Below are 55,908 nucleotides of genomic sequence, written 5' to 3'. Positions count from 1 at the left end.
CAGGCGGGGCTGACTCTGCTGCGCCACGCGGGGCCGGCGATTCGGGCCCTGGAGGAAGGCGTGAGTGCAGTGGGTGAGGCGCATGTCGGCAGCGTCTGGCTTCGGGTGGGTGCGCTCTCGACAGTGGAAAGTTGGCTGCTTCCCGAGGCGATTCGCCGCTGGCAGTGCTCGGCGCAGGGCGAGGCTGGCATCAACGTGGTCGGTGGCCCCAGTGCCTTTCTGCTCTCCCGGCTCCGGCGTGGCGAACTGGACCTGGTGGTGGGGCGCATGACCGAGGCCCGCGAGATCCGCGATCTGGCCTTCGAGCATCTCTACTATCAACGCCTGCTGCTGGTGGTGCGCGACGGCCACCCGCTGGCCGGCGTGGTGCCGCTCGCCGCCGAGCGCCTGCAGGAGTTTCCCTGGGTGTTGCCACCCCCGCAGACCACCCTGCGCCAGCAGGTCGACAGCTTCTGCGTGCGCCACGCCATCACGCTGCCGGCTCGCCAGCTGGAAACCCTATCCCTGCCTCTTAGCCAACAGTTCACCGCCCACAGCGAGGCGATCTGGGTCGCCCCCGAGGAGGCCGTGCGCGAAGCCCTCGCCGAAGGCCGCTTGAGAGAACTCTCACTGCCCCTGGAGCGCCAGGGTGGTTCGGTGGGACTATGCCTGAATGCCACCCTGCAGCCTTCTCTGGCACTAGCGGCCTTCTGCGAAACGCTCAGGGAGGTGGCGTCGGGTGTTCCGGAAGGCGTTCATTGAGACATAACCCATCAGTTATGCCCGGTTGGCGAGACGTCAATTGGCACTCCTGCGACAACCCGCCACACTGATCGAGAACCCGCTACCCACAGAGACGATCAGCATGGCATTCGACAACAAGCGCTTCGTCGAGCGTGACCGCAACTGGCACCCCCCGGCTTATGCCCCCGGCTACAAGACCTCTGTGGCCCGCTCGCCAAGCCAGGCCCTGGTCAGCCTGCAGACAGCCAGCGCCTCCGAGCTCACAGGCCCCGAGTTCCGCAAGCTGCGCATGGGGCCGCACGACAACGACCTGCTGCTCAACTTTCGCGAAGACCCCGCGTTGGCAGGAGCGGCGGGCCTGCCGGTGGGGGAGCGCATCATCATGTTCGGTCGGGTCATCGACCAGTTGGGCAAACCGGTGCCCAACACCCTGGTGGAGATGTGGCAGGCCAACGCTGGCGGCCGCTACCGCCACAAGAAAGACGCCTACCTGGCGCCGCTGGACCCCAATTTCGGCGGGGTAGGGCGCTGCCTCACCGATGAGGCGGGTTGGTACCGTTTTCGCACCATCAAGCCCGGCCCCTACCCCTGGGGCAACGGCATCAATACCTGGCGGCCGGCGCATATCCACGTCTCGGTGATGGGGCCTTCGATCTCCACGCGCCTGATCACCCAGATGTATTTCGAGGGCGACCCGCTGATCCCGCTCTGCCCCATCGTGCAGACCCTCAACGACCAGGAAGCTGTTGAGACCATGGTCGGCCGCCTCGACATGGCACGCAGCCGACCCATGGATTGCCTGGCCTACCGCTTCGACCTGGTGGTGCGTGGCGAGCTGCAGACCTATTTCGAAAACCAGTGATTCAAAAATCAGTGAACCAGGCGACCGGATCGACAATCCGTGATACTGGATCAGGGGAATCATCATGAAACAGCCTAACTCTACCCCCACCGCCGAGCTCATGCTGCGCGAGACCGCCTCTCAGACCGCCGGGCCCTACGTACATATCGGCCTGGCCCTGCACGTGGCCGGCCTGCCCGAGCGCGACGAGGAGATCTGGAGCCGGATGGCCACATCCGAAGTCGAGGGGGAGCCTATCGAAGTGGTCGGCACCGTGATCGACGGCAACGGCGACCTGGTGCGCGATGCCCTGCTCGAAGCCTGGCAGGCCGACGCCAAGGGCGAGTACCGGCCCGAGTTCGACCTCGAGCAGGCCTTCAACAGCTTCGGCCGCACCGCCACCACCGCCGAGGGCGGCAGCGAGTGGTCGCTTGCCACCATCAAGCCCGGCGCGGTGAAGCGTAGCGACGGCAAGGTGATGGCGCCCCACATCAACCTGGCGATCTTCGCCCGGGGCATCAACATCCACCTGCAGACCCGCCTCTATTTCGAAGACGAAACTGAAGCCAACGCCGCCTGCCCGGTGCTCAACGCCATCGAATCGCCGGCCCGCCGCCAGACCCTGATCGCCAAGCGTGAAGAGCTCGATGGCAAGGTGCGTTACCGCCTCGATATCCGCCTGCAAGGCGAAGGCGAGACCGTGTTCTTCGACTTCTAAGCACTTCGTGTTCTAGGCGCTTCGATTCTCTGGACCCCGCCACGAATGCAGCGTCGTCGAATGGTTGGACACCCCGAGCCTTGCCACGCCTGGTGGGGCTTGGGGTGTCATCGTATGGGGCCGCCCAAGGGTAACGAGTGCGGCGAAAGCTGGATATGTTAGACCAAAGTCTAACAATCGGGTATTCTGTTAGCACCCTTATGGAATGACCGAGGTCCACCATCATGACCACCGAGACGCTCTCCCACAGCGAGACCGCCACTGCTCCCAAGGCATCCCTTGCCAAGCGCATCGGCGTGGCCGCCTACCGGTTGCTCGACCGGATGACCGAAGCGGCCTACCGCCAGCACAAGGGTTTCCTGCGTCATCCCTACCATCTCTGAGCGATTACCCCGCCGATGACAACGAGAAGCGCCAGCGCATTGCGCTGGCGCTTTTCGTTGTGATTCCTGGATATTGGCCGTACCGCCCGTTCTGGGGTGCGCCTGTGCCATCGCCTCGCTGACCCCGCCCATACGCATGTAATATCCAGTGTCGCCCCTTGTTGTATTGCGTTGATGTGGGGTCTGGTGAAAGCCCGCCATGGCGGCTAGGCTGAGTGCATGTAGCCGATTGTAAGCTGGGCAGGTGGCAATCGTTTCGAGTCCACGTGTTGATGGCGGGTTTGAGTGAGTTTGGGAAGAGCTCTGACAAGGTCTGGAGTCGACCCTAAGCAGCCATGACGGCAAAGGCAGCATGCTCGATCATCCTTGTTAGGCACTACATATGACCATGCGCAAAGCTCGATTAATTATCGTGGTGGTAGGTATAGTCCTACCATATTTGGCGCGAGTGCCTCGAGGCTCCGATGTGGTTGAGGCAGTATACGGATACCGGTTTTGGTGGCTGGCTGTTTTTTTGTGCTTTAAATGCGATAGCCTGGGGTTGCATCCTCGCTTTAAGCTTCAAGTATGAGTGGCCTGTTTCGTTGTTGGCGCCATGCATACTTGGTTTTGGCTTCTTGGCATGGGCGCATGGCACATTAGACTTGAGTGCCAACCCAAACGCGGCTATCGCACTGGTCATTATCCCAGTCTATGCGCTTGTGCCGATCGCAGTCGGCGGCATATTCGGTTACATCGTGGATCGCATGCTGCGGCGGAAAAAAATTGCCTAACCGGTAGTTGCAGTTCGTTCCGGGCCTGACGGCCCTACACCGGACGCCCTTTTTTCCGCTTCTCTGCAAAAAGGTCGCCGCTGAAAAATGGCGTTATATCAGCATGATCGCAACGCCTGCTTCTGGCCGGATGCGGAGCTCTAGGCTATCCTGATAAGAAAGGTTAGGGAATTTATATACCAAAGACAAATCTTTAGATTTTGATAATTATTCTACATGGGAGGAATGTATGCAAGATATAAAGAACCTTGAGGTTGGCATGACCACAAAGATCGGTACGGATCAGGTGAAGAATCCTGAGGTTGGCAGTGAGTATGTCCGGGATTTCGATTCTAATTCTTGGCTCCTTTTTACTGAAGACCCAGCGGAGGATCGCCCAGTTGTTGTTCGCATTGATAGTATCGATGGCGATTTTTGTCACTGTACAGTCACAAGAAAACTAAGTTGATAGCGTTTCTTAACCTTATGTTCGATTTTTTCCAAATAGTGACCTCCAACGTGCAGGACGCCGCTATTCGGCCATAAGCCTACATTCCCCATATCCCCTCATGGGCTTGTTTGTCACTACGGCGTCGTCACGCGGTACCGACCCATCAACATGCCCCTTACCTGGCGCCTTTCGAGTCACCGTTCAGGGTGGCGATCAGTCGCCGCGATCCGCCATGGTCGCGATGTTCTCCCAACCAGATGCCTTGCCAAGTGCCCAGCGCCGGGCGACCGTCGCGCAACGCTAGCGTTAGCTGGGTGCCGAGAAGGCTGGCGATGACGTGGGCGGGCATGTCATCCGGGCCTTCCATCGTGTGCCGGAAGTAGGGCAGATCGCCGGGTACCAGACGGCGGAGAAAGGCATCCATGTCGTGTCGAACGTCGGGGTCGGCGTTTTCGTTCAGCGTCAGCGAGGCTGACGTATGCAGTACTTGCAGGTGGAGCAGGCCGACGCGGCAGCGTGCCATGTCGGGCAAGGCCTCCACGACCCGGTCGGTGATCAGGTGGAAGCCCCTTTCCAAGGCGGGTAGTCGTATCTCCTGCTGGAGCCACATCGTTGCCTCCTTGTGACGATGATCCGCGATAGCCTGCCATCAGTATGTCAGCGGTGGTGGCGACGTCAAAGCCGGTCACGCCCTCAAGGCGGCCATTGGCCTACACTGGTCTCGATGGATGAGACTTCTATGGTCACAAGTATGGCCACACGCAGGAACAGCACGTGGACTTCTTGCGCCGAGCATTCGGTGATGTCGAGCTGGTGCCTATCATCCACGACCTGCTGGTCGAACATGGCGGCGACGTAGGTAAAGGCAGCGGGATCGCGTAGACCGGTGTTATTGAGTCAACGCGTGAGTGGGACTTATGTGAGCTTGAGGGAAGTTATGAAAAAGTGGGCTGCAATTGCTCTGGCGAGTTTGTCCGTTACCGTTGGGGCTGATGATACAGCGCTCGATTGTGATAATGCTGTCAGCACACTCGAGATCAATCAGTGTGCCTCCATTGAGCTGGAGTCGGCGCAAGCTGAGCTGACCAGGTATCTGGAGGCAAGCTTTGAGCATAATGTCCATGACCCTGAGTTGATCGAGTCCATCAAGATGGCTCAAAAGGATTGGCAGGATTATATGTCATCTCATTGTGATTCTGTTTATACACAATGGCGTGACGGCACCATTCGGGGTGTCATGACGATCTCATGCAAAACGAAGTTAACCAAACGCAGAACTCATGAGATTTGGTCGAATTTTTTAACCTACATGGATGGTGCGCCGCCCGTGTTGCCAGAGCCGAAATGGTAGCTAATTCAGGCCGAGAATAAAGAAGGTTCAAGGCGGATGGCCACTTTTGCCACCGCCATAGGAAGCGATCCCAATCGCCAATATCACTTGGCTTTGGCACCCAGTTCATGCAGCTTGTGAAACCATTCGTTTCGCTTTTTCTCGCTCATGGCTTCCACGCTGCCGACCAGTGTCTCTCGCACCGGCGAGAGGCCGACGAAGCCGAGGATATTGCGCTCCAGCGATTTGACGCTGTGGGCACGGTACAGATGGCGGTAGATCGCCGCTGGCATGCCCATGGTGACCACTACCCGTGCCGAGCGCCCTTTGAGTCCTTTCTTGCCGAGCGGGTTGCCTTCCACGTACTCGAAGGCAAAGCCGGGCCGCAGCACCTGTTCCAGAAATGCCTTGACCAGGGCCGGCATATCGCCAAGCCACAGCGGGAAGAACAGCACCAGGTGTTGGCACCAGCCGATGGCTTCCTGTGCCGCCGTCAGCGAGGTGGGCAGCGGGCCCGCTTGCCACTCCTTCTGGCTGTGCAGCAGCGGAAATTCGAGGGAGGCGAGGTCTATGAAACGCACCTCATGGCCCTGGGCATTGGCACCCTCGCGGTAGTGATCGGCGAGGGCATGACAGAGGTGCGCCTCGCTGGCGTCGGGGTGGCCCTGCAGGATCAGGATTCGCTGGCTCATGGCGGTGGACCCTCGCGGCAAGTTGAGTGAACAGGTGTGCTGTTCAGCTTAGCCGCGGAAGGGAGGGTCAGGCTTGATCGGCATCAAGTCCTGGTTGTGTGGAAGCGGCCGTTACAGTGCCTCTTCCAGCAGCGTGGCGAGCCGTTTGTGATGCAGGGCATCGGCGGTCGTATCGTAGACGGGGGCGTCCTTGGCGGTGAAACCGTGGGCCGCGCCCTTGTAAAGCTTACAGCCAGTGCCTTGATTTCGCCCACGGCGCTTGTGGTCACCGGGAGGATGGGAGGGGTGCCATGCCGGGTATCGGCGTCGCGGACGGGCGCCAGCGGCTGTGAAATGCGACTAAAGTCGCCGTCTCATCTTGGAAATGTCCAATTGATCGTGCTGTTTATGCCTTATTTGGTGCGTCAACTCAGGGAAAATGTCATGTATCTGGTCCTGGATACAGTTGAGCGAAAGCGAATCATCATTCGGTTTGCCAACGCCAACATGAACTATAACGATAGCCATAATGACTGGACCACACGCCCAACAAGAGGAATCCCTGATGAAACACGTCTTGTCACGTTGCCTGCTGGCCGCGTCCATCGCCGGCCTCACCGCCGCTTCCGCCCAGGCCGCCACGACACTGCGCATGGCGCACTTCTGGCCGGGTGCCTCGGGCGTCAACCAGGACATCTTCGAGGTCTGGGCCGACACCATCGAGGAGGAGTCGGGTGGTGAGCTGAGCGTCGAGATGTTCCCTTCCGGAACGCTTGCCAAGCCCGATGCCATCTACGAAGCCGTGGGCAATGGCATCGCCGATATCGGCGCCACCGCCCAGGGTTATACCGCCGGTCGTTTCCCGCTCTCGCAGATCGTCGAATTGCCAGGCGTGGCGGGCACCGCCACCCAGGGCGCCTGCGTGCTGCAGACCCTGTATGACGATGGCCACCTCGACGAGGAATATGCCGATACCCGCCCGCTGTTCATGTTCACCACCGGGCCGGGCGGTATCCACACCATCGAGACCGACGTGCAGACACCCGCCGACCTCGAGGGGCTGCGCATTCGCCGCCCGACCGCGGTGGCCGGTGACATGCTCGAGAACATGGGGGCCTCTCCGGTGGGCATGCCGGCACCGGATATCTATACCGCCATGCAGCGTGGCGTGATCGATGGCCTGAGCTTCCCGTGGGAAGGCCTCAAGGGCTTTCGCATCAACGAGCTGGTCGAATACCACACCGAAGTTCCCTTCTATACGCTGATCTTCGTCGCCACCATGAGCCAGCGTACCTACGACAGCCTGACCCCCGAGCAGCAGGCGGTGATCGACGAGAATTCCGGCATGAAATGGGCGGCCAATGCCGGCGAGGTCTTCGATCGCCTCGATGTGGAAGGCAAGCAGGAGGCCCGCGACGCCGGGCACACCATCCGCGAAATCGACAACCCGCTGGAGCATCCGGATTGGCAGCAGCCGCTTCAGGATGGCATCGAAGGCTACCTCACCGAGCTCGAGGAGCGCGGTCTCGACCAGGCTCGCGAGGTATACGAGGCGGCCCTCACCGCTAGTGATGCCTGCGCCACCTCCCAGGGTTGAATGTCATGCAGTCGTTTCTGGAACGGGCCAGCCACTGGCTGGCCCTTGTGTGCCGTGTGGTCGCCGGTATCGCCCTGGTGGCGTTGCTGGTGGTGACAATCGCCGATGTCGGTACGCGCTATCTCTCGCGATTGACCGAGGGTGCCATTGCGCTTCGGGTCTCGGGTAGTGTTGAGCTGGTCAGCTACCTGATGCTGTGTTCGTTGCTTGCGGCCATGGCCGCCAACGTCGAGAAGAGCCAGGTGGTGGTCGAGGCCTTTTCCCATGGCCTGGCGCCTGGCATCAAGAACCGTCTTCAGGGCGTCTACCTGTTGGGTTTCGCGGCGCTGGGCGTGGTGCTGTTCATTGGCTTGCTCGATTCCGCTACGGCGGCGGCACGCCATGGCGAGGTGACTCAGGATCTGCGCCTGCCCATGGGCCCCATCTATCAGGCCGCCGCCGTGCTAAGCCTGTTGCTGGGCCTGCGCAGCTTGATCCATGCGTTGCTCGGTGCGCTGTTCGGCGCCGAGGGGGAGATGTCGCATGGGGAGTGAAACGATCGGAGCCCTGGGCCTTGGCCTGTTGCTGGTGCTGATGGTGTTGCGGGTGCCGGTGGCGCTGACCATGCTGATCGTCGGGGTGGTGGGTTTTGCCCAGGTGATCAGCTGGGGGGCGGCCATCGCCCAGCTCAAGACTGTGCCGGTTGAGGTGCTCTCCAACTACAGCTTCAGTGCGGTGCCGATGTTCATCCTGATGGGGGTGCTGGCCGCCCACTCTGGCATGGCCGGCAAGCTGTTCCACTCCACCCGGGTGATCTGTGGCGGCTGGAAGGGCGGCCTTGCCATCGCGGCGGTGGGCTCCTGCGGCATCTTCTCGGCGATCTCGGGGTCTTCACTGGCCACCGCCAGCACCATGACCCGCGTTGCGCTGCCGGAGATGGAGCGCTATGGCTATCATCGCGGCCTGGCCACCGGGGCACTGGCGGCTGGCGGCACGCTTGGCATCATGATTCCGCCTTCCATTGCACTGCTGATCTACGCGATCCTCACCGAGCAATCGGTGGGCGACATGTTCATGGCGGGGCTGGTGCCGGGGTTGATGGGCCTGGTGATGTACTCGCTCACGGTGAGCGTGCTGATGCGCCTGAAGCCGTCGCTGGCGGTGGCCGGCGAGCCGACTTCGTGGAAGCAGAAGCTGCTCTCGCTGGGTGGCCTGTTGCCGTTCTTCGGGGTTTTCCTGGTGATGATCCTGGGGATCTACCTGGGGGCCTTCACGCCCACCGAGGGCGCCAGTGTCGGTGCCTTCGCCACCTTGCTGTATGCGCTCGCCAAGGGCATGCGCCTTGATGGCCTGTGGCGCAGCGTGCAGGAAACCCTGGCGCTCTCGGCGGTGGTGTTCTTCATGCTGGTGGGGGCCGAAATGCTCGGCTACTTCATCTCGGTGTCGCGCATCTCCTTCTCGATCAGCGACATGCTGTTTGCCGCCGACATGGCGCCGATCATCGTGGTGCTATGCATCCTGCTGATGTACTTCGTGCTGGGGATGTTCATGGATTCCATCGCCATGCTGGTGATCACGGTGCCGGTGGTCTTCCCGATCATCCAGGCGCTGGGCATCGATCCGGTGTGGTTCGGCATCATCACCGTGCTGACCGTGGAGTTGGGCCTGATGACGCCACCGGTGGGCATGAACGTGTTCGTGATCAAGGCCATGGCGCCCCATGTGGGGCTCGGCGAGATCTTTCGCGGGGTGGCGCCCTTTGTGGTCTCGGACCTGCTGCGCCTGGCACTGCTGATCGCCTTCCCGATCCTCTCCACGATGTTCCTGCTCTAGGCTCGCAATGCACTAGTGTCGAAAAGCCCCTGGGCTCGCCAGCCCAGCGCCGCCCCCGGTTCAGCCTTGTGACGGTACGGGGGTGTCGTCGTCTGTGGCACGTGCCGTGGATTGACGAAGCCGGAAGTCGCGAGGCGAGAGCCTGGTATTGCGCTTGAAGAAGCGGGTGAAGTAGGCCGGTTCCGAGAAGCCCAGGCTGTCGGCGACCTGGCTGATGGTCATGTTGGTGTAGGTCAACTGGCGCTTGGCTTCCAGCAGCAGGCGCTCATGCAGCAATTGCAGGGCGCTGCGATCGGCCAGGCGGCGGCACAGGGTATTGAGGTGGGCGCTGGTCATGCCCAGTTCACCGGCCAGTGACTCGATACTGGGCTGCCGGCGGTACTGGGCTTCGATCAATGCCAAAAAGCGCGTCAGATGCTCGTTACCCTTGTCGCGGCGGCGCGGGCCATGGCGGTGGTTAGGCTGGGCGCGGGTCTCCTCGATCCGCGAAAGCTCCACCACCAGCGCCTGGATCAATGCTTCCAGCAGGTAGGTACGCCCCGGTGCCGGGTGGCGGTATTCACGCTGGATCTGATCCACCAGGGTGGCGACGCGCGCCGCCTCGTGGCGCGGCTCAAGGCGCTGAAAGTCGGCGTGGTCGAGTAGCTTTCCCTGCTCCTGCAGCGTTTGGCCGAGTTGCTCCGCCAGCGGCTTCGCCAGGGTGATGATGTGGCCCTGGATGTCTTCAGAAAAGAGGAAGCCGTGGATCGCCATGGCCGGTACCACGATGGCCAGCGGCCCCTTCAGGCGGTGGCCGCTGCCTTCCAGTTCCAGGTGGACGCTGCCGCTTTCGATATGCAGCACGTGCACCAGGTCGGCATGGCGATGCGGCTTGATGCGCCAATCGTGCAGGCGGCTACGCTCGGGAATCGACTCGCAGTGCAACAGGTCCGGGGTGGGCCAATGGCGGGTCTCGCCGTAGAGCTTGAAGACGGGCACCGAGGCGACGGGGGCGGTGGGCATGGCGACCTCCTGGGATGCGACCAAAGTCGATGCGCTATCCACGGTATGTCCAAGTAATGATGCCAATCATGCCTTATTAGTGCAGTGGATTCATTGAAAAATGCAAGTCACTATCAGGCATCATTGGCTGTGTTGTCCGGGGCTGATCCGGCGACAGGTCTTTGAGGAGGCGCTGTGAACCCATCCCTGGGCGCTACCGATTCCATCCCTGGAATCGGACCTCCTCTTCGACCTGTCCCCGGCGCCCCTCACCGTGCCCAGCTACGAGAGCCTTGATCATCCCAGAATTCGATAGGGGCATTGCCATGAAAACTCAAGTCGCCATCATCGGTGCCGGGCCGTCCGGTCTGCTGCTGGGTCAGTTGCTGCAGCGCCAGGGCATCGACAACGTCATCCTCGAGCGCAAGAGCGGTGAGTATGTATTGAGCCGAATCCGCGCCGGGGTGCTCGAGCAGGGCATGGTCGACCTGCTCCGCGAAGCCGGGGTCGATGAGCGGATGGACGTCGAAGGCCTGCCCCATGATGGCGTCGAGCTGGCCTTCGACAATCGCCGGGTGCGGGTCGATCTCGCCGGCCTCACCGGGGGCAAGAGCGTGATGGTCTACGGCCAGACCGAGGTGACGCGCGACCTGATGGCGGCCCGCGAGGCGGTCGGCGGCATTACCCTCTACGAGGTCGACAATGTGCAGCCCCATGACCTGGAAACGGACAGCCCCGATGCCAAGCCCTACATCACCTTCGAAAAGGACGGCGAGACGCATCGGTTGGACTGCGACTACGTGGCCGGTTGCGACGGGTTTCACGGCGTCTCGCGCCGCTCGATTCCGGAAGGGCGTATCAAGGAATTCGAACGGGTCTACCCATTCGGTTGGCTGGGCATGCTCTCCGACACGCCGCCGGTGGCCGACGAGCTGATCTATGCGCGCCATGAGCGTGGCTTCGCTCTGTGCAGCATGCGCTCGGCGCAGCGCAGCCGCTATTACATCCAGGTAGCGCTGGACGAGAAGGTCGAGGGCTGGAGCGACGAGCGCTTCTGGGACGAACTCAAGCGCCGGCTGCCCGAGGAGACCGCCCAGGCGCTGGTCACCGGCCCTTCCATCGAGAAGAGCATCGCGCCGCTGCGCAGCTTCGTGGTCGAACCGATGCAGTATGGCCGCCTGTTCCTGGTGGGGGACGCCGCGCATATCGTCCCGCCCACCGGCGCCAAGGGGCTCAATCTCGCGGCCAGTGACGTCAACACGCTGTATCGGCTGATGGTCAAGGTCTTCAAGGAGGGCCGCACCGACCTGATCCCGCGTTACTCCGACACCTGCCTCAAGCGCATATGGAAGGCCGAGCGCTTTTCGTGGTGGATGACCTCCATGCTGCACAAGTTCTCCGATGAGGACGATTTCAACTCGCGCATGCAGCAGGCCGAGCTCGACTACGTGACCAGCTCCGAAGCGGGCCTGACCACTATCGCCGAGAATTACGTGGGCCTGCCGTATGAGTCGTTGGAATAACGGGTTACGGGCTGAGCGGCGAAGTCCTGTCGCCGTCGAGCCGCGGGCGGGCTTCGGGCGGTTCGTTGTCCGTCGCGCTCAGGGATAGCGTCCGCTGCGGCGGTTCTCCACCAGCACCGCGAGGATCGCGTTTGCCTCCTGCATGATCGGTGATGCCTCCTCGCCGCGCCGGCGGCTGCACAGCACCGGCGACGTGAGCCCCTTGTCGGCCAGGTAGACGAAGCTGACGCCATCCCGCCTCACCCGCCGAACCTGCTCCGGCACCAGGCTGATGCCTATCTCCGAGGCCACCAGCCCAAGTGCCGTCTGCAGTTCATTGGCTTCCTGCACCACCTCGACCTTCAACCCATTGCGCCGGAACATGCCGAGCATGTTATCGGCCATGCTCGGGCGCGGCTTGGCGGGAAACAGGATCAGCGGATAACGAGCCAGCTCGGCAAGGGTCGGCTCGGTGCCCTCCAGCGGGTGGCCGCAGGGCACGGCGGCCATGATCGGTTCATCGAACAACACCTCCTGCTCCACGTCCGGGTCGTCGATACGCATGCGTCCGAACCCGAGATCGATGCGTCCCGCCTTGAGCGCCTGGATCTGCTGCACGGTGGTCAGTTCGGCCAGTGTCAGCTCGACGTTATCCTTTTGTCGCAAATCGCGCACCAGCAACGGCAACTGTCCGTAGAACACGGATGGCACGAAGCCGATGCCGAACATCACGCGCTTGCTGCGCGCCATGCGGCGCGTGGACTCGAGGGTGGCATCGACCTTTTCGAGAATCTGCAGGGCATGCTGCTGGAAGAACAGGCCGGTCGGCGTAAGGCGCAATCCACGTGGGCCGCGCTCGAAAAGCTCGGCGCCGATTTCCTGCTCCAATTGCTTGATCTGCCTGGATAATGGTGGTTGCGACATGTGCAGCCGTTCGGCCGCGCAGGTCAGGTTGAGCTCCTCGGCAACCACACAGAAGTACCTGAGATGACGTAGCTCCATGATACCTCCAGGGTATGGCTGGGCACTCAAACAATATTGGTTCGTGGTTCCGGCTGCAATCAGACTCCCACTCAATCACCTGATTGCGTGCACCGGGAGCCGCCATGACAACCGTTATCGAGACCATTGACACCCTGCTGGTCGACCTGCCGACCATAAGACCGCACAAGCTGTCCATGACCACCATGGCACGCCAGACCCTGGTCATCGTGCGCATGCGTCACTCCGACGGCATCGAGGGCCTGGGGGAGGGCACCACCATCGGTGGGCTGGCCTATGGCCCCGAGAGCCCCGAGAGCATCAAGCGCAATATCGATACCTATCTGGCGCCGCTGCTGATCGGCCAGCCCTCCGGCAACATCAACACCCTGCGCGCACGCATGGCGCGCCATACCCGCGGCAACATGATCGCCAAGTCGGCCCTGGAGACCGCGCTGCTCGATGCCCAGGGCAAGCGCCTGGGGCTGCCGGTGTCCGACCTGCTCGGCGGCGCGCGCCATACCCATCTGCCGGTGCTATGGACGCTGGCGAGTGGCGATACCCACAAGGATATCGATGAAGCCTTCCAGCGCCTCGATGACCGACGGCACTGCGATTTCAAACTCAAGATTGGGGCCAACGCCGTGGACGACGACGTTCGCCATGTGGCCGCCATCAAAGCGGCGCTGGGCGACCGCGCCAGTGTCAGGGTCGACCTCAACCAGGCCTGGGACGAACGCACCGCGGTGCGCGGCATCCAGGCCCTGCAGGATGCCGGTATCGAATTGGTCGAGCAGGCCATACCGGCCCGCGAGCATGCCGGACTGATTCGACTGTCGCGTCGCTTCAATGTGCCGATGCTGGCCGATGAGTCGGTACAGGATGCCCGCGATGGCCTGGACCTGGCTTGTGCGGGATTCAGCGGCGCCTTCGCATTGAAGCTCGCCAAGTCGGGTGGGCTCTATGGAGTGCTGGAACTGGCGCATGTGGCCCAGGCCGCCGGTATCGGCCTCTACGGCGGCACCCTGCTGGAAGGCACCATCGGCACCGCCGCCTCATTGCACGCCTGGGCGACGCTTCCCGAGATGGCCTGGGGCACCGAAATGTTCGGCCCGCTGCTGCTCGAGGACGACATCGTCACCGCACCGCTTGAATACCACGAGTTCGGTGTCGACCTGCCGCGCTTGCCTGGCCTCGGCATCACCCTGGATGAAGACAAGCTGGCGCACTATTCGCGCGGCTGAGCCCCTTCAACGTATCAACCGGAATCGAGTGGAGAACGTCCCATGCTGTTTCAAGTGCAAATGACCGTGAAGCTGCCGCCCGACATGCCCCCCGAGCGGGCCGCCGAGATCAAGTCAACCGAGAAGGCGTACGCGCAGGAACTGCAGCGCACCGGCAAGTGGCGCCACCTGTGGCGGGTCGCCGGCAGCTACGCCAACGTCAGCATTTTCGACGTGAAAGACAACGCCGAGCTGCAGGAGATCGTCTCGAACCTGCCGTTGTTTCCGTACATGGCGATCCATGTCACACCGCTGTGCCGTCATCCCTCTTCGGTTCGTGATGACGATAGCTGACCTGGCCTTGCGCCCGGAACGCGATACAACCCGATCAACAAGATATCCATCCGAGCATTGACGTTCACCACGTCCGATTCGGAGCGGGAGGAAAACCACCATGAGCTACACCATTGCACTCAACTTCGAGGACGGCGTGACCCGTTTCATCGGTTGCAAGGAGGGGGAAACGGTTCTCGACGCCGCCTATCGCCAGAAGGTCAACCTGCCGATGGACTGCTCCGACGGCGTGTGTGGAACCTGCAAGGGCCACTGCGAACAGGGTGCCTTCGACATGGGCGACGAGTACCTCGAGGAGGCGCTCTCGGATGAGGAAGCCGCCGACGGCATGGTGCTGACCTGCCAGATGGTGCCGGCGTCGGATTGCGTCGTTCAGGTGCCGGTCGCCTCCACGCTGTGCAAGACGGCGGTGGGCAAGTTCAACGGCACGGTCGCCTCGGTGGCATCGCTCTCGGAAGACAGCATCGAGCTTGCCATCGACCTGGACGATGATGCCGAACTGGCCTTCCTGCCTGGCCAGTATATCCATATCGAGGTGCCTGGCAGCGACACCCACCGCTCCTACTCATTCAGCTCGCTGCCGGGTGAGCGGCGCGCCACCTTCCTGATCCGCAATATCCCCGGCGGGGTGATGAGCGGTTACTTGACCGAACGCGCCGCCAGTGGCGACCGGCTCAGCATGACCGGCCCGCTGGGCAGCTTCTATCTGCGCGAGGTCAGCCGCCCGGTATTGATGCTGGCCGGTGGTACAGGCCTGGCACCGTTTCTCTCGATGCTCGAACAGCTCGCCGTGAAGGGGTGCGAGACGCCCATTCACCTGATCTACGGGGTCAACAAGGACGACCACCTGGTCAAGGTGGATGCACTGGAGGCCCTGGCCGAGCAATTGCCGCGCTTCACCTATGCCACCGTGGTGGTGGACGAGGCGAGCAGCCACCCTCGCAAGGGCTACGTGACCCACCACATGGATGCCGAGGTGATGCACGACGGCGATATCGACGTCTACCTGTGTGGGCCACCGCCGATGGTGGATGCCGTGCTCAGGCACTTCGACGCCCAGGGCATCGTGCCGCAAAGCTTCCATTACGAGAAGTTCACACCCAACCAGGTGGGGGAGGCCGCATGAGCCAGATTCCAGCGCCGCGTTTTCAGGATCAGGTAATGGTGGTGACCGGTGCGGCCCAGGGCATCGGTCAGCGTGTCGCCGAGCGGGCCGCGGCCGAAGGGGCGCGCCTGGTGCTGGTGGATCGCGCCGCGCATGTCGAGTCGGTGGCCGCCGGTTTGCGCGAACAGGGCACACAGGTAATGGCGCTCCAGGCCGACCTCGAAACCTGGGAGGGCGCTGAAAGCGTGATGACCCAGGCACGCGAGCACTTCGGACGCATCGATATCCTCATCAACAACGTCGGCGGCACTATCTGGGCCCAGCCCTTCGAGCACTACTCGCCCGAGCAGATCGAGAAGGAAGTGCGGCGCTCGCTGTTCCCGACGCTGTGGTGCTGCCGCGCGGCGCTGCCGCACCTGCTGGAGAGCCGCGGCAATATCGTCAACGTCTCGTCGGTGGCGACCCGCGGCCTGATGCGCGTGCCCTATGCCGCCGCCAAGGGTGGGGTCAACGCCATGACGGTGGCCCTGGCCTTCGAGTATGCCGAGCACGGCATTCGGGTGAATGCCACGGCCCCCGGAGGCACCGAAGCGCCACCGCGCAAGACCCCGCGCAATACCGCCGAGCAGACCGAACAGGAGAAGGCCTGGTACCGGACACTGATCGAGCAGACCAAGTCCACCAGCTTCATGGGGCGTTACGGCAGCCTCGATGAACAGGCGGGCCCGATCCTGTTCCTGGCCTCCAGTGATGCCAACTACATCACCGGCACCGTCATCCCGGTGGCCGGCGGCGACCTCGGGTAGCGACACGACGCTTCCCGAGACAGCGTTTCCCGACACCAAGCTTCCCGAAACCCAGCTTCCCGAAACCCAGCTTCCCGAAACCCAGCTTCCCGAAACCCAGCACAACAACGATTCCCTGGAGCCCCCATGAAACACCTCGAGAAAGGCGTCGGCCTCGCGACGGCGCCACGCGACTTCCTGCGCGACCTCAATGTCGACAACCTGAGCGCCGGCGTGGTGGCAGGCATCTTCGGCCTCAGTGCCGGCGTGATCCATATCAGTGCGGGTACCGCCGCCGGGCTGCCGCAAGAGTTCACTCTGCTGTGGGTGATCAGCTACCTGTTCATCAACGGCCTGTTCGGTCTGTTCCTGCCGGCCTACTACCGCCTACCCCTGCCGGTCGCCAACTCCATCCCGGGGGCACTGCTGTTCGCGGCGATCATTCCCGTGGTGGGGCTCAACGAGGCGCTCGGGGCGACGCTTATGGCGGGTGCCATCTCGTTGGTCATCGGCCTGGCGGGCTGGATGAGCCTGATCATGCGGCTGATTCCGATGCCCATCGTGATGGGCATGGTGGCGGGTGTATTGCTGAAGTTCGGCACCAACATGGTTGCGCCGCTGGGGAGTGCGCTGCTGCCGGCAACGATCATGATCCTCTCCTTCTTCTTTGCCGCGCGCTACCTGAGGCGGGTGCCGCCGCTGGTGATCACCCTGGTGGTCGGCATCGCCTACATGGCGCTCTCCGGTGCGGATTTTTCCAGCGTGGCGTTCTCGTTCAAGATGCCCGAGTTCATCATGCCGGCGTTCTCCCTGCAGGCTTTCCTGGCTTATGGCCTGCCCCTGGCGCTGATCCTGGTCGGCATGGAGACCCCCGCCGGGGTAGGGCTGGTCAAGGGCATGGGCTACCAGGAGGCCCCGGCCAATGCCATCACCACGGTGGGCGGCATCGGCACCATGATCTCGGCCTTCTTCAACCTGCACAGCACCTGCATCGCCGCACCGATGACCGGCATCTGCTCCTCGCCCGAGGCGGGCACCCACGACAAGCGCTGGGTGGCCGCGGTCATCGTCGGCATCATCTTCGTGGTAGCGGCCCCCTTCTATGGCTTCGTGTTCAGCCTGATCGAAGCGATGCCCAGCTACTTCATCGCCATCATCGCCGGCCTGGCGCTGCTGCGGGTGATCAGCTCGGCCATGCACATCACCTTCTCCGGCAAACATGAGGTGGGCGCCATGTTCTCCTTCCTGATCGCCGTCTCCGGGATCCAGATCTTCGGTATCGGCGCCTCCTTCTGGGCGCTGGTGCTGGGGGTCGGCCTCTCAATGCTGGTGGAGTTCCGGGATTTCGACTTCTCCGAGGAGCGTGCCGCGCTGCGCAAGCGCTTCCCGGCCAACCACCCAGGCTGATCCACCCGGACGGATACACCCAGGCCGGCAGGGTTGCCGGCCCTTGCATGACGCCATCCTCCTTGACGCCATCCTCCTTGACCCGTAGCTGCCTCGGCAGCACGGGTCTTTTTTGTGTGGGGAAACACTGCACAAATGCCTGCGCGAGCGAATCGCTGCGTTGCGCGGTGCGCGGAGCTCCCCGAACCCGCCACGTTCGCGCCTTATCCTTTTGTCTCGATCGGCGTCGGCCAGAGGAGTGGATTGGCGCCCGCGATGTGGCCTGCCCCACCGGCATAGTGCTTCGTCACCACCCAGGAACAGGCCAGGCACAACAGCCCGCCTTGCCAAGAAGCTCCGTGCAAGTCGTTTATTTGAAAGCCTTTTGTTTCTCGCCTCGCCAGAAGGGAAGCCGCTGGGTTCGCGGCGATGGCCATACCCCAGGGGTATGGAGGGGAACTTAAACAATATTGGTGACGACTTCGCCGCCTGGCCAGAATCACCTCATCAAGCAACGAACCCCTCCATCGAGATGTGGCCTGTCAGGCATCCGGAGGTTTCGACCACTTGCCTTGCATCTCCGATGACACACCGCAGGGCATAACGACAACGATGAGAGCATGACCATGACCGTGAAGATTTTCGATACTCCCGAGGTCCAGACCTTCCTGAACACCGTCGCCGGCTTCGACCAGACAGGCGGCAGCGAGCGCGCCAAGCAGATCATGCACCGCCTGCTGTCCGATGTGTTTCGCCTGATGGACGACTTCGATGTCAGCGCCGAGGAGTTCTGGACGGCTGTCAGCGTGCTTAACGCGCTGGGTAGCGGCACCCAGTTCGGCCTGCTGGCGCCGGGACTGGGCTTCGACCACTACCTGGACATGCGCATGGACGCCGCCGATGCCGAGCGCGGCCTGCTGGGCGGCACCCCACGCACCATCGAAGGCCCGCTCTACGTGGCCGGTGCCCCGGAAGCCGAGGGCTTCGCGCGCATGGACGATGGCAAGGACCAGGACGGCGAGACCATGTGGTTGACCGGCCAGGTGCGTGACGTCGACGGCAATCCCGTCGCCGGCGCCAAGGTCGAGATCTGGCACGCCAACTCCAAGGGCGGCTACTCGTTCTTCGACCCGACCCAGGGCGAGTACAACCTGCGCCGCAGCATCTTCACCGATGCCGAGGGTCGTTATACCGCGCGCAGCATCATCCCCTCAGGCTACGGCTGCCCACCGGATAGCCCGACCCAGCAGGTACTCGACCTGCTCGGTCGCCACGGTCAGCGCCCGGCGCATATCCACTACTTCATCTCCGCCCCGGGCCACAAGCACCTGACCACCCAGATCAACCTGGCCGGCGACCCCTACACCTTCGACGACTTCGCCTTCGCTACCCGCGAGGAGCTGGTTGTGCCGGCCACGCGCATCGAAGACACGGCGGAGATCGCCAGGCGCGAGCTGGATGGGCCCTTCTCCGAGGTGGTGTTCGACATCGAGCTGGCCAAGACCGCGGCACCCGAGCTGCAGGTGCGTCATGCCCGCCCGCGTGCCAAGGAAGACGAGCAGGACCAGCACAGTCAGCTGGCCGGTACCGCCAAGGTTTGATCGGCACCTGGATTATTTCCGTTACTTCCAGCCCGGTGCGCCGGGGGCAGGCCGAAGAGGAGGTGCGACTTGTTTACAGCGCCTCCTCGATGGTCCGGCACCCCGGGGCCTGTCCCCGGGTCAGCCCCAGGCAGCCAAGACAAGATTAAAGAGGATGACTCCATGACCACCAATCTTGACCAACTCGAGCAACGCGTCCGCGGCGCCGTCGTCGACGACGCCGACAACGGCATCTTCCGCTGTCACCGCAGCATGTTCACCGAACAGGCCTTCTTCGACCTGGAGATGAAGCACATCTTCGAAGGCAACTGGCTGTTTTTGGCCCACGAAAGCCAGATCAGCGAGCCGGGCGACTACTTCACCGTGACCATGGGCCGCCAGCCGGTGGTGATCACCCGCGACAAGCAGGGCGAGCTGCACGGGCTGATCAACGCCTGCGCCCACCGTGGCGCCACCCTGTGTCGTCGCAAGCAGGGCAACAAGGGTACCTTCACCTGTCCCTTCCACGGCTGGACCTTCAAGAACGATGGCAAGCTGCTCAAGGCCAAGAACGAGAAAAACGGTGCCTATCCGGAAGGCTTCAAGCAGGAGGGCTCCCACGACCTCAAGCGTCTGCCGCACTTTGAAAACTACAAGGGCTTTCTGTTTGGCAGCCTGAGCGATGACGTGGTGCCGCTGGAGGAGTACCTGGGCGAGACCACCAAGATCATCGACAATATCGTCGACCAGGCGCCGGAAGGCCTTGAGATCCTGCGTGGCACGTCGTCCTACACCTTCAACGGCAACTGGAAGCTGGGCGCCGAGAACGGTGCCGATGGCTACCACGTCAGCTCCGTGCACTGGAACTACGCCTCGACCATGGAGCGTCGCAACTACGATGCTGGCGGCACCAAGGCGGTGGACGCCGATGGCTGGTCCAAGAGCCAGGGTGGCTTCTACTCCTATGAAAACGGCCACATGATGCTGTGGACGCGGCTGCTCAATCCCGAAGTGCGCCCTGTGTACGCCCGCAAGGATGAGATCGAGGCAGAACTGGGCGCGGCGCGTGCCGACTCCATCGTCAACCAGACCCGTAACCTCTGCCTCTACCCCAACGTCTACCTGATGGACCAGTTCTCCACGCAGATCCGCGTGCTGCGTCCGCTCGGCGTCGACAAGACCGAAGTCACCATCTACTGCTTCGCGCCCAAGGGGGAATCGGCGGAGAACCGCCGTGTGCGCATCCGCCAGTACGAGGACTTCTTCAATGTCTCGGGCATGGGTACGCCGGACGACCTCGAGGAGTTCCGCGCTTGCCAGGACGGCTACAGCGGGGCGCTGTCCGAGTGGAACGATCTCTCGCGTGGCGCCAGGCAGTGGATCGAGGGGGCCGACGACAACGCCAAGGCAATCGACATGAAGCCGCTGCTCAGCGGGGCCTCCCCGGAAGATGAAGGCCTATACGTGTTGCACCACAAGCACTGGGTCGAGGAGATGCTGCGCGCCATCGACAAGGAACGCAGTCGGTTTATCACGACTGAGCCCGCCACCCAGTCAGCATGAGTTCGGCACGAACCGAGAAGGGGAGAACAGACATGAGTATCAGCTACCACGACATCCAGGCCTTCCTGTACCGCGAAGCACGCCTGCTCGATGACCGCCAGTGGGACGAGTGGCTTGAGTGCTATCGCAAGGACGCCGAGTTCTGGATGCCGGCCTGGGATGACGACGACCAGTTGACCCGTGACCCGCACAGCGAGATCTCGCTGATCTACTATCCGAACCGTGAGGGGCTCGAGGACCGGGTCTACCGGATCAAGACCGAGCGCAGCGGGGCGAGTACGCCGGAGCCGCGTACCACCCACCAGATCAACAACCTGGAGGTGCTCAAGGAGGAGGGCGATACGCTGGAGCTACGCTTCAACTGGCATACCCTGAGCCATCGCTACAAGACGACCGACAGCTACTTCGGCAGCGCCTTCTACAACCTGGACGTGTCGGGGGAGTCGCCGCTGATTACCCGGAAAGTCGTGCAACTCAACAACGACTACATCCACCAGGTCATCGACGTCTATCACATCTGACGAGACCCGTTCGGTCAGTTCGCCTCGTCATCGCGGCGGGGCGACGCCTTCACCTCGTAGTCGCCTTCCAGCACCTGCTGATCCCGGCTGCCGCCACGACTTTCTCGAGAAGGACTTTCACGAGAAGGACTTTCACGAGAAGGGTGTTCCCGATAACGGGTTTCGCGGTGATGGGTTTCACTGTAGTGGGTCTCGCCGTAGCGGGTCTGCTCGTGACTGCCGCCGATATCCTCGGCGCGGTCGGCGCGCATCTGTTCCATGCGTTTCTTCATCCGGTAGCGCAGCAATGGCATCAAGGCCCAGCCAAGCAACAGGAAGAACAGCCCCAGTATCACGGCGACGATCATCATGGCGCCGAACAGCAGCCAGGCGAGCAGCATCTTCAGCCCACTGAGCGGGCCACCGGCGTTGTTCTGGCGGGCGCGCTCGCGCCACTGCTGCGCCGCCTGCCAGGCGGCGTTCTGGCGCGGGTCGTGATTCGGGTCACGGGAGTCGGGCATGTGAGTCTCCACTGAGGGGGGCCGAGCCAAGCATGGCTTTTTCCAGCTCTTAAAGAGGTAGCTCTTCAAACAGCTAGCCCTCCATAAAGGTAGCTCTGAAAAAAGCCGGCTCTCAAAAATCGCTAGCCCCGAAAAAGGCTGCCCCTTTGAGGCCGGGCGAGCACATTCGTTCCTCGGGCTCAGGCGTCACTGAAACACCTGAACTCAAGCAACAACCGCCACAGTCCGTCGAGCGCCGGCGGGTGATCAGCACTTGGTTGTTTCGCACACCAGTTCGACCAGGTTTCGCAGCGCCGGCGAGTCATTGTCCGGTCGCCAGGCGAACCACAAAGGCATCTCGCAGGCATCGAGCTCAGGCAGACGCAGGAAGCGGATCCCCGGCATGGGGTGGCAACTGCTGGCAGCGGGCAGGATGGCGATGCCCAGGCCTGCGGCGACCATGCTCAGAATGGCGATGTTGTCGGCGCCGTATTGCACCACGCGGGGGTGAAAGTCGAGGCGCTGGAAGTGGGCCTGCATGCGGTCGAAGTAGATCGGTGAAGCACTGCGAAATCCCCACACGAAGTCGGCGTTGGCGAGCTCAGCCAGGCCCTGCGGGGGGGCCTGGGCCCATGGCGAATGCTCTGGGACGGCGAGGACCAGGTGGTCGTTCTGTAGTCGGCGTGCCTCGAGCCCCGGGTGGCCGGTCTCGTCGAGGTAAAGCACACCGGCATCCAGACTGCCTTCCCGCAGCCGCTCCAACTGCGGCCCCGATAGCAGCGGGAATACCTCGAAGGCGATCTGCGGGTAGCGGTCACGATAGCGGCGGAGGAGCCCCGCCACATCAGGCACCCAGAGGTGGGTTACCGTCACCCCGAGGCTGACCTTGCCGGTCAGGCCGCTGCCCAGCGCCGACAGGCGTGCCCGGATCTGCGCTCGAGCGTCTAGCAGCTGTTGGGCGTCCTCGTAGAGAGCCTGACCCGCTACTGTCAGTCGCATGCCACGCGCATGGCGGTCGAACAGCCGCGTGTCGAGATCCTCCTCCAGCAATCTGATCTGGCGGGTGAGAGCCGGTTGGGCAATATGCACGTAGCGGCTGGCGGCGGAGATGGAGCCGGTTTCGACCACGGCGATGAAATAGCTGAGCTGACGGAACTCCATGGGCAGAGCAATACCTGTATGGCATGGTGATTATCTATTATTGATATTTTTGCTATGGCGTCCAGGGGCGGATAGTGTAACGACTGATATCGCGATAGCGGGAGAGTCCGGTCCGTTAACCACGGTGCCGGCGCCGAAGGAGCAACTGCCCCGGAAACTCTCAGGCCAACGGACCGCCGTCGCGTCACCGATTCCGAAGAGCGGCCGGCGACAGCGTCCGTCGGCACACCGAAGGAGCAAGCGGGCATCGTCGACGATGCGTTGCGAATCTCTCAGGTTCCATGACGGAAGGGGTCCTCGCTAGCCAATGGCGGTGGGGTCAACCCGACGCGTCTGGAGAACAATGATGCAACGTATTGCCGTTATCGGGGGTGGCATCACCGGTGTCACTACCGCTTATGCCCTTCTCAAGCGTGGTCTGGATGTCACGCTCTATGAACGACATCGCTATGCGGCCATGGAAACTTCCTTTGCCAACGGCGGACAGCTCTCGGCCTCCAATGCCGAGGTCTGGACTCACTGGCCCACGGTGCTCAAGGGGTTACGCTGGATGTTGCGGGCCGATGCACCGCTGCTGGTCAACCCCAAGCCCTCCTGGCACAAACTGAGCTGGTTCGCCGAGTTCATGTCCGCCATTCCCCGCTATGCCGACAACACCACCGAGACGACACGCCTGGCAATCGCCGCTCGCGATCATCTTTATCGGTGGGCGCGGGAAGAGGGCATCGACTTCGATCTGGAGCGGCGCGGCATCCTGCACATCTATCGCCGGAAGCAGGATTTCGAGCACGCCGGCCGGGTCTCCTCGCTACTCGCCGAGGGCGGCCTCGAGCGTCGCGCGGTGACACCAGAGGAGATGAGTACCCTCGAACCCAGCCTGGCCGGGAAATACTACGGTGGCTATTACACCGAAAGCGATGCCACCGGCGACATCCACAAGTTCACTCTGGGCCTGGCCGAGGCCATCGAGCGGCGCGGTGTCACGACGCGCTACGGTTATGACGTGTGCGACGTGGAGGCCGATGCCAGCGGCGCCTGGGTGACCACCAAGGCGTGGAGAGAAGCCTATGATGGTCTGGTGGTCTGTGCCGGGGTAGGGAGTCGCGGGCTTGCTGCCAAACTGGGTGACCGGGTCAATGTCTACCCGGTCAAGGGCTATTCGATCACCGTGCATCTCGATGAGCCTGCTTCCCAGCAAGCGGCGCCGATGATTAGCCTGCTGGATGACGAGGCCAAGCTGGTCACCAGTCGGCTGGGAAGGGATCGCTTTCGTGTCGCCGGCACGGCCGAGTTCAACGGCTTCAATCGCGATATTCGTGATGATCGCATCCGTCCGCTGATCGACTGGGTCGAGCAGTGCTTTCCGGGTGTCAGCACCCGGCGGGTGGTGCCCTGGGCCGGGCTGCGCCCGATGCTTCCCAACATGATGCCACGGGTGGGGAGAGGGCGGATGCCAAGTGTCTTCTACAATACCGGTCACGGGCACCTGGGCTGGACCCTGTCGGCGATCACCGCCGAGATGGTGGCTGACTCGGTCACTGTGGCGGTCGCCGATACCGCACGGCCGAGCCTGGCCCGCTAGTTTCGTCTTTCCCGCTTTGTCCCACTTTTTCCGCTTTCCCACCGGCTCCCGGCGCATGCGCCGGGAGCTTTCGTTGCGCCAAAGCCATGCCATGATGATATGGATATCATATAAAAGCCATATTTTTTCTATCGACAAGCCTGCGCCATAGTCAAGACACAACCCATAACAAGACTCGCCATCGGCGAGCTGGACGACTCACATGACCAAGACCTACCACCTCATGACGGGGCTGCACTTTGCGTTATGCACTCTGGCGATGATCTGGCCCGGCGCCCTGATCGCCAACCGCATAGAGCCCACTGTCATGGGCCTCCCTTTCCTGTTCTTCTGGTACATCTTGTGGATGCTGGTGCTGTTCGCCGGCATGTGGGTGGCTTTCGTGATCCGTCACGGAGGTGGCTGCCATGAGTGATTCTCTGATCGTCGTCGGTATCACGCTGACCTATCTGGCCCTGGTGCTGTGGGTGGGGTTGCGCGCCCGTGGTCAGGAGAACTCGAGCCTCGAGGGCTACGTGGCCGGCGGGCGCCACGTCGGGGTGGTGATCCTGTTCTTCATCCTTGGCGCCGAGATATTCTCCGCCTTCGCTTTCCTGGGGGCGCCGGGCTGGAGCTACCAGCATGGTGCGCCAGCCTTCTACATCCTCGCCTATCTGTCGCTGGTGCCGATCACCATCTGGGCCATGGGCCCACGGGTCGCGGCGCTGGGCCGTGAGAAGGGCTACCTGACCCAGGGCGACATGATCGCCGATCACTACCAGAGCCGGCCGCTGGGTATCCTCGCCGGAGTGATCGGCGTGCTGGCCCTGGTGCCCTATCTGACCATCCAGATCGCCGGCGCCGGGCTGCTGTTCCAGGCCGCCACCGATGGCCTGATTCCCTTCTGGCTCGGGGCGCTGCTGGCCTTCGTGGTGGTCGCCGCCTACGTGTTCAGCAGCGGCTTGAATGGCATCGGCTGGACCAACCTGGTCCAGGGAATCATGATGATCGCCATTGCCTGGTTCCTGGGCTTGTCCATCTCCGAGCGCCTCTATGGCGGCGTGGGAGAGATGTTCAGCCAGATCCAGCTGACCATGCCTGAATACCTGACCATGCCCGGGGCCAACGGCATGAACTGGGGCTACTTCAGCACCGCGGTGCTGGTCAGCGCCTTCGGTGGCGCCATGTGGCCGCACCTGTTCATGAAGTTCTACTCCGCCGAGAGCGGCAAGACGCTGCGCAAGGTCAGCGTCTTCTACCCGCTCTATGCCTATTTGCTGGTGCCGCTTTTGTTCATCGGCTTCGCCGGCATCCTGGTCTTTGCCGACGATCCCCTGGCGCGGGCCGATACCGTGCTGCTGCGCATGGTCATGGACGTGGCCAACTTCTCGCCATGGGTCATCGGCCTGATGCTTTCCGGCGCGCTGGCGGCGGCCATGTCCACCGGCGCCAACCTGGCACATACCGCCGCCATTGTGCTGGTGCGCGATGTGGTGGGCCCCACCATGATGAAGGGGGCCAGCGAGAAGGCGACGGTCCGTGCGACCCGCTGGAGCGTCATTGGCCTGTCATTGATCGCCTATCTGTTCGCGCTGGCCAACCCCGCTTCGCTGGTACTGCTGCTGCTGGGTGCCTACGGCCTGATCGTGCAGTTGTTCCCGATGGTGCTCGGGGCGCTGTTCCTGCCGCGGCTGCGTCGCGCCAGTGTCATGGCCGGTGCCCTGGTCGGCAGCCTGGCATACCTGCTGATGGATTTCGTGTGGAGCTCGCCGCTCGGGTGGCACGCTGGCGTCTGGGCGATGCTGCTCAATGTCGGCGTCGTGGTGGTCTGGCAGTGCTTCAGTCGTGCCACCCCTGGTGGCCATCCCGTTCCCAGTCACTAAGCTGCCATGGAGGCCATGATGACAACCTCAATTACCACTGTGGGTATCAGGGACGCCGTCGGCGCCCAGGTGGACGCGACCCTCGGGCAGGTACAGGCGCTCTATCGGAAGCTCCACCAGACCCCCGAACTGCCCTTTCAGGAGCACATTACCAGTGCAAGACTCGCTGAGGCCCTGGAGGAACTCGGCTACGAGGTGACCCGTGGCGTTGGCGTTACCGGCGTCGTCGCGCTGCTGCACAACGGCGAAGGCCCCACGGTGATGCTGCGCGGCGACATGGATGCACTACCGATCAAGGAGGAGACGGGACTCGACTTCGCCAGCCGCGAAACCGCGACCACGGCCGAGGGCCGTGAGGTGCCACTGATGCACGCCTGTGGGCACGACCTGCACAGTAGCTGCGTGGTCGGAGCGGCCGGTGTGATGGCAGCGCTGCGGGACCAGTGGAGTGGCACACTGATGTTGATCTGCCAGCCCGCCGAGGAGGTCTTCGGCGGCGCCAAGGCGATGCTCGACGATGGCCTCTACGAACGCTTCGCGCGTCCGAACGTAATTCTCGGGCAGCACAATATGCCGGCCCTGGCGGGCACTGTTGGACATATCTCCGGGCGTGCCATGGCCGCCTGCAGCAACCTGGCGGTGACGATTCACGGTGCTGGCGGGCATGGCTCCATGCCGGCACAGACGGTGGATCCGGTGGTGATAGCCGCCCATGTCGTCACCCGCCTGCAGACCATCGTCTCGCGCGAGGTGCCACCCGAGGAGACCGTTGTGCTCACTGTCGGCAAGCTGCATGCGGGCACCCAGGCCAACATTATTCCGCACTCCGCGGAACTGGAGATCAATGTCCGCAGCTTCGATAACGCACTGCACCGCCAGGTGGTGGCGTCTATCGAGCGCATCATCCGTACCGAATGCGAAGCGGGGCGCTCGCCAATCCCCCCGGAGATCCGTGTGCTCAACGAGACCATTTCTCTGGATAACGACTCCGTGGCGGTCGAGCATGTACGTCGCGCTCATGCCGAGCACTTTGGTGCGGCCAGTATCTATGAGATGCCAAGGCTCAATGGTAGCGAGGATTTCCCGTTCTTCGGCAGCGCCGAGTCGGGCGGTTTCGGCGGAGAGGATATCCCCTACGTCTACTGGTTTATTGGCGCCACCCCCGCGGAGCGCTGGGCAGAAACCCCGGGAACGGGTGTGTCTGAAAAGATGCGCCACCTGGAGATGCCGCACTCCCCCTACTACTTCCCGGGCAACGACGTGACCCTGCGTACTGGTATCGAGGCCATGGCCTCTGCTGCCCTGGCCTACCTGGCGGTCTGACGCCTTACTGCCTCTCATCGGGGCACCGTCGTGCCCCCGCGTCTTCAGTGTTCCCTCGTGGCCGCTACCGATACCTGTTGGTCTTGGCTGCCACTTGGTGGCCTGGCGAGATCAGCAGGTATCGAGAACTCACCCCTGAAACACCAACCGCCACAGGGCAGCGGTGAGGATGCCTGCGGTGATCGCCGGTAGTGGCTTGCGTACCAGCAGTACCACCCCGACCGTGGCGACCAGCGCCATGCGTGCGCCCCAGTCGCCGTTCACCGCCATGGGGGTGATTACCGCCACCAGCACCGAGCCGGCCATGGCGTTGATGAAGCGCTCGACGCGGGGCCCGATCGGCACCCGTGCCATCACGAACACACCACCGGCGCGAGTCAGGTAGGTGGTCAGCGCCATGATCACGATGGCCAGCATGATGCCGCCACCCGAGGCCTGAAGGGTCATGAGTCGATCTCCCCGCGCCGGTCGGGCATCAGCAGCCCGACGATGCCACCCGCCAGGGCGCCGACGATCACATGGGCGTGGGGCGGCAGCCAGGTCATCGCGGCAAGGGCTGCCAGGGCGGCGGCGCTCCAGGGCACCAGCACACCGAGGTCACGCTTGTCGCCCACCAGCATCGCCAGCAGGAAACAGCCCATGATGGCGTCGAGCCCCAGGCGTTCGGGCTGGCTGATGGCACTGCCGAATATCACGCCAAGGCCGGTACCGATCATCCAGGTGGTCCATAGCGCCACGCCGCCACCGATCAGGATGCCCAGCCGCTCCGCCGGAGTCGTGCCGGTCATGGCCATCGCCCAGTTGGCATCGCTGAGCAGGATCAGGCTGGCGTAGCGCTTGGGCGCGGACAGGTCGCGCAGGTTCGGGTAGAAGACCGCACCCATCAGCAGGTGGCGGGCGTTGATTGCCAGTGTGATCGCCACCAGCGGTATCAGCGGGATGCTGTCGCCCCACAGCTCCAGCGTGGCGAACTGGGCGGCCCCGGCGAATACCAGCCCACTCATCATCAGCGTCTCTAAGCCGGAAAGGCCCTGCTGCAGCGCCGCCACCCCGAACGCCAGGCCGAAGACGATGACGAACATCGACAGCGGCGCCATGCGCTTGAAGCCGCTGACGAGATGGTGAAAGGTCGGCCTCGAGGCGTTGTCCTGGCTCATGAGCGCCACTGCTCGGCGACGATCTCGTAGCTTCTCAGGCGGTCCTCAGCCGAGTAAGTATCGGTGTTGATCATCAGTTCATCGGCACCGGTCTGGTCCAGGAAGGCCTCGAGCCCTTCACGCACGGTCTGTGGGCCGCCGATGATCGCCGCGCCCAGGAACTGGCCGACCTGGGCCTGCTCCAGGGGTGTCCAGTCGAGCCGTTCGACCGGCGGTTGCGAGCGCAGCCGCGTGCCGCGAATCAGGTTGAGAAATTTCTGGCGCGCGGTAGAGGCGAGATACTCGGCCAGTTCATCGTTTTCGGCGGCGATCACCGGCAGGCCGACCATGGCATGCGGTTTGTCGAGGGTTGCCGAGGGCCGAAAATTGTCGCGATACAGGCGTAGTGCTTCGTGCAGGTAGCCCGGCGCGAACTGCGCGGCGAAAGCGAAGGGGAGCCCCAGGCGAGCCGCCAGTTGGGCGCTGTAGCCGCTGGAGCCGAGCAGCCAGATCGGTACATTGGTGCTCTGTCCCGGAACCGCGCGGACGCGCTGCCCAGGTTGCTCGTCGCCGAGAAAGCCCTGCAGCTCGGCAAGCCGTTCGGGAAAGTCATCCACGCCGGCCTGGGGGTTGCGGCGCATCGCCGCCATGGTGGCGCCATCCGAACCCGGCGCGCGGCCAAGCCCCAGGTCGATGCGGCCGGGGTAGAGGGTTTCCAGGGTGCCGAACTGTTCGGCCACCACCAGCGGCGGGTGGTTGGGTAGCATGATTCCACCACTGCCCACGCGAATGCGTTCGGTGGCCCCCGCGATATGGCCGATCAGCACAGCGGTGGCGGCGCTGGCGATGCCTTCGATGCTATGGTGTTCCGCCAACCAGTAGCGAGTGAAGCCCAGCCGTTCGGTGAGCCGGGCGAGCGCCACGCTCTCGTGGAAACTGTCGCCGACGCTGCCACGGTCGCGGATGGGCGCCAGGTCGAGAACGGAAAGGGGCGTGTTAGCGAGACGAGACATGGCGACTCCGGCAAAAGGGGGTGGCAACGGGGCAGGCCGAGAACGTTAGCCTGCTCTTTATCACAGCATCGGGGCGCGGTGGGCGATAATCAATCCCCGGCGCAAGAAATCCCTGCATTCACCCGGTTCGCCGGATATGCCATCGCTGGCATCGGTACGGCACAAATCGTAAGCTTTATCTTCGTAAGCTCACCCCCCATGTGATGAAACCGGACTTCTACCATGGCCTTCCCCCGCCACACCGCCCACGGGCCCAGTCGGCGCGGCGCCACACGCCGCCGCTCTCCGCGGCGCTCGCTGGGTGCGCAGTTCGACCGCTGGCTTGACCGCGCGGTCGGCGCCGCAGTGATCGTGGCGCTGGTGGTGGGCGGAATCGCCCTGGTACTGACCCTGTTGCGATAGGCACAAGTCGCCCAGGCATCTCGAGGAATGTGCTGCCTTGACGCCTCGAGCATCGAGGTATAGGTTGCTCCCATGATCAGAACCAAGACCGGGGCGGCCAGCGGCCGCAAGATCCCCGACTACAGCGACCCTTCGTACTGGCACGGCACGATCAAGATGTCGTTGTCGAAGTTCTTCGTGCTCAGCGTGCTGCACCGCAAGCCGATGCATGGCTACGAGGTGGTACAGGCGGTGGAGAAGAGCACCAAGGGGTGCTGTAGCCCCTCCGAGGGTACAGTGTATCCGATGCTCAACGAGTTCGAGGCGGGGGGGTACCTGCACTCGACTTCCGAGGTAGTGCAGGGGCGCTCTCGCAAGGTCTACGCGTTGACGGACAAGGGCCGTGATGCCTTTCAGGTGGCGGTGGATGCCTGGCTTGAAGCCACGGATTGCATCGTCGAGAGCCGCCGCATGACCGGCAAGGCGGCAGCGAATCGGGAGGAGCGCAAAGAATGAGTGCATGGGTTTTTTTCGGGTTTATATACCTCGGTGATCGAGGTATAAGATGAACCCTCGTACCCGTGTGGTCATCGCCCTGGGCGTTTCCCAGACCCTGGCCTGGGGCTCGACCTATTACCTGCCGGCGATACTCGCGGTGCCCATGGCGCGGGATCTTGGTCTTTCCACCGGCACGGTGTTCGCGGCGTTCTCTTCGGCGCTGGTGGTGTCGGCGCTGCTGGGGCCGGCGGTGGGGCGTCGCATCGATCGCTTCGGTGGGCGAGACGTGCTGGCGGTCTCCAGCCTGGTGTTCGCCCTGGGGCTGGTGATGCTGGGGCTGGCCGCCGGGCCCATGATGCTGTGGGCGGGGTGGCTGGTGATCGGTGTCGGCATGGGCATGGGGCTGTACGAATCGGCCTTCTCGACCCTGGCGGGGCTCTATGGCCGCGAGGCGCGTGGCCCGATTACCGGGATCACCCTGCTCGCGGGATTCGCCAGCACCGTGTGCTGGCCGATCACCGGCTGGCTCGATGCCGAGTTCGGCTGGCAGAACGCCTGCTTCACCTGGGCGGCGGTGCATCTGTTGCTGGGCCTGCCGCTCAACCGTCTGCTGATTCCTGTCGGTATCCAGCCGCCCGCTCCCCGGGCCGAGGTGACATCCGACGGTGCGGAGTCGACCTGGCTGCCCATGGCGCTGCTGGCCTTCGTCTTCACCGTCACCTGGTTCATCAGCACCGGCATGGCGGCGCACTTGCCCTGGCTGCTGCAGATCGCGGGTCTCTCTCCCGCCGGCGCCATCGCCGCCGCCGCGCTGGTGGGACCGGCCCAGGTGGCGGCGCGCCTGCTCGAGTTCTCGCTGCTGCGGCGCTTCCATCCGCTGCTCTCGGCGAAGCTGGCGGTGGTGGCCCATCCCATCGGCGCGCTCGGGGTGATGACGCTGGGCGCCCCGCTGGCGTTCGTCTTCGTGCTGTTGCACGGCGCCGGCAACGGCATTCTCACCATCGCCAAGGGGACGCTGCCGCTGGCGATCTTCGGCCCCCATGGTTATGGCCTGCGCCAGGGCGTGCTGATGGTGCCGGCACGCTTCGGCCAGGCGCTGGCACCGCTGGCCTTTGCGCTATTGATCGAGCGCTTCGGTACCCAGGCGCTGCTGTTCTCCTCCGCCCTGGGGCTGGCGGCCCTGGTGGCGCTGGTCGCTCTGCAAACCCACGCCATCAAGGAGGCGACATGAGACTTCGCACACTGACCGACCCCGACCATCTCCCGGCGCTCGACGCGCGTTTTGCTCGCCAGCGGCCTGGTCAGGGCTTGCCTGATCCACTCGGCCATCCGCCGCGTATCCTGCTGCTCTACGGTTCGCTGCGCGAACGCTCCTTTTCGCGCCTGGCGGTGGAGGAGGCGGCACGGCTGCTGCGCCATTTCGGCGCCGACACGCGGATCTTCGACCCTTCCGACCTGCCGCTGCCGGACCAGGTGGCCGGCGACGATCACCCCGCCGTGCGTGAACTTCGAGAGCTGGCTATCTGGTCGGAGGGGCAGGTGTGGTGTAGCCCCGAGCGCCATGGCCAGATCACCGGTGTGATGAAAACCCAGGTCGACCATCTGCCGCTGAGCATGGGAGCGGTTCGGCCCACCCAGGGGCGTACCCTGGCGGTGATGCAGGTCAGCGGCGGCTCGCAGTCGTTCAATGCGGTGAACACCCTGCGCCTGCTGGGGCGATGGATGCGCATGTTCACCATCCCCAACCAATCCAGCGTGCCCAAGGCGTACCAGGAGTTCGACGAGGCCGGCCGAATGCGCCCCTCGCCGCTCTACGACCGCATCGTCGACGTGATGGAGGAACTGGTACGCTTCACCCTGCTGCTGCGGCCCCACGGCGAAACCCTGGTGGACCGCTACTCTGAGCGCCGCGAAGCGGCGGGCGCCAAGGCCGACCCGGTGACGGACCGGGCGGCGGTGGGCTTACTCGGCGCGAAGCCTTAACCGCCCGACACTCTGTATGTCGTCCCCATCCGGGCGCACCACGAGCATGTCGCCAGACCCCGCCCCGTTACCCGTCAACGCCGAGATGTTCACCTGGTGTGTGATCAGCAGCAGGTTACCTGGGCCTTGCCAGTCCAGGATGCGTTCGCGGGCGCGTTGGGTGCGCGCCGCTTGTTCGCTACGCTCACGGAAGAAGGAATCCAGCCAAGGTGCTGGCGCTACCTCGCCGACATCCATCAGCTCGGCGGTATCCAGCGCTCGGCACCACTGTGACGAAAATACCTCGTCAATGGGGATGTCTCGCTGGCGTAACGCCCGGCCAGCCGCCTCGGCCTGAGTGCGCCCGGCCGCGGAAAGATTGCGCTGTGTGTCACAGCGACCCCGCTCGAATTCAGGCGGATCACCGACACCCGGCGCCAGTGCATGACGCATCAGCACCACCAAGCCACCCTCCTGCAGCGCCTGCCAGGTTGCCTCGCTCGCCCGAGCGGTGGAGGGTGCCGTGCCCAACACACTGAGCATCAAGGCGAAAGAAAGGTGGCGTAAGCTGAGCATGGGGAGTGACCAGGCGGATCGGAAACACCTCGAGGCTATCCCAATCGCCCCATCACGGGTAGCGCCTCGGTCAACGCCTTCGCCGATGTCAGTACGATATGGCCCGAGCTTTTCGGTTTGTGTCTAGTATCGTGTGGCCAGTGGCTTGACGGCGAACATGGGGGATCCATGCTGACGCGGCTTTCAAAGCAAGGAACGAAGTGACGCCGGTGGCGCCAGGGGCCATTCTGGTCCTGGTGTCACCGTCGAAGCCACAGCGGGAGCCTGCCATGTTCGAGACATCCACCGATTCACCTGCCACCTTCGATTCCGATACAGCGAAATGGGCGGCGGTATTGGCCCGCGACGCCGCAGCGGACGACGCTTTCGTTTACGCGGTGCGTACCACCGGGATCTATTGCCGCCCCACCTGTGCATCGCGCCGTCCGCGTCGAGAAAACGCCGAGTTCCACGCCGATTCGGCGGCGGCTGAGCGGGCCGGATACCGGCCGTGCCAGCGCTGTCGCCCCCAGGCGCCATCGTTGGCCCGAAGGCACGCCGAGAGCGTCGCCAGGGCTTGCCGTCTCATCGAAGCATCCGAAGACCTGCCTTCGCTCGATGAACTGGCGCAAGCCGCGGGGCTGAGCCGCTTCCACTTTCACCGCGTATTCAAGGCGGTCACGGGGCTGACGCCCAGGGCCTACGCCGTGGCAAGGCGTGCTGAATGGGTGAGAGCCGAACTGCTGAACAGCGAGACGGTGACCGAGGCGATCTATGACGCGGGGTTCAATTCCAGCGGGCGCTTCTATGCCGGTTCCAATCGCATGCTCGGCATGACACCGAAGCGTTACCGTTCCGGAGGGAAGGGCATGGAGATTCGTTTCGCCCTGGGAGAAAGTTCACTGGGGACGATACTGGTGGCGACCAGCGAAAAGGGCATTTGCGCCATTTCCCTGGGGAGCGATCCCGAGCGGCTGTTGCAGGAGTTCCAGGATCGCTTCGCCAATGCCAACCTGGTCCCGGGGGGACAGGATTTCGACGCCTGGGTCGCCAGTGTGGTGGGCTTTGTCGAGGCACCTGGTGTCGGGTTGTCACTGCCGCTGGACATTCGTGGCACCGCTTTTCAGCAGCGGGTCTGGCATGCGCTGACCGAGATCCCCGTTGGCACCACGATCAGCTATGCAGAGTTGGCGCAGCGGATCGGTTCACCCAAGTCGGTGCGCGCCGTGGCCAGGGCTTGTGCCTCCAATACCCTTGCACTTGCCATTCCCTGCCACCGGGTGGTGCGCAGCGACGGGTCGATTTCGGGCTATCGTTGGGGCGTGGAGCGCAAGCGGGCGCTGCTCGAACGTGAACATCAGTGGAAAGACGATGAGGATGGCTTGGAAAAACCCGCTTCCTCGCGATCGACAGTCGTTGTTTAGTACGCATTGACGCACTCCTGCTAGGCTAGGCGGATTCGATATGTCATGACAGGGACGGCCGATGAGCGTGACCATGCATAGCCCGCTGCCGAGGACGAGGGCGTCGCGAAAGGAAATTTTCGGTTGGGCGATGTTCGACTTCGCCAACCAGGCCTATACCCTGCTGATCATCACCGTGGTGTTCGGCGAGCTGTTCACCACGGTGATCGTCGGGGACCGGGGCGACGATTACCGGCTCGCCAACTTCCTGTGGAGCCTAGCGCTGGCGGTGAGTTATCTGATGGTGGTCATCACCGGCCCGCTTTGCGGCGCGGTGATGGATTACCAGGCCACCAAGAAGCGATTCCTGTTCGCCAGCTACCTGGCCACGGTCGCGACCACGGCGATGCTCTATTTCGTCGCACCGGGCTATGTGGTGCTGGGCCTTCTGCTGATCGTCTTCTCGAACTACGCCTACTCCATGGGGGAGTCGTTCATCGCCGCCTTTCTGCCGGGGCTGGGTCCACCGGAGGATCTCGGCAAGATATCGGGCTTCGGATGGGCACTTGGGTACGTGGGTGGATTGTTTGCCGCCGGCTTTACCCTGGTGGTGCTGGGCGAGGCCACGGCGGACAATTTCGATCGCATTCGCTGGGTTGGGCCCTTCGCCGCCGCCTTCTTCCTGATCACAGCGATCCCCACCTTCCTGTGGGTCAAGGAGCGTGGCACGCCTCAGCCACCCGGCAAGTCCTATCGCGCCATCGCCATCGAGCGGGTCACCGTGACCCTCCACGAACTTCGCCATTTTCGTGATCTGGGCATCTTTCTGATCTCGCTGCTGTTCTCGATGGCGGGGGTCTACATCATCATCGCTTTCGCCTTCATCTACGGGGCCCAGGTGATCGGCTGGGACGAGGCGATCCGCAACCTGATGTTCATCATCGTGCAGATCACCGCGGCCGCGGGGGCGCTCGGGTTCGGCTTCCTTCAGGACCGCATCGGAACGCGGGTCACCTACCTGTTCACGCTGATGCTGTGGGTGGCGGCGATCGTCGCCATCTGGGCGACCCCGGAGGTGACCGCCTGGCTGAATGCGAGTTTCGGACTCGACTGGCAGGCCCAGCACCTGTTCCTGTTCGTCGGCTGCCTGGCGGGGCTTTCGCTGGGCTCCAGCCAGTCTGCCAGTCGCGCCCTGGTGGGGCTGTTCTCGCCCAGCCGCAAGGCCGCCGAGTTCTTCGGCTTCTGGGGGCTGGCCAACAAGCTGGCCGGGGTGTTCGGCATCATCGCCCTGGGGCTTTTGCAGTCGGTGGTGGGGCTGCAGGCCTCGATACTGTTGTGCGCGGCGTTGTTCATCGTCGCGATCCTGATTTGCCTGTTCGTGAACCAGGCCCGTGGCCAGCAGGCCGCCAAGGACTGGGAGGCGCGCAATGGTCAGCCCTGAGCCAGTGCTGACCCGGGAGGTCTACCTGGTAGTGAATCCTCACCCCCGCATACAGTCGAAGTGAAGGGGGCGAATGCCCTGGCGGGCGGGGGGAGTTGATGGGCGAAGACAACAATGCATTGCGACGCACTGGCATCGGCATGATGCTGTTGTTCTGGATGCTGTTCATGGGCGCCGGTACCTGGTGGTTTCATGGCTACCTCGAAGAGCAGCGCAACCCCAATGCCCACCTGGTCAATGCGGTGGATGGCGCCGAGTCGCTGACCCTGTCACGCAACCGCTCGGGCCATTTCGTGGCCACCGGGCGGATCAATGGCGAACCGGTGGAATTCCTGCTCGATACCGGAGCGACCTACGTGTCGGTGCCATCAGGGCTTGCCGAACGCCTTGCCCTCACCCCTAGCGGCTCGGCCTGGTTCAACACCGCCAATGGCCGGGTGCGTGGGGAGCTGACCACACTGGATGAGGTCAGCCTGGGCGGTTTCTCGGCCAATGACGTGCGGGGTTCCATCAGTCCCGGGCTCGATGGGGACGTGGCGCTGCTTGGCATGAGTTTCCTCAATCGCTTCGATATCGAAATCCGCGACGCGCGCATGGTGCTGCGCCCATCCACCCAGGAGTGATGCATGACCCATACCCGACGCGGGCGCGAGGCCACACGGCCTCACGCCATCAGCGGCAGTGGCTGGTACGACATCCTGTGGCGGGTGCACAAGGCGTTGGTCGATGACCGGGTCACGATGCTGGCTGCCGGTATCGCCTTCTATGCGTTGCTGGCGCTGTTTCCCGCCATTGCCGCGCTCATCTCGTTCTGGGCGCTGGTGTTCGATCCCCAGGACATGGCGCGCCAGATCATCGAGTTTTCACGCATCCTGCCGCCGGGCGCGGCGAGTCTGGTCGGCGACCAGGCCCGCGAGATCAGCGAAAATACCAGTCGCGGGCTGAGCCTGACGGCGGTCGGCGGTGTGTTGGTGGCGTTGTTCGTGGCCTCGAAAGGCGTGCGCGGCATGATCGTCGGGCTCAACGTCGTCTACGGAGAGGGCGAGCGTCGTACTTTCTGGCGGCGCGGGTTGGTGGTGGGGGCCATGACGGTCGGGCTGGTCGTGGTGACGCTGGTGACCATGCTATTGGTGGCGTTGGTACCGCTGGTGATCGATGCCTTGAGGCTGGATCCCTGGCTGGTAACCGGCATTCGCTTGCTGCGCTGGCCGATCCTGCTGCTGGTGATGATGTTCCTGATCGCGGTGCTGTACCGCTTCGGCCCCTACCGTCGTGCACCACGCTGGGAGTGGCTCAGCGTGGGCACCATCTCCGCCACGCTGCTCTGGTTGCTGGGCAGTGGCGGGCTGTCGCTGTATGTCGGCCACATGGCCACGCTGAATCAATTGTACGGCTCGCTCGGCGCTGTGGTGGTACTGATGCTGTGGTTCTGGCTGTCGGCCTTTGTGGTCTTGCTGGGCGGCGAGATCAACAGTGAAATGGAGCGTCAGACACGTCGCGATACCACGGTTGGCGATCCGCGACCGCCAGGCGAGCGAGGTGCCCACGCCGCCGATACCCTCGGGCGCGGACGCCCCTGAATCGGGCGCGATGAACAGCGTCGCTGACGGCGAATGCACGCGCCTGATATCATGGATGCATGACCAGTACATCACCTGCCGCGTCTCTCGCTGACCCGTTCTATTACCTGGCCAATTTCCACTTCGTGCTGGGTTTCGTGAGCGAGCGTCACGCCGATCTGCTCAGTGCCGGGGAGCGTGCCTTCATCGACACCCTGGGGGCGCTTCCGCAACCGGCCCAGGCACTGCTGGTGCGCATGGTGATGCGCAAAGGAGAGGTCTTTCGCACCTCGAAGCTCGTTTATCCCGAGATCGGTGATACCGCAGACGCGCTCGGCCCCCTGGTCGAAGCGGGTCTGGTCGATCACGATCCCGCCCTGTCACTCGACGAGCTGTTCCATGTGCTGCGCTTGCCCGAGCTGCGCCGGGCGCTGGCCAGCGAGATCAAGTCGGACGGGCTCGCCCGTGCCGGCAAGGCGGCACTTCTCGAAGCGCTGGCCGAGCGTTTCCCCTCGCCGCGCAGGTTGGCCGACTGGTGGCCCGAGGCCCCAGGCGAACTGGGTGGCGAGCGCTTGTTGCGTCTTCGCGTGATGGAGACCTGCGACCGGCTGCGCTTGATGTTCTTCGGCAACTTGCGTCAGGACTGGGCGGAATTCGTGCTCAGCGAGCTTGGCGTGATGCGCTTCGAGCGCGTTGATTTCAGCGACGATTCCCGTGCCTTTCAACACCGTGACGAGGTCGATGGCTATCTGCGCATGCACCGTCTGCGCGAGCGCCTGGCGGCCGGCGAGGCAGTGGCTGAGCTCGCCGCCGAGCTGCCCGAGGTACCGGCCGAAAACGCCTGGCTTGCCACCCGTCGGCATCGCCTGTGCCTTGCGCTGGCGCAAGCGGCGCAACGCGAGGGGGATACCCGGCGAGCCATCGAGCTGTATTCACTGGCTGGGTGGGGCAGGGCGAAGGCGACACACGCGCTGCATGGCGTGCCACCCGTCGCCACCGGCAACAGCGAGGCGCGGATCCGTCTCTTGCGCCTGCTGGAGCGCCTGGGCCGGTATCGCGAAGCGCATCGGCTGGCGCTATCGCTTGCGCACCACGAGAGGCTCGAGGATGAGCCGCAACGTCAGGCCCTCGACCGGTTGCTGCCCAGGCTGGCCCGGCGGCTGGGTTTGCCGGTTTCGCCAGTGGCCGATGCGCCGATGACCCAGCGCATCGATCTTACGCTGGATGGTCCTGCACATTGCGTGGAACGTGCCGTGCGTGATCATCTGCAGTGCACGCAAGCCTCGGTGCACTACGTCGAGAATACGCTGATCACGGGGCTGTTCGGGTTGCTGTGCTGGGAGGCGCTGTTTGTCCCTCTGCCCGGCGCCTTCTTCCATCCCTTCCACAGTGGGCCGGCGGATCTCTACAGGGAGGATTTCGTGGCGCGGCGTCGCACACGTTTCGAGGCCTGCCTGGCGCGGCTCGATGATGGCAGCCACGGCCAGGTGATCCGCCGCGCCTGGCGACTCAAGCAGGGAATCGCCAATCCCTTCGTGCACTGGGGCGTGCTCGATGAGGCATTGCTGGAGCTGGCGCTGGACTGCCTGCCGCCGGCCCACCTCAAGGCGTGCTTCCAGCGCCTGCTGGGCGATCTCAAGGCCAACCGCGCCGGGTTGCCCGACCTGATCCAGTTCTTTCCCGAGGCACTACCCGGCGAGCCTCGCTATCGCATGATCGAGGTAAAGGGCCCCGGCGATCGCCTGCAGGACAATCAGCGCCGCTGGCTGGCCTTCTTTCACGCACAGGGTATGCCGGTAGCAGTGTGTCATGTGCGCTGGCAAACGACTCGCGCCGAGCCCGCGGAATGAGTGCCGAATCCGCAAGCCCCGCTACCGAGAAAGCGCCGCGTTATCGCGTGGCGGTGCGCACGCTGTGCGATTTCACCGCCCGCCAGGGCGACCTGGACCATCGCTTCACCCCCGCCCCCACGGCCCAGGAGGGGATCGCCGGCCATGCGCGCATCGCCGCGCGGCGTGGTGAGGGCTATGTCACCGAATTGCCGCTCAGCGGGCGCTACGGTGGCGTGCAGGTGAGCGGGCGTGCCGATGGGTATGATGCGGCGGCCAACTGCCTGGAGGAGATCAAGACTCACCGCGGCAACCTCGAGCGCATGGCCGACAACCAGCGCGCGCTGCACTGGGCCCAGGTGAAGGTCTATGGTGCGCTCTTCTGCATGGAGCGCGGGGTATCGGACATCCGCCTGGCGCTGGTTTATCTGGACGTGGCCAGTGGCCGCGAGACGCGCTTCGAGCAGCGGCTGGCGGCCACCACCTTGGCGGTCTTCTTCGACGACCAGTGCCATCGTTTCCTGGCCTGGGCCGAGAGCGAGGCCCGGCATCGCGAGCAGCGCGACCGGTTGCTGGCCGGGCTTGCGTTCCCCCATGCGAGTTTCCGTCCTGGCCAGCGTGAACTGGCGGAGTCGACCTTCAAGGCCATGGCCACCGGGCGCTGCCTGCTGGCCCAGGCGCCCACCGGCATCGGCAAGACCCTGGGCACGCTGTTCCCGTTGCTGGCCGCCATGCCACGACATGGCATCGACCGCGCCATGTTCCTGACCATGAAGACACCGGGACGGCGGCTGGCGCTGGATGCGCTTGCCACTCTCACGGCGGGCAGCGGGCGCGAGCCGTCCTTGCGCGTGCTCGAACTTGTCGCCCGCGACAAGGCCTGCGAGTTCCCTGGCACCGCCTGCCATGGCGAGGCATGCCCGCTGGCGCGTGGCTTCTATGACCGGTTACCGGCGGCCCGTCAGGCAGCGGTGGAGCGCGGGTGGCTGGATCGCGAGGCACTGCGCGAGGTAGCTCGTGAGCAGCATGTCTGCCCTTACTACCTGGGACAGGAGCTGGCCCGCTGGTGCGACGTGGTGGTGGGTGACGTCAACCACTGGTTCGATGCCAATGCGTTGCTGCATGGCCTGGCAAACGCCAACGCGTGGCGGGTCGGTTTGCTGGTCGACGAAGCCCACAACCTGGTGGAGCGCGCCCGTGGCATGTACAGCGCCGAGCTCGATCAGCGTCAGCTCGCGCTGGTGCGGCGCTCGGCCCCCGCTGCACTCAAGCGGCCACTGGCAAGGCTGGCGCGCCAGTGGCAGGAGGTGGTAAAGGATGCCGGACTTGGCGAGGCGGGGGCGCCGGGGCGCCCGGCCTACCGTATTCTCGAGGCGCTGCCGGGCGGGATGCTTGCTGCCCTGCAGGGCCTGGTGAGCGCCATTACCGATTACCTTGCCGAGCATGCCGAGGGCGCAAGCCAGGCGCTGCAGACCCTGCTGTTCGAGGCGCTGGCGTTCACGCGGCTGGCGGAGTCCTTCGCTGACCACTCGCTGTGCGACCTGAAGCGTGAGGGTCGTGGGCGAGCCGTGCTGGGCCTGCGCAACCTGGTGCCGGCGGATTTTCTGGCACCACGCTTTCAGCGCGCCCATGGCGGTGTGCTGTTCTCGGCAACCCTGGCTCCGGGGCATTATCATCGCGACCTGCTGGGCTTGCCGGCCGACACCGTGTGGCGCGATGTCGATTCGCCGTTCGCTGCCGCCCAGCTGGAGGTACGCATCCGCGCCGACATTTCCACCCGGCTGCGCGATCGCCATGCCTCGCTTGAGCCAATCTGCACCGAAATGGCCAGCCAGTATGTGCGCCGCCCCGGCAACTACCTGGCCTTCTTCAGCAGCTTCGCCTACCTCGAAGACGCCCTGGCGCAACTGCGCGAGAGGTATCCGGCGATTCCCGTGTGGCACCAGCGGCGTGGGATGCCCGAGGCGGAGCGAGACGCTTTCCTTTCACGCTTCGTGCCCGGTGGGGAAGGCATTGGCTTCGCGGTGCTGGGCGGTGCCTTTGCCGAGGGCATCGACCTGCCGGGTACGCGGCTGATCGGCGCCTTCATCGCCACCCAGGGGCTGCCCCCCTTCGACTCGTTCAATGAGGCGCTCAAGGCGCGGCTGCAGGCACGCTTCGGGCAGGGCGACGACTACGCCTACCGCATTCCTGGGTTGATCAAGGTGGTTCAGGCGGCCGGCCGGGTGATCCGTGGCCCCGAGGACAGTGGCGTGGTGGTGCTGATGGATGATCGCTTCGCCAGGCGCGAGGTGCGCACCCGGCTGCCCGCCTGGTGGCAACTGGACTGATGCACTGGCCACGCCTCACGACTCACGCCGTGGCGCTTCCTCGACCCGCGTGGTGATATCCTCGTCCGCTTCGTAAAGCGCTTCGAGCTCGCGGGCCGCGTCCTGGATGGTCTGGATCTGTTTCTTCTCGTTGCCGAACACCGCGAGCTGACGCATCAGCGCCTGCTCATCGTGGGGCCGGAAGGTATCGATGGTGTGCTGTGCTTGATCCGGGGGGATGCCCAGGCCAATCAATGCGTCGCGGGTCAGCTCGAGGCTTGCCGGCAGCAGTTCGCGGACGATATGCGTCACCCCTGCGCGCATCAACAGCTGCGCGTGGTAGCGGTTGCGCGCCCGTGCATATCGCCTGAGGTGAGGAAACTGACGGCCGACCTGTTCGACGATGCGCATCGACGCTTCGGGATCGCCGACCGCCACCACCAGTATCCGCGCCTTGTCGGCGCCGGCGGCCTTGAGCAGATCGATGCGCGCCGCATCGCCGTAGTAGACCTGGTTGCCGTAGCGGCGTACCACCTCGACCTGGTCGGCATTGATGTCGAGCACGGTGTAGGGAATCTTCAGCCCCTGCAGGGCTCGCCCCATGATCTGCCCGAAGCGCCCGAAGCCGGCGATGATGATCTGCGGCGAGTCATCCGGTGGCGTATCGAAGGCCGGTGCGGCGCTTGGCCGCTTGAACAGCCGGCGCAGTCCATGCACGTGCAGCTGGAACAGCAGCGGCGTGGTGGCCATGGAAAGCGAGATGACCAGTATCAGCAGGCTGACCAGCGAAGCGTCCAACAGGGCTGCGGTGGCCGCGGCGGAAAGCAGCACGAAGCCGAATTCGCCGCCCTGGGAGAGTAGTACCGCAAGGTTGGTGCTGTCCCGCCAGCCACTGCCATGCAGGCGGGCGGCCAGCAGCATCGCAAGTGCCTTGAGTGCCACCAGTCCCAGGGTCAGCCCGATCACCGTCACGGGCATTTCGGCCAGCAGGCCGATCTGGGCCATCATGCCCACCGCCATGAAGAACAATCCCAGCAGCAGCCCGCGATAGGGTTCTATATCCGCCTCGATATTGTGGCGATACTTCGAGTCGGCGAGCAGCACACCGGCGATGAAGGCGCCAAGCGCCATCGACAGCCCGGCCAGTTCCATCAACAGCGCGGCACCGATCACCACCAGCAGCACGGTCCCGGCGAATACCTCGCGGCTGCGCGTGGCGGCGGCGTAGTGAAACAGTGGGCGCAGCAGGTAGCGCCCACCGACGATCAGGCCGATGAAAGCCGCCGCGGCGACCAGCACGCCCCGTGCCAGCGGCATCACGCCATCGGCCAGCAACGAATCGGCCGCCAGCATGGGAATGATCGCCAGTACCGGAATCGCCGCGAGATCCTGAAACAGCAGCAGGGCGAAGGCGTGGCGGCCATGGCGGGTCTGCAGTTCCTTGCGCTCGCCAAGCAGTTGCAGCACCAGCGGCGTGGAGCACAGCCCGAGGCTGAAGCCGACCACCAGGGCCGCCGGGGGCGGTAGCCCCAGCCACCAGGCGGCAAGGCTGAGCACTATGGTGGTCACCGCCACCTGCAGGCTGCCGAAGCCGAATACCGAGCGACGCATCACTCGCAAGCGTGACGGCTTCAGCTCGAGGCCGATCACGAACAGCAGGAAGACGATACCGACCTGGGAGAACTGCAGCACTGCCTCGGCGTCGGCCACCAGCCCGAGCACCGAAGGGCCGATGACCACGCCTGCCGCGAGATAGCCCAGCACCTCGCCAAGCCCCAGGCGCTTGAACACTGGCACGATCAGTACCGCCGCGACGAGAAAGATCAGTGCGTTGAGCAGCAGGTCGGTGGCCAAGGTCGGCTCCTGGTGGAAGTGATGAGAGTGATCCATTCTACCCGATACGATCCGTCGTCCTTCCTATGCAATCCGCGCACCAGAGAGAGCGGCAGGGCGGTCGCCACGGCCTGTTTACAGCCAGGGCGGACATTGCCACCAGGGCCGGTTACCGAATGTTCACAGATTGCTACGCATCGGTGTTGTGCAATTCCTCGCCGCTATGCTTACCATGCAGTCGGAAACACCGGTCGCATTGATCGGTGTCTCGTTTTTTCGGCATTTCGCCGCAACGGGACAAGGAGAGGTCGAATGGGAATCGAGGTAGGTGGCCTGCTGGGCCTGATCTGGCTGATCATCGTCATCTGGGCCATCGTCAAGGTGGCGAAGAGTTCAGCGGGTGGTCTGGCTAAACTGCTGTGGATTCTGGTCTTGCTGTTCTTCCCGCTGATCGGCCTGATCATCTGGTTCCTGCTGGGGCCAAAGGGGTAGCGACGATCATTTCGTCACGTCCGCGTGAGGCACGCTTCACTCTCGGGCAGGCCAGTTGGCCTGCCCGATGTCGTTTCAGCGCTTGTCGGTATGGTTTCAGCGCTAGTCGGCATCGCGTGGCTCGCCCCGCTCGCACTTCAGGCAGCGCAGCCGAAACCCCAGCATCGAATCGCGCCCGGCTTGATGGGTGACCCAGGGGCGCTCGATCCAGGGTGGCTGATGGCGCACATGTTGAATGTGGCCGCACGAAAGCTCGGCCACCCAATGGGATTGTTCGTCGAGGTGAAAGCCGGTGATCGGGCTTTCGATCACGATGTCTTCGTCGGTGCCTTGTAGTGCCCGGGTACCTTCACGCGCTCACCGTTGGGTAGGTCGCGTACATGACCCGGCACATAGACACGCTTGATGATGCTCTTGTTGCTGTCGTCGCTCATTCAACGCCTCCTGGCACTCGATGGACGTATATCTCTTACGTTAGAGAAACACTACACAAACGTCTACGCGAGCGAATCGCTGCGTTGCGCGGTGCGCGGAATCCTCACCTATACCCCATAGGCTCCGGTTCCTGTGCTCCGTGCGCCTTGCGCTTCATCTCGCTCGTCGGTTTGTTCAGCGTTTCTCAGAGCGCGCTAGGTTGGCTGGCAATACCTGATGATGCGGTGCGGCATAATATTGTCGAGGGGAATGGACACCACCCGGATGACCGGGCGGTGTCGGCCTTCAGTGATAGGCGCTTGCGCGACTCGGCGTGTCAGGCAGGCGCGTGAAGCGCACCGGAGGGCTGTATTTCTGGTTGTCCTCGGCACGTTCGGGAGCGGGCCGTACGCGCCAGCCACGTGAGCTGGCCCATTCCTTGAGCCCACGGTAGTCGAGCAGTGGATGCTCGCGGGTATAGGGGTTGGGGGCGGGCGAGGGAAATGCCTGGGCGACGTGGGGGTAGTGCGCCAGGGCATCGGAGCCGCCATGAGCGGCGAGGGCGTGATCGAGGGCGGTTTGCCATGCCACGCTGTCGCGGGGTGATGTGTGTCGAGCCACTTTCATTAGGATTGTCCTCCGTGGAGCCGACAATTGCAGGGGTCTGGGGAAGGGTTGGAATGCGACCAGCTTGACCCTGGCTATGCTGCAAAGGAAAATACGCCCCGGTTCAGGCAGCTAGCCTACCCGTGCCATCAGGAGTGGTCGTATACCCTGTTGGCCGAGACGCCCGACGTTGCCGCGTCGGGCGTTTTTTATTTTCTTGCTTCTCACTCAATCCCAGCTCAGCGCGCCGCCCACCTGATACTCGGTGACGCGGGTCTCGAAGAAGTTCTTCTCCTTGCGCAGGTCGATGATCTCGCTCATCCACGGGAAGGGATTCTCGGCGCCCGGGAACTGCTCCTTGAGGCCGATCTGGGCGAGACGGCGGTTGCAGATGAAGTGCAGGTACTCCTCCATGATCGCGGCGTTCATGCCAAGCACGCCGCGCGGCATGGTGTCACGCGCGTAGGCGATCTCCAGCTCGGTGCCTTCGAGGATCATCTGGGTGACTTCGTCCTGGAACTCGGGCGTCCACAGGTTGGGGTTCTCGATCTTGATCTGGTTGATCATGTCGACGCCGAAGTTCAGGTGCATCGATTCGTCGCGCAGGATGTACTGGAACTGCTCGGCCACGCCGGTCATCTTGTTGCGGCGCCCCATGGAGAGAATCTGGCTGAAGCCGCAATAGAAGAAGATGCCCTCGGTGACGCAGTAGAAGGCCACCAGGTTGCGCAGCAGTTCCCGGTCGGTCTCCTCGGTGCCGGTGTTGAAGTCCGGACGCGACAGCGACTGGGTGTGCTTGAGGCTCCAGGCGGACTTGGCGGCCACGGAAGGCACCTCGCGGTACATGTTGAATACCGCGCCCTCGTCCATGCTCAGCGACTCCACGCAGTACTGGTAGGCGTGGGTGTGGATGGCTTCCTCGAAGGCCTGGCGCAGCAGGTACTGTCGGCACTCCGGGTTGGTGATCAGGCGATACAGCGCCAGTACCAGGTTGTTGGCGACCAGCGAGTCGGCGGTGGAGAAGTAGCCGAGGCTGCGCTCGACGATCCGCCGTTCGTCCGCGGTCAAGCCTTCCTGGCTCTTCCACAGCGCGATATCGGCGTTCATGTTCACTTCCTGGGGCATCCAGTGGTTGGCGCTGCCATCCAGGTACTTCTGCCAGGCCCACTCGTACTTGAAGGGCACCAGCTGGTTGAGGTCGGCGCGCGCATTGATCATCTGCTTGTCGTCGACTTCGATGCGCGCCGCGCCCATCTCGAGCTCCTCGAGGCCGGCGGCCACGTCGAGCTCTTCCAGCGACTTGCGGGCGCGCTCCAGGCGGTCGGCCTCGGCCACGGCATACTGGCCACTGGCCTCGGCCACCTGGCTCGGCTCCGCTGCCGCCGGCGCGGGCTTGGGGGCGGCCGGCTGGGCCGGCGCCTCGGCTACGGTGTTCTCGTCTTCGTGGAACTCATCCCAGTTCAGCATTTCTCTTACCTCGAATTAATTGGGAGCCATGGGTGGATTCATCGCGCGAGGCTCCTCCGGCGGCAAGCCTGCTAGGAGGCGCTGTAAACCCATCCCTGGGCGCTACCGACGCCATCCCTGGCGTAGGACCTCCTCTTCGGCTTGCCCCCGGCGCCTCTCGCTTCACCGGCGGTAATACGTGTTCGGTCGTACTTATTGGCACGCCTCGCAGCCCAGTTCGTCGATCTCCGCGGCGCTGGGCGCGCGCGTGGCGCCGGGGCCCGAAAGGAAATCATCGACGCCACGCGGTTCCTGGCGCGTGGGCTCGGGAGCCGGTGCGGGGGTTGCCGTGGGCGCTGGCGCGCCGTTGCTGACCGCGTTGAGATTGCCGCGGTCGACGGTGGATTTCTCCACCGAGGTGGCCCCCAGTGCACGCAGGTAGTAGGTGGTCTTGAGGCCACGGAACCATGCCATGCGGTAGGTCACGTCGAGTTTCTTGCCGGAGACGCCCTTGATGTAGAGGTTCAGCGACTGGGCCTGGTCGATCCACTTCTGGCGGCGCGCAGCGGCTTCGACCAGCCACTTCGGCTCCACCTCGAAGGCGGTGGCGTACTTGGCCTTCAGGTCCGCCGGCATGCGTTCGATGGGCTGGGCCGAGCCGTCGTAGTACTTGAGGTCGTTGATCATGACCTCGTCCCACAGCCCGCGCGCCTTGAGGTCGTTGACCATGTAGGCGTTGACCACCGTGAATTCGCCGGACAGGTTCGATTTCACGTAAAGGTTCTGGTAGGTAGGCTCGATCGACTGCGACACGCCACAGATGTTGGAGATCGTGGCGGTCGGGGCGATGGCCATCACGTTGGAGTTGCGCATGCCCTGGGTGGCGATCTTGTCGCGAAGGCGATCCCAGTCCTGGGTGGCGCTCTCGTCAAGCTCGATGTACTTCTCGCCGCGTTCGGTCTTGAGCTTCTCGATGGAGTCGATGGGCAGCACGCCCTGGCTCCACAGTGAACCGTCGAAGCTTGCATAGCGGCCACGTTCGGCGGCCAGGTCGCTCGAGGCCTCGATGGCGTGATAGCTGACCAGTTCCATGGAGCGGTCGGCGAATACCACGGCCTCCTCGGATGCGTAGGCGATATCCTGGGCGTAGAGGGCATCCTGGAAGCCCATGATGCCAAGCCCCACCGGGCGGTGCTTGAAGTTGGAGTTCTGCGCCTGGGGCACCGCGTAGTAGTTGATGTCGATGACGTTATCGAGCATGCGTACGGCGGTACGCACGGTCTTGCCGAGCTTCTCGCCGTCGAGCTTGCCATCCAGCACGTGCTGGGCGAGGTTCACCGAGCCCAGGTTGCACACCGCGATCTCGTCCACTGAGGTGTTCAGGGTGATCTCGGTGCACAGGTTGGAAGAGTGCACCACGCCGGCGTGCTGCTGGGGGCTTCTCAGGTTGCACGGGTCCTTGAAGGTGATCCACGGGTGGCCTGTCTCGAACAGCATCGAGAGCATCTTGCGCCACATGTCCTTGGCGCGGACCCGCTTGTAAAGCTTGAGCTGGCCATTGCGGGTCATCGCCTCGTACTCCTCGTAGCGCTTCTCGAAGGCCGCGCCGTAGAGGTCGTGGAGATCCGGGCAGGTGGATGGCGAGAACAGCGTCCACTCCTTGTCGTCGAAGACGCGCTTCATGAACAAATCCGGCACCCAGTTGGCGGTGTTCATGTCGTGGGTGCGACGGCGGTCGTCACCGGTGTTCTTGCGCAGTTCCAGGAACTCCTCGATGTCGAGGTGCCAGGTCTCGAGGTAGGCACAGACCGCGCCCTTGCGCTTGCCACCCTGGTTGACCGCGACGGCGGTATCGTTGACCACCTTGAGGAACGGTACGACCCCCTGGGACTTGCCGTTGGTGCCCTTGATCCACGAGCCGAGTGCACGTACCGGGGTCCAGTCGTTGCCAAGGCCGCCCGCCCACTTGGAGAGCATGGCGTTGTCGCGGATCGCGCTGTAGATGCCGTCCAGCTCGTCGGGCACGCTGGTCAGGTAGCAACTGGAGAGCTGGCTGCGCACCGTGCCGGAGTTGAACAGGGTCGGCGTCGAGGCCATGTAGTCGAAGCTCGAGAGCAGCTCGTAGAACTCGATGGCACGCGCCTCTCGATCATCCTCGTTGAGCGCAAGCCCCATGGCCACGCGCATGAACATCACCTGGGGCAGCTCGTAGCGCACATCGTCGCGGTGGATGAAGTAGCGGTCGTAGAGCGTCTGCAGGCCGAGGTAGGTGAAGGCCATGTCGCGGGTGTGGTCCAGGGCGTCACCCAGACGCTGGAGGTCGAATTCGGCGAGCCGCGGGTCGAGCTGCTCGAAGCCGATGCCGCGCTCGATGTAGGCCAGGAAGGCTGGCTTGTAGAGCTCGGCCATCTCCTGGTAGGTGGCTTCCTCGGCCACGTCCAAAAACGCCAGCGCCTCGCGGCGCAGGTTGTCCTGCAGCAGGCGGGCGGTCACGTAGGTGTAGTCGGGGTCCTTTTCCACCAGCGTGCGCGCGGTCATCATCAGCGCCTGGGAGACCCCATCGACGGTCACGCCGTCGTAGAGGTTCTTCAGCGAGTCCTCGACGATTCGCCCGGGGCTGACGTTGTCGAGGCCCTCGCAGGCGTCGTTCACCAGGGTCTCGACACGGCCCAGGTCCAGCGGGCGGCGCGTGCCGTCAAGCAGGGTGACGTGCAGGGTCGGGTGGGGCTTTTCGATGTCGCCTCCAGCTGCCGCGCGGGCACGGGCGTGCTCCTCACGATAGAGCACGTAGGCGCGAGCGACCTTCTGCTCACCGGCGCGCATCAGCGCCAGCTCCACCTGGTCCTGGATGTCTTCTATGTGCAGAGTGCCGCCATCCGGCATGCGGCGCAGGAAGGCCTGGGCAATGGATTCACTGGATTGACGCACGAGGTCGCGGACCCGTGAAGAGGTGGCGGCATTGTCGCCCTCGACCGCGATGAACGCCTTGCTCATGGCAACCGCGATCTTGCCGGCATCGAATGGCATCACGTCGCCGTTGCGCTTGATGACGCGCAGGGCGCGGGGTGCGGTGACGGAAACGGACGATATGTCCGCGGTGGCAGTGGTTTCCATGGCGCCGGAGTCCCTGTCTGGTGGTGAAAAAATGCCGGTCAAAACACGGCTTTGACTGCTGCTGTTGACATCGCCATGTGCGATTGCTATGGCACAGCATATGGTGTTCGGTGTGTGTCGAAACACAAGATAGTGTGCTTTTGATGCCTCGGCAAGTGGATAACTTGTGGATGAGCTGTGACCATCCGGGGGGTGGTTTTGGCTGGCTTGCCAGGGCGCATGGTTGGGCCTTTTCTCTGCTTGCGCGAAAATCATTGGGGTGCATTTATCCGCCGTGTGCAGGCGAGAACGCGGTTTTCGGGTATCCTTTAGCCATTGGCGGTAATTGCCGCTTCGTGGTGGCCGCCAGTTCCGATCACCTGCACTCCAGGATGGAATAGAGGATGGATAACACCTTGGAACCTCGAGACCAGGATCATGTGCTGATCATCGAGGATGATGAGCGCCTTGCCGGATTGACCCGAGACTACCTCGAGGCCAACGGTTTCCGTGTCACGCTGGAAGCGGACGGAGCGCGTGGCGTGGAGCGCATTCTTACCCTGCAACCGGATCTGGTGATTCTCGACCTGATGTTGCCGGGAGAGGACGGCCTGTCGATCTGTCGCCGGGCGCGCAGCGACTACCTGGGGCCGATCCTGATGCTGACCGCGCGCACCGATGACATGGACCAGGTGCTGGGGCTCGAGATGGGCGCCGACGACTATGTGCCCAAGCCGGTACAGCCCCGCGTTCTGCTGGCGCGCATGCGTGCCTTGCTGCGGCGCACCGAAGCCACCGAAACCGTCGGCGAAAGTCGTCTCAACTTCGGCAACCTCGATATCGACAGCGCCACCCGCGAGGCATGGCTGCATGGCGATCGCATCGACCTGACCAGTGCCGAGTTCGACCTGCTGTGGCTCTTGGCCAGCAACGCGGGGCGGGTGCTCACCCGCGAGGAGATATTCTCCCAGTTGCGCGGCATTCGCTACGACGGCCAGGATCGTTCCATCGACGTGCGCGTGTCGCGAATTCGCCCCAAGATCGGCGACGATCCCAACCAGCCGCACCGCATCAAGACGGTGCGCAGCAAGGGCTATCTGTTCGTCAAGGAAAGTTGATCGATGCGTCGCGCCCTGGCCGACAGCACTTTCCTGCGCGTCTATGTGTTGCTGGCGCTGGCGCTGCTGCTGACCTTTGGCCTGGCCCTGCTGGGCCTGGCCATGGTCGATCAGGTACGCCGCGAGCACCATCGCGAACAGCTCGCCCAGGCCCCGATGCGGCTCCTGACCGAGAACCTCGCCGCGCTTGAACCCGACCAGTATCAGATGTGGTTGACCCGCCAGGCGCGGCATCTTGACATGACGCCGCTGGTGCTCGACATCGCGCAGGTTCCCCTCAATTTCTTTTCCCGCACTCGTCTCGAGCGTGGCAGCGTGCTGGTGCACCCCCTCGAGGAGCAGGGCTGGCGCCTGCAGAGCTTGCTGCCCGGTGGCGAGCATGTGCTGCAGGTTGAGATGGCAAGCCTCAGCGAGCATCAGTTGCGCGGGCTGACAGTGTTGCTCGGTGAATGGCTGCTCGAGGTCGATGTCGAGGCGCGAGCCGGGCGCCTCGAGCGGGTGCTGGGCGGTAATATTCCGGTGGAGCTGCGCGATACGCCACCCGAGAGCCTCGACCCTTACCAGCTCACGCGGCTCGATGAGGGAGAAGTGGTGATCAGGTTGCTGCCGGGGCGCTGGTCGATGGCCATGTACCTGGAGCTTGTCGATTCCAAAGACACGGTCCAATGGCTGGTGGTCGGGCCGGTGGAGAGCTTCGAGCCACTGCCTGGTGAACTTCTGCTGGTGCTGGTGGTGATTCTCCTGGCCGTGCTGGCGGCGACCATCTACTTGATCGTCAGGGGCGTGGAGGCGCGCATGGCGCGCCTGGAACTTGCCGCCACACGGATCGCCGGGGGGCGACTGGATACCCGGGTCAAGGTCGAGAGCGGTGACTTCCTCGGCCGACTCGGCATGGCCTTCAATGGCATGGCCACCCAGGTGCAGTCCTTGTTGCGTGCCCAGCAGGACATGATTCGTGCTGTGTCCCATGAGCTTCGCACCCCGGTGGCGCGGATCCGCTTCGCGGTACAGATGGTCGAGGACATGACCGATGAGCCGTCGATTCGCCGCCAACTGCAGGGGATCGACGGCGATATCGAGGAGCTCGATGGGCTGATCGACGAGATCCTGACCTACGCGCGGCTGGGCAGCGATGCGGTGAATGGACGTGAAATCGATGCGGCGCTGGTCGATTGTCGATCAATGGCCGAGCGGGTCATCGACGCACTAAGGCCGCTGCACGGCCACCTCGAGTTGTCGCTGGCCGAAGGCCCCGACGTGGAAGCCATCGCCGAGCCACGCTACCTGCAGCGCGCCGTGCAGAACCTGGTGGCCAATGCCTGTCGGCATGCCCGCTCGCGGGTGGTGATTCGCCTTCAGGGGGAGCCACAGCTGGTACGTGTCGATGTCGAGGACGACGGCCCCGGTGTTCCGGCCGAGCAGCGTCAGGAAGTCTTCAAGCCCTTCGCGCGACTCGATGACAGCCGCACGCGCAGCTCCGGTGGCTACGGACTGGGCCTCTCCATCGTGCAGAAGGTGATGACCTGGCATGGCGGCAGCGTGGCAGTGGACGAAAGCCCCGAACTGGGCGGTGCACGGTTTACCCTGCTGCTGCCGCAACGCCGCGAGACCCTGCCGGGCAATTGAGCGCTCAGGCCGGTTTGATGCCTTCCAGCACCGCAAAGGACGTTTCCCGGGCGGTGCGCAGGAAATCCTCCATCCAGGGTGCCTGGCGGCTCTCGTCGCGGATCGCCGCGAACAACGTGCTCCACACCCCCTTCTCTCCCAGCGCCACGGCTTTCACGTAGTCGCGCTCCAGATATTCCGTCAGCGCCCAGTTGGGGAGCGAACAGACCCCACGACCACTGGCCACCAGCTGCATCATCATGATGGTCAGCTCGGCGGTGCGAATCTCCTTCGGCCGGACGTTCGCCGGGTCGAGAAACTGAGTGAACACGTCCAGTCGCGAGTGTTCCACCGGATAGGTGATCAAGGTCTCATCGGCGAGCTGTTCGGGAGTGACGAACGGCTTGCTCGCCAGGCGGTGCTGGCGCGCCACCGCAAGCAAACCTTCGTAGCGGAACAGTGGCTCGTAGTGCACGCCTGGAAGCGGCTGGGGGTCGGCGGTGATCACCAGGTCGAGCTGTTCGCGGGCCAGCGCCGGCAGCGGGTCGAAATGATGGCCCCCCGGGATGTCGATCTCCACTTCCGGCCAGTGATCGCGGAAATGGTCGATGGTCGGCATCAGCCACTGGAAACAGCTGTGACACTCGATGGCCATGTGCAACCGTCCCTGTTCATTGCCGGCCAGGCGCGCCAGGTCGCGCTCGGCCATGCGCACCTGGGGCAGCACCTGTTCGGCGAGCGTCAGCAGGCGTTGTCCGGCCCGGGTGAACTCCACCGGACGGGTCTTGCGCACGAACAGCGGATTGCCCAACCGATCTTCCAGATCCTTGATCTGGTGGGAGAGTGCGGATTGGGTCAGGTGGACCCGGTCCGCGGCTTCCACCAGCGAGCCGGCGTCGCGTAGGGCGATCAGGGTGCGCAGATGGCGAAGTTCGAGCATCGAGGTGAGCCATTTTCATTATGAAGATTAGAAAGTTTAGTTTGATTCACAATCGGTGGCCAGTGAAACTCTCTCGCATCATTCATGTTTCGAGGTAGTTCACATGACAACGGCTCATATTGGCGGATACCCACGTATCGGCGGCAACCGCGAGCTGAAGAAAGCCACCGAGGCCTATTGGAAGGGCGATATTGACCGTGAGGCACTGGAAACCGTGGGCCGCGAGCTGCGGTTGGCCAACTGGGCCGCCCAGCGTGACGCCGGCCTCGACCTGGTCAGCGTCGGCGATTTCGCCTTTTACGATCAGGTGCTGGATCTTTCGGTAACACTGGGAGCGGTTCCTGCGCGATTTACCGCCGAGCGTGAGGTGGCGCGAGGCGAGGTCGACCTCGATACCGCCTTCCGCATGGCCCGCGGCCGCGCCCCTTCGGGCGAGCCAGCCGCCGCCTGCGAAATGACCAAGTATTTCGATACCAACTACCACTATCTGGTACCGGAGCTGCATGCGGGGCAGACCTTCCAGTTGGCCAGTTCGCGGCTGTTCGACCAGGTCGCCGAAGCACATGCGGCGGGGCACGCCGTGAAGGTGACGCTGCTGGGCCCGCTGACCTGGCTGTGGCTGGGCAAGGCGCGCGAGGAGGGGCTGGATCGACTCTCACTGCTCGACTCCCTGCTGCCGGTGTATGGCGAACTGCTCACCAGTCTTGCAGAGCAGGGGGTGGAGTGGGTTCAGCTCGATGAACCGGCGCTAGTCCAGGAGCTGCCGCAGGATTGGCGGCAAGCCTATGAGGCCGCCTACAACGTGCTGCAGAGCGCCCCGGTCAAGGTGTTGCTGGCCAGCTACTTCGGCGGACTCGGCGAGAACCTCAGCCTGGCCGTGGGGTTGCCGGTGGATGGCCTGCATATCGATCTTTCGCGTGCCCCCGAGCAGCTTGAGGCGGTGCTCGATCGTCTTCCCGCCTACAAGGTGCTGTCGGTGGGTGCCATCGATGGACGCAACGTGTGGCGGGCCGACCTGGCGCTGCTTCGCGAACGCCTGGCTTCGGCACGCATGCGCCTGGGCAAGCGCCTGTGGGTTGCGCCATCCTGTTCGCTTCTGCATGTGCCGGTGGATCTCGCCGCGGAGACTGAGCTCGATGGCGAACTCAAGAGCTGGCTGGCCTTCGCCCGCCAGAAGCTCGATGAAGTGGTGACACTGGCGCGCCTGCTGGATGGCCGCGCAAGCGATGTGGACCGGGAGCGCCGGGATGCCGCGACCCTGGCGCTTCAGGCGCGTCGCGATTCTACGCGGCTTCATCGGTCCGAGGTGGCGAACCGGGTCGCCGCGGTGAGTGACGCGGATACCCGGCGGCGCAGCCCCTATGCCACGCGGGCGATCGCCCAGCGCCGCGCGCTGGATCTGCCGCTGTTTCCCACTACCACGATCGGCTCCTTTCCGCAGACCGACGAGATCCGTGCCGCGCGCCGCGCCTTCAAGGCCGGTGAGCTTTCAAGCGAGGCCTATGAGGGGCGCATGCGCGAGGAAATCGCCTTCGCCGTGGCCCGCCAGGAAGCGCTGGGCCTGGATATGCCGGTGCATGGCGAGCCGGAGCGCAACGACATGGTGGAGTACTTCGGCGAGCAGCTCGACGGCTATCTGTTCACGCGTAACGGTTGGGTCCAGAGCTATGGATCGCGCTGCGTGAAGCCGCCGGTGATCGTCGGCGATGTCAGCCGGCCTGGCGCGATGACGGTGCGCTGGAGCGAGTTTGCCCAGGCGCTCACCGACAAGCCGATGAAGGGCATGCTGACGGGCCCCGTGACCATGCTGCAGTGGGCCTTCGTGCGAGATGACCAGCCACGCGACATCACCTGTCGGCAGATCGCCCTGGCGCTGCGTGACGAGGTGTGCGATCTCGAGGCCGCTGGCATCCGCGCGATCCAGATCGACGAGCCGGCACTGCGCGAGGGCCTGCCGTTGCGCCAGGCCGAGTGGCAGGGCTATCTGGCCTGGGCTGTCGAGTGCTTCCAGTTGAGCGCCGCGGGCGTGCGGGACGAGACCCAGATCCACACCCACATGTGCTATTCGGAATTCAACGACATTATCGCCGCCATCGCCGCACTCGATGCCGACGTGATCACCATCGAAACCTCGCGCTCGAACATGGAACTGCTCGATGCCTTCCAGGACTTTGCCTATCCCAACGAGATCGGCCCCGGCGTCTACGACATTCACTCGCCGAACATTCCCGAGGTGGACTGGATGGTGGCACTGATGGAGAAGGCTGCCGAACGGGTTCCCCTCGAGCGGTTGTGGGTCAATCCGGATTGTGGCCTGAAGACCCGCCAGTGGGCCGAAGTGGAGCCGGCACTGGCCAACATGATCGAGGCCGCTGCGCGGTTGCGCCGCCAGCATGGCTGATCAAGCGTTGAGCTGTGGGTAGCAGCACTCAGGGTCAGCGGCTGGTATTGTGGAGGCCGAATTGCATGTCGATCTACGCATTGGTGTGGCCCTGAAAAAGTAGACACTTTGTCAGGCAGCGGCTTCATAGGTCCGGGGGGAGACTCCGCCCAAGGCCCCATGGAGCCGCACGTTATCGTAATACTCTTCGATGTAGTACTGAGCCTCA

General features: G+C 63.7%; 54 protein-coding genes, 1 pseudogene and 1 riboswitch (1 of these 56 only partly in view). Of the genes and pseudogenes, 37 read left to right on the top strand and 18 right to left on the bottom strand.

Features of this window, described 5'->3' with window-relative positions; genetic code table 11:
• The 6 genes from pcaQ to C6V82_RS18045 form a co-directional block, all read left to right on the top strand.
• Positions 1–741, top strand: partial view of a pca operon transcription factor PcaQ gene (gene pcaQ, locus C6V82_RS13475; RefSeq protein WP_102587910.1) — the 3' portion only. The gene continues 189 nt to the left of window position 1, outside the view; only the last 741 of its 930 coding nucleotides appear in the window; the start codon falls outside the window, past its left edge; the stop codon is at positions 739–741.
• 103 nt (positions 742–844) lie between these two features.
• Complete coding sequence (gene pcaH, locus C6V82_RS13470) at positions 845–1,585, top strand: protocatechuate 3,4-dioxygenase subunit beta (RefSeq protein ID WP_102587955.1); 741 nt, start codon at positions 845–847, stop codon at positions 1,583–1,585.
• A 64-nt stretch (positions 1,586–1,649) separates the two neighbouring features.
• Positions 1,650–2,282 (top strand): protocatechuate 3,4-dioxygenase subunit alpha, encoded by a 633-nt coding sequence (gene pcaG / locus C6V82_RS13465; RefSeq protein ID WP_102587911.1) that lies wholly within the window; start codon positions 1,650–1,652, stop codon positions 2,280–2,282.
• A 224-nt stretch (positions 2,283–2,506) separates the two neighbouring features.
• Positions 2,507–2,665, top strand: coding sequence for a hypothetical protein (locus tag C6V82_RS18130; protein WP_180978268.1), 159 nt, complete (start codon positions 2,507–2,509; stop codon positions 2,663–2,665).
• A gap of 464 nt (positions 2,666–3,129) precedes the next feature.
• Positions 3,130–3,438, top strand: a complete 309-nt coding sequence (locus C6V82_RS13460) for a hypothetical protein (RefSeq protein WP_219724499.1) — start codon at positions 3,130–3,132, stop codon at positions 3,436–3,438.
• A 229-nt stretch (positions 3,439–3,667) separates the two neighbouring features.
• A complete protein-coding gene (locus C6V82_RS18045) occupies positions 3,668–3,886 on the top strand; it encodes a hypothetical protein (RefSeq protein WP_146009672.1) in 219 nt (72 codons plus the stop codon).
• A 157-nt stretch (positions 3,887–4,043) separates the two neighbouring features.
• Here the strand turns inward: C6V82_RS18045 and C6V82_RS13455 are convergent, their stop codons facing one another.
• Positions 4,044–4,478 (bottom strand): secondary thiamine-phosphate synthase enzyme YjbQ, encoded by a 435-nt coding sequence (locus C6V82_RS13455; protein ID WP_102587912.1) that lies wholly within the window; start codon positions 4,476–4,478, stop codon positions 4,044–4,046.
• A 327-nt stretch (positions 4,479–4,805) separates the two neighbouring features.
• On the opposite strand from C6V82_RS13455, the gene C6V82_RS13450 reads away from it, so the two are divergent.
• A complete protein-coding gene (locus C6V82_RS13450) occupies positions 4,806–5,219 on the top strand; it encodes a lysozyme inhibitor LprI family protein (RefSeq protein WP_102587913.1) in 414 nt (137 codons plus the stop codon).
• Positions 5,220–5,302: 83 nt separating this feature from the next.
• Here C6V82_RS13450 and C6V82_RS13445 read toward each other — a convergent pair whose 3' ends face one another.
• The gene (locus C6V82_RS13445) at positions 5,303–5,890 is read right to left on the bottom strand and encodes an NAD(P)H-dependent oxidoreductase (RefSeq protein ID WP_102587914.1); all 588 of its coding nucleotides are present in this window, start codon (positions 5,888–5,890) and stop codon (positions 5,303–5,305) included.
• Positions 5,891–6,001: 111 nt separating this feature from the next.
• Positions 6,002–6,124: pseudogene (locus C6V82_RS18365) on the bottom strand (dienelactone hydrolase family protein); the annotation flags it as partial.
• Positions 6,125–6,434: 310 nt separating this feature from the next.
• Between C6V82_RS18365 and C6V82_RS13435 the strand changes: the two are divergent.
• The 3 genes from C6V82_RS13435 to C6V82_RS13425 are packed head-to-tail and all read left to right on the top strand — an operon-like array spanning position 6,435 to position 9,278.
• Positions 6,435–7,466, top strand: coding sequence for a TRAP transporter substrate-binding protein (locus C6V82_RS13435; RefSeq protein ID WP_102587915.1), 1,032 nt, complete (start codon positions 6,435–6,437; stop codon positions 7,464–7,466).
• A gap of 5 nt (positions 7,467–7,471) precedes the next feature.
• A complete protein-coding gene (locus C6V82_RS13430) occupies positions 7,472–7,999 on the top strand; it encodes a TRAP transporter small permease (RefSeq protein ID WP_102587916.1) in 528 nt (175 codons plus the stop codon).
• A complete protein-coding gene (locus C6V82_RS13425; RefSeq protein WP_102587917.1) occupies positions 7,989–9,278 on the top strand; it encodes a TRAP transporter large permease in 1,290 nt (429 codons plus the stop codon). Before C6V82_RS13430 ends, C6V82_RS13425 begins: the two co-directional genes overlap by 11 nt.
• A 60-nt stretch (positions 9,279–9,338) precedes the next feature.
• Here C6V82_RS13425 and C6V82_RS13420 read toward each other — a convergent pair whose 3' ends face one another.
• Positions 9,339–10,280: a helix-turn-helix domain-containing protein gene (locus tag C6V82_RS13420; RefSeq protein ID WP_102587918.1), complete on the bottom strand. Its 942-nt coding sequence runs from the start codon at positions 10,278–10,280 to the stop codon at positions 9,339–9,341.
• A 305-nt stretch (positions 10,281–10,585) separates the two neighbouring features.
• Between C6V82_RS13420 and pobA the strand changes: the two genes are divergently transcribed.
• On the top strand, positions 10,586–11,782 hold the full coding sequence (pobA, locus tag C6V82_RS13415) for a 4-hydroxybenzoate 3-monooxygenase (protein ID WP_102587956.1): 1,197 nt from the start codon (positions 10,586–10,588) through the stop codon (positions 11,780–11,782).
• 78 nt (positions 11,783–11,860) lie between these two features.
• On the opposite strand, the gene C6V82_RS13410 is transcribed toward pobA, so the two are convergent.
• The gene (locus tag C6V82_RS13410) at positions 11,861–12,763 is read right to left on the bottom strand and encodes a LysR family transcriptional regulator (RefSeq protein ID WP_102587919.1); all 903 of its coding nucleotides are present in this window, start codon (positions 12,761–12,763) and stop codon (positions 11,861–11,863) included.
• Between the two features lie 104 nt (positions 12,764–12,867).
• On the opposite strand from C6V82_RS13410, the gene C6V82_RS13405 reads away from it, so the two are divergent.
• The 8 genes from C6V82_RS13405 (at position 12,868) to benB (ending at position 21,259) form a co-directional block, all read left to right on the top strand.
• Positions 12,868–13,986: a muconate/chloromuconate family cycloisomerase gene (locus tag C6V82_RS13405; RefSeq protein ID WP_102587920.1), complete on the top strand. Its 1,119-nt coding sequence runs from the start codon at positions 12,868–12,870 to the stop codon at positions 13,984–13,986.
• A 42-nt stretch (positions 13,987–14,028) separates the two neighbouring features.
• Entirely contained in the window at positions 14,029–14,319 is a 291-nt protein-coding gene (gene catC, locus C6V82_RS13400) for a muconolactone Delta-isomerase (RefSeq protein ID WP_102587921.1), read from the top strand.
• 100 nt (positions 14,320–14,419) lie between these two features.
• Positions 14,420–15,445, top strand: a complete 1,026-nt coding sequence (benC, locus tag C6V82_RS13395) for a benzoate 1,2-dioxygenase electron transfer component BenC (RefSeq protein ID WP_102587922.1) — start codon at positions 14,420–14,422, stop codon at positions 15,443–15,445.
• Positions 15,442–16,230: a benzoate diol dehydrogenase BenD gene (gene benD, locus C6V82_RS13390; protein ID WP_180978269.1), complete on the top strand. Its 789-nt coding sequence runs from the start codon at positions 15,442–15,444 to the stop codon at positions 16,228–16,230. Before benC ends, benD begins: the two co-directional genes overlap by 4 nt.
• A gap of 126 nt (positions 16,231–16,356) precedes the next feature.
• Positions 16,357–17,616, top strand: a complete 1,260-nt coding sequence (locus tag C6V82_RS13380) for a benzoate/H(+) symporter BenE family transporter (RefSeq protein WP_102587923.1) — start codon at positions 16,357–16,359, stop codon at positions 17,614–17,616.
• A gap of 605 nt (positions 17,617–18,221) precedes the next feature.
• Entirely contained in the window at positions 18,222–19,196 is a 975-nt protein-coding gene (catA, locus tag C6V82_RS13375; RefSeq protein ID WP_102587958.1) for a catechol 1,2-dioxygenase, read from the top strand.
• 162 nt (positions 19,197–19,358) lie between these two features.
• Positions 19,359–20,738 (top strand): Rieske 2Fe-2S domain-containing protein, encoded by a 1,380-nt coding sequence (locus C6V82_RS13370; protein WP_102587924.1) that lies wholly within the window; start codon positions 19,359–19,361, stop codon positions 20,736–20,738.
• A 32-nt stretch (positions 20,739–20,770) separates the two neighbouring features.
• Positions 20,771–21,259, top strand: a complete 489-nt coding sequence (gene benB / locus C6V82_RS13365) for a benzoate 1,2-dioxygenase small subunit (RefSeq protein WP_102587925.1) — start codon at positions 20,771–20,773, stop codon at positions 21,257–21,259.
• Between the two features lie 14 nt (positions 21,260–21,273).
• Here benB and C6V82_RS18395 read toward each other — a convergent pair whose 3' ends face one another.
• On the bottom strand, positions 21,274–21,759 hold the full coding sequence (locus C6V82_RS18395; RefSeq protein ID WP_102587926.1) for a hypothetical protein: 486 nt from the start codon (positions 21,757–21,759) through the stop codon (positions 21,274–21,276).
• Positions 21,760–22,005: 246 nt separating this feature from the next.
• On the bottom strand, positions 22,006–22,899 hold the full coding sequence (locus C6V82_RS13355) for a LysR family transcriptional regulator (RefSeq protein WP_102587927.1): 894 nt from the start codon (positions 22,897–22,899) through the stop codon (positions 22,006–22,008).
• Positions 22,900–22,987: 88 nt separating this feature from the next.
• Positions 22,988–23,085: riboswitch (glycine riboswitch) on the top strand.
• A 160-nt stretch (positions 23,086–23,245) separates the two neighbouring features.
• Here C6V82_RS13355 and C6V82_RS13350 point away from each other — a divergent pair.
• The 4 genes from C6V82_RS13350 to C6V82_RS13335 all read left to right on the top strand — a co-directional run bounded on the left by C6V82_RS13350 (position 23,246) and on the right by C6V82_RS13335 (position 27,666).
• Complete coding sequence (locus tag C6V82_RS13350) at positions 23,246–24,481, top strand: D-amino acid dehydrogenase (protein WP_102587928.1); 1,236 nt, start codon at positions 23,246–23,248, stop codon at positions 24,479–24,481.
• 202 nt (positions 24,482–24,683) lie between these two features.
• Complete coding sequence (locus C6V82_RS13345) at positions 24,684–24,896, top strand: hypothetical protein (protein WP_102587929.1); 213 nt, start codon at positions 24,684–24,686, stop codon at positions 24,894–24,896.
• Positions 24,889–26,343 carry a sodium:solute symporter family protein gene (locus C6V82_RS13340; protein WP_102587930.1) on the top strand — a complete coding sequence of 485 codons (1,455 nt, stop codon included), beginning with the start codon at positions 24,889–24,891 and terminating at the stop codon, positions 26,341–26,343. Before C6V82_RS13345 ends, C6V82_RS13340 begins: the two co-directional genes overlap by 8 nt.
• A gap of 18 nt (positions 26,344–26,361) precedes the next feature.
• Positions 26,362–27,666, top strand: a complete 1,305-nt coding sequence (locus tag C6V82_RS13335) for an amidohydrolase (RefSeq protein WP_102587931.1) — start codon at positions 26,362–26,364, stop codon at positions 27,664–27,666.
• Between the two features lie 129 nt (positions 27,667–27,795).
• Here the strand turns inward: C6V82_RS13335 and C6V82_RS13330 are convergent, their stop codons facing one another.
• From C6V82_RS13330 to C6V82_RS13320, 3 genes are read right to left on the bottom strand one after another with little or no spacing between them, the layout of a single operon-like run.
• Entirely contained in the window at positions 27,796–28,113 is a 318-nt protein-coding gene (locus C6V82_RS13330; protein ID WP_102587932.1) for an AzlD family protein, read from the bottom strand.
• Complete coding sequence (locus tag C6V82_RS13325) at positions 28,110–28,823, bottom strand: AzlC family ABC transporter permease (protein WP_102587933.1); 714 nt, start codon at positions 28,821–28,823, stop codon at positions 28,110–28,112. The genes C6V82_RS13330 and C6V82_RS13325 overlap by 4 nt, the downstream gene beginning before the upstream one ends.
• On the bottom strand, positions 28,820–29,815 hold the full coding sequence (locus tag C6V82_RS13320; protein ID WP_102587934.1) for an LLM class flavin-dependent oxidoreductase: 996 nt from the start codon (positions 29,813–29,815) through the stop codon (positions 28,820–28,822). Before C6V82_RS13320 ends, C6V82_RS13325 begins: the two co-directional genes overlap by 4 nt.
• A gap of 222 nt (positions 29,816–30,037) precedes the next feature.
• Between C6V82_RS13320 and C6V82_RS13315 the strand changes: the two genes are divergently transcribed.
• The 4 genes from C6V82_RS13315 to arsH all read left to right on the top strand — a co-directional run bounded on the left by C6V82_RS13315 (position 30,038) and on the right by arsH (position 32,677).
• The gene (locus C6V82_RS13315) at positions 30,038–30,217 is read left to right on the top strand and encodes a hypothetical protein (RefSeq protein WP_102587935.1); all 180 of its coding nucleotides are present in this window, start codon (positions 30,038–30,040) and stop codon (positions 30,215–30,217) included.
• A gap of 72 nt (positions 30,218–30,289) precedes the next feature.
• A complete protein-coding gene (locus C6V82_RS13310) occupies positions 30,290–30,712 on the top strand; it encodes a PadR family transcriptional regulator (RefSeq protein ID WP_102587936.1) in 423 nt (140 codons plus the stop codon).
• 49 nt (positions 30,713–30,761) lie between these two features.
• Complete coding sequence (locus C6V82_RS13305) at positions 30,762–31,925, top strand: MFS transporter (RefSeq protein ID WP_102587937.1); 1,164 nt, start codon at positions 30,762–30,764, stop codon at positions 31,923–31,925.
• On the top strand, positions 31,922–32,677 hold the full coding sequence (arsH, locus tag C6V82_RS13300; protein ID WP_102587938.1) for an arsenical resistance protein ArsH: 756 nt from the start codon (positions 31,922–31,924) through the stop codon (positions 32,675–32,677). The genes C6V82_RS13305 and arsH overlap by 4 nt, the downstream gene beginning before the upstream one ends.
• Here arsH and C6V82_RS13295 read toward each other — a convergent pair.
• The gene (locus C6V82_RS13295) at positions 32,657–33,232 is read right to left on the bottom strand and encodes a histidine phosphatase family protein (protein ID WP_102587939.1); all 576 of its coding nucleotides are present in this window, start codon (positions 33,230–33,232) and stop codon (positions 32,657–32,659) included. The genes arsH and C6V82_RS13295 overlap by 21 nt on opposite strands.
• A gap of 269 nt (positions 33,233–33,501) precedes the next feature.
• Between C6V82_RS13295 and ada the strand changes: the two genes are divergently transcribed.
• The 6 genes from ada to C6V82_RS13265 all read left to right on the top strand — a co-directional run bounded on the left by ada (position 33,502) and on the right by C6V82_RS13265 (position 41,773).
• On the top strand, positions 33,502–34,635 hold the full coding sequence (ada, locus tag C6V82_RS13290) for a bifunctional DNA-binding transcriptional regulator/O6-methylguanine-DNA methyltransferase Ada (protein ID WP_102587940.1): 1,134 nt from the start codon (positions 33,502–33,504) through the stop codon (positions 34,633–34,635).
• A gap of 130 nt (positions 34,636–34,765) precedes the next feature.
• Positions 34,766–36,055, top strand: a complete 1,290-nt coding sequence (locus tag C6V82_RS13285) for an MFS transporter (protein WP_219724500.1) — start codon at positions 34,766–34,768, stop codon at positions 36,053–36,055.
• A 98-nt stretch (positions 36,056–36,153) separates the two neighbouring features.
• The gene (locus C6V82_RS13280) at positions 36,154–36,678 is read left to right on the top strand and encodes a retropepsin-like aspartic protease family protein (protein WP_102587942.1); all 525 of its coding nucleotides are present in this window, start codon (positions 36,154–36,156) and stop codon (positions 36,676–36,678) included.
• A gap of 3 nt (positions 36,679–36,681) precedes the next feature.
• A complete protein-coding gene (locus tag C6V82_RS13275) occupies positions 36,682–37,635 on the top strand; it encodes a YihY/virulence factor BrkB family protein (protein ID WP_102587943.1) in 954 nt (317 codons plus the stop codon).
• Between the two features lie 59 nt (positions 37,636–37,694).
• Positions 37,695–39,464 (top strand): VRR-NUC domain-containing protein, encoded by a 1,770-nt coding sequence (locus C6V82_RS13270; protein ID WP_102587944.1) that lies wholly within the window; start codon positions 37,695–37,697, stop codon positions 39,462–39,464.
• Complete coding sequence (locus tag C6V82_RS13265; RefSeq protein WP_102587945.1) at positions 39,461–41,773, top strand: ATP-dependent DNA helicase; 2,313 nt, start codon at positions 39,461–39,463, stop codon at positions 41,771–41,773. Before C6V82_RS13270 ends, C6V82_RS13265 begins: the two co-directional genes overlap by 4 nt.
• Positions 41,774–41,788: 15 nt before the next feature.
• Here the strand turns inward: C6V82_RS13265 and C6V82_RS13260 are convergent, their stop codons facing one another.
• Complete coding sequence (locus C6V82_RS13260) at positions 41,789–43,606, bottom strand: monovalent cation:proton antiporter-2 (CPA2) family protein (protein ID WP_102587959.1); 1,818 nt, start codon at positions 43,604–43,606, stop codon at positions 41,789–41,791.
• Positions 43,607–43,897: 291 nt separating this feature from the next.
• Between C6V82_RS13260 and C6V82_RS13255 the strand changes: the two genes are divergently transcribed.
• Positions 43,898–44,077 (top strand): PLDc N-terminal domain-containing protein, encoded by a 180-nt coding sequence (locus tag C6V82_RS13255; RefSeq protein WP_102587946.1) that lies wholly within the window; start codon positions 43,898–43,900, stop codon positions 44,075–44,077.
• 102 nt (positions 44,078–44,179) lie between these two features.
• Here the strand turns inward: C6V82_RS13255 and C6V82_RS13250 are convergent, their stop codons facing one another.
• The 5 genes from C6V82_RS13250 to C6V82_RS13235 all read right to left on the bottom strand — a co-directional run bounded on the left by C6V82_RS13250 (position 44,180) and on the right by C6V82_RS13235 (position 49,657).
• Positions 44,180–44,389: a DUF3565 domain-containing protein gene (locus C6V82_RS13250; RefSeq protein ID WP_308430837.1), complete on the bottom strand. Its 210-nt coding sequence runs from the start codon at positions 44,387–44,389 to the stop codon at positions 44,180–44,182.
• Complete coding sequence (locus C6V82_RS18360; protein WP_268248468.1) at positions 44,386–44,511, bottom strand: hypothetical protein; 126 nt, start codon at positions 44,509–44,511, stop codon at positions 44,386–44,388. The genes C6V82_RS13250 and C6V82_RS18360 overlap by 4 nt, the downstream gene beginning before the upstream one ends.
• Positions 44,512–44,797: 286 nt before the next feature.
• Complete coding sequence (locus C6V82_RS13245; protein WP_102587947.1) at positions 44,798–45,118, bottom strand: hypothetical protein; 321 nt, start codon at positions 45,116–45,118, stop codon at positions 44,798–44,800.
• Between the two features lie 207 nt (positions 45,119–45,325).
• Positions 45,326–46,564, bottom strand: a complete 1,239-nt coding sequence (locus tag C6V82_RS13240; protein WP_102587948.1) for a ribonucleotide-diphosphate reductase subunit beta — start codon at positions 46,562–46,564, stop codon at positions 45,326–45,328.
• 192 nt (positions 46,565–46,756) lie between these two features.
• Entirely contained in the window at positions 46,757–49,657 is a 2,901-nt protein-coding gene (locus tag C6V82_RS13235) for a ribonucleoside-diphosphate reductase subunit alpha (protein ID WP_102587949.1), read from the bottom strand.
• Positions 49,658–50,040: 383 nt separating this feature from the next.
• On the opposite strand from C6V82_RS13235, the gene C6V82_RS13230 reads away from it, so the two are divergent.
• Together C6V82_RS13230 and C6V82_RS13225 are read left to right on the top strand one after the other, a co-directional pair.
• The gene (locus C6V82_RS13230) at positions 50,041–50,754 is read left to right on the top strand and encodes a winged helix-turn-helix domain-containing protein (RefSeq protein ID WP_102587950.1); all 714 of its coding nucleotides are present in this window, start codon (positions 50,041–50,043) and stop codon (positions 50,752–50,754) included.
• A 3-nt stretch (positions 50,755–50,757) separates the two neighbouring features.
• Positions 50,758–52,380 carry an ATP-binding protein gene (locus C6V82_RS13225; protein WP_102587951.1) on the top strand — a complete coding sequence of 541 codons (1,623 nt, stop codon included), beginning with the start codon at positions 50,758–50,760 and terminating at the stop codon, positions 52,378–52,380.
• 4 nt (positions 52,381–52,384) lie between these two features.
• Here C6V82_RS13225 and C6V82_RS13220 read toward each other — a convergent pair whose 3' ends face one another.
• Complete coding sequence (locus tag C6V82_RS13220; protein ID WP_102587952.1) at positions 52,385–53,299, bottom strand: LysR family transcriptional regulator; 915 nt, start codon at positions 53,297–53,299, stop codon at positions 52,385–52,387.
• 103 nt (positions 53,300–53,402) lie between these two features.
• On the opposite strand from C6V82_RS13220, the gene metE reads away from it, so the two are divergent.
• Positions 53,403–55,700: a 5-methyltetrahydropteroyltriglutamate--homocysteine S-methyltransferase gene (metE, locus tag C6V82_RS13215; RefSeq protein ID WP_102587953.1), complete on the top strand. Its 2,298-nt coding sequence runs from the start codon at positions 53,403–53,405 to the stop codon at positions 55,698–55,700.
• Positions 55,701–55,908 lie beyond the last annotated feature (208 nt).

This window comes from Halomonas urumqiensis (genome assembly GCF_003028575.1).
In the GTDB taxonomy this organism is placed as follows: domain Bacteria; phylum Pseudomonadota; class Gammaproteobacteria; order Pseudomonadales; family Halomonadaceae; genus Halomonas; species Halomonas urumqiensis.
The sequence above is the reverse complement of the archived record's forward strand: the minus strand, read 5'-3'. Positions and strand labels throughout refer to the sequence as shown.

Bases quoted from the DNA above. Each gene is read 5' to 3' on its own strand.
- C6V82_RS13280 (WP_102587942.1), top strand. From the start codon at position 36,154: ATGGGCGAAGACAACAATGCATTGCGACGCACTGGCATCGGCATGATG.
- C6V82_RS13405 (WP_102587920.1), top strand. From the start codon at position 12,868: ATGACAACCGTTATCGAGACCATTGACACCCTGCTGGTCGACCTGCCG.
- C6V82_RS13345 (WP_102587929.1), top strand. From the start codon at position 24,684: ATGACCAAGACCTACCACCTCATGACGGGGCTGCACTTTGCGTTATGC.
- metE (WP_102587953.1), top strand. From the start codon at position 53,403: ATGACAACGGCTCATATTGGCGGATACCCACGTATCGGCGGCAACCGC.
- pobA (WP_102587956.1), top strand. From the start codon at position 10,586: ATGAAAACTCAAGTCGCCATCATCGGTGCCGGGCCGTCCGGTCTGCTG.
- C6V82_RS13380 (WP_102587923.1), top strand. From the start codon at position 16,357: ATGAAACACCTCGAGAAAGGCGTCGGCCTCGCGACGGCGCCACGCGAC.
- C6V82_RS18045 (WP_146009672.1), top strand. From the start codon at position 3,668: ATGCAAGATATAAAGAACCTTGAGGTTGGCATGACCACAAAGATCGGT.
- benB (WP_102587925.1), top strand. From the start codon at position 20,771: ATGAGTATCAGCTACCACGACATCCAGGCCTTCCTGTACCGCGAAGCA.
- C6V82_RS13265 (WP_102587945.1), top strand. From the start codon at position 39,461: ATGAGTGCCGAATCCGCAAGCCCCGCTACCGAGAAAGCGCCGCGTTAT.
- C6V82_RS13355 (WP_102587927.1), bottom strand. From the start codon at position 22,899: ATGGAGTTCCGTCAGCTCAGCTATTTCATCGCCGTGGTCGAAACCGGC.
- C6V82_RS13310 (WP_102587936.1), top strand. From the start codon at position 30,290: ATGATCAGAACCAAGACCGGGGCGGCCAGCGGCCGCAAGATCCCCGAC.
- C6V82_RS13230 (WP_102587950.1), top strand. From the start codon at position 50,041: ATGGATAACACCTTGGAACCTCGAGACCAGGATCATGTGCTGATCATC.
- pcaG (WP_102587911.1), top strand. From the start codon at position 1,650: ATGAAACAGCCTAACTCTACCCCCACCGCCGAGCTCATGCTGCGCGAG.
- C6V82_RS18395 (WP_102587926.1), bottom strand. From the start codon at position 21,759: ATGCCCGACTCCCGTGACCCGAATCACGACCCGCGCCAGAACGCCGCC.
- C6V82_RS13445 (WP_102587914.1), bottom strand. From the start codon at position 5,890: ATGAGCCAGCGAATCCTGATCCTGCAGGGCCACCCCGACGCCAGCGAG.
- C6V82_RS18130 (WP_180978268.1), top strand. From the start codon at position 2,507: ATGACCACCGAGACGCTCTCCCACAGCGAGACCGCCACTGCTCCCAAG.
- C6V82_RS13295 (WP_102587939.1), bottom strand. From the start codon at position 33,232: ATGCTCAGCTTACGCCACCTTTCTTTCGCCTTGATGCTCAGTGTGTTG.
- ada (WP_102587940.1), top strand. From the start codon at position 33,502: ATGTTCGAGACATCCACCGATTCACCTGCCACCTTCGATTCCGATACA.
- pcaH (WP_102587955.1), top strand. From the start codon at position 845: ATGGCATTCGACAACAAGCGCTTCGTCGAGCGTGACCGCAACTGGCAC.
- C6V82_RS13350 (WP_102587928.1), top strand. From the start codon at position 23,246: ATGCAACGTATTGCCGTTATCGGGGGTGGCATCACCGGTGTCACTACC.
- catA (WP_102587958.1), top strand. From the start codon at position 18,222: ATGACCGTGAAGATTTTCGATACTCCCGAGGTCCAGACCTTCCTGAAC.
- C6V82_RS13455 (WP_102587912.1), bottom strand. From the start codon at position 4,478: ATGTGGCTCCAGCAGGAGATACGACTACCCGCCTTGGAAAGGGGCTTC.
- C6V82_RS13245 (WP_102587947.1), bottom strand. From the start codon at position 45,118: ATGAAAGTGGCTCGACACACATCACCCCGCGACAGCGTGGCATGGCAA.
- C6V82_RS13425 (WP_102587917.1), top strand. From the start codon at position 7,989: ATGGGGAGTGAAACGATCGGAGCCCTGGGCCTTGGCCTGTTGCTGGTG.
- arsH (WP_102587938.1), top strand. From the start codon at position 31,922: ATGAGACTTCGCACACTGACCGACCCCGACCATCTCCCGGCGCTCGAC.
- C6V82_RS13235 (WP_102587949.1), bottom strand. From the start codon at position 49,657: ATGGAAACCACTGCCACCGCGGACATATCGTCCGTTTCCGTCACCGCA.
- benD (WP_180978269.1), top strand. From the start codon at position 15,442: ATGAGCCAGATTCCAGCGCCGCGTTTTCAGGATCAGGTAATGGTGGTG.
- catC (WP_102587921.1), top strand. From the start codon at position 14,029: ATGCTGTTTCAAGTGCAAATGACCGTGAAGCTGCCGCCCGACATGCCC.
- C6V82_RS13255 (WP_102587946.1), top strand. From the start codon at position 43,898: ATGGGAATCGAGGTAGGTGGCCTGCTGGGCCTGATCTGGCTGATCATC.
- C6V82_RS13305 (WP_102587937.1), top strand. From the start codon at position 30,762: ATGAACCCTCGTACCCGTGTGGTCATCGCCCTGGGCGTTTCCCAGACC.
- C6V82_RS13220 (WP_102587952.1), bottom strand. From the start codon at position 53,299: ATGCTCGAACTTCGCCATCTGCGCACCCTGATCGCCCTACGCGACGCC.
- C6V82_RS13240 (WP_102587948.1), bottom strand. From the start codon at position 46,564: ATGCTGAACTGGGATGAGTTCCACGAAGACGAGAACACCGTAGCCGAG.
- C6V82_RS13325 (WP_102587933.1), bottom strand. From the start codon at position 28,823: ATGAGCCAGGACAACGCCTCGAGGCCGACCTTTCACCATCTCGTCAGC.
- C6V82_RS13335 (WP_102587931.1), top strand. From the start codon at position 26,362: ATGACAACCTCAATTACCACTGTGGGTATCAGGGACGCCGTCGGCGCC.
- C6V82_RS13330 (WP_102587932.1), bottom strand. From the start codon at position 28,113: ATGACCCTTCAGGCCTCGGGTGGCGGCATCATGCTGGCCATCGTGATC.
- C6V82_RS13275 (WP_102587943.1), top strand. From the start codon at position 36,682: ATGACCCATACCCGACGCGGGCGCGAGGCCACACGGCCTCACGCCATC.
- benC (WP_102587922.1), top strand. From the start codon at position 14,420: ATGAGCTACACCATTGCACTCAACTTCGAGGACGGCGTGACCCGTTTC.
- C6V82_RS13315 (WP_102587935.1), top strand. From the start codon at position 30,038: ATGGCCTTCCCCCGCCACACCGCCCACGGGCCCAGTCGGCGCGGCGCC.
- C6V82_RS13340 (WP_102587930.1), top strand. From the start codon at position 24,889: ATGAGTGATTCTCTGATCGTCGTCGGTATCACGCTGACCTATCTGGCC.
- C6V82_RS13270 (WP_102587944.1), top strand. From the start codon at position 37,695: ATGACCAGTACATCACCTGCCGCGTCTCTCGCTGACCCGTTCTATTAC.
- C6V82_RS13460 (WP_219724499.1), top strand. From the start codon at position 3,130: ATGTGGTTGAGGCAGTATACGGATACCGGTTTTGGTGGCTGGCTGTTT.
- C6V82_RS13450 (WP_102587913.1), top strand. From the start codon at position 4,806: ATGAAAAAGTGGGCTGCAATTGCTCTGGCGAGTTTGTCCGTTACCGTT.
- C6V82_RS13435 (WP_102587915.1), top strand. From the start codon at position 6,435: ATGAAACACGTCTTGTCACGTTGCCTGCTGGCCGCGTCCATCGCCGGC.
- C6V82_RS13285 (WP_219724500.1), top strand. From the start codon at position 34,766: ATGTTCGACTTCGCCAACCAGGCCTATACCCTGCTGATCATCACCGTG.
- C6V82_RS13410 (WP_102587919.1), bottom strand. From the start codon at position 12,763: ATGGAGCTACGTCATCTCAGGTACTTCTGTGTGGTTGCCGAGGAGCTC.
- C6V82_RS13320 (WP_102587934.1), bottom strand. From the start codon at position 29,815: ATGTCTCGTCTCGCTAACACGCCCCTTTCCGTTCTCGACCTGGCGCCC.
- C6V82_RS13225 (WP_102587951.1), top strand. From the start codon at position 50,758: ATGCGTCGCGCCCTGGCCGACAGCACTTTCCTGCGCGTCTATGTGTTG.
- C6V82_RS13370 (WP_102587924.1), top strand. From the start codon at position 19,359: ATGACCACCAATCTTGACCAACTCGAGCAACGCGTCCGCGGCGCCGTC.
- C6V82_RS13420 (WP_102587918.1), bottom strand. From the start codon at position 10,280: ATGCCCACCGCCCCCGTCGCCTCGGTGCCCGTCTTCAAGCTCTACGGC.
- C6V82_RS18360 (WP_268248468.1), bottom strand. From the start codon at position 44,511: ATGAGCGACGACAGCAACAAGAGCATCATCAAGCGTGTCTATGTGCCG.
- C6V82_RS13430 (WP_102587916.1), top strand. From the start codon at position 7,472: ATGCAGTCGTTTCTGGAACGGGCCAGCCACTGGCTGGCCCTTGTGTGC.